This window comes from Roseovarius sp. TE539, assembly GCF_003298505.1.
GTDB lineage: Bacteria > Pseudomonadota > Alphaproteobacteria > Rhodobacterales > Rhodobacteraceae > Roseovarius.
In genome coordinates this window covers 55,779-110,112 of record NZ_QNGB01000005.1, presented here as the reverse complement: position 1 = coordinate 110,112, position 54,334 = coordinate 55,779, and the positions used below count along the sequence as shown (strand labels likewise).

Here is a 54,334-nt window from a genome sequence, read left to right as displayed (position 1 = left end):
ATCTACTCCAAGGATTTCGAGCTCGAGGCTGATTCGCTGGGGACCATCATCGCCAAGCGCGCAGGATACGATCCGGTGCGCGGGGCCGCCTATTTCACCCGTATCCCCGATCCGGGCAACAGGTTTCTGGGAACCCATCCGCCCAATGCGCAGCGTATAGAAACGGTGCGCCGCGTTGCTGCCGGCCTGTGATGCGGCAGCTTATGGGGGTCGTCAGCGACCGTGGTTCCAGATACGCGGTTTCGGGTGGAGAGGTGACTGACAATGCAGGTATCGAGGATTTTCTCAAGACGCTGAAGCGCAAGAAGAAGTTTGCCCGCGCCACGCATAACTCATGGGCGGCCGTGCTGTCCGAGGGAACATCCTTCCGGGCCGATGACGGAGAAACCGGTGCGTCAATTCTGATCCTTCAAATGCTGGAGCGGTCGGCGCTTTCGAACCATATCGTCGTTGTCACACGTTGGTATGGCGGGAAGCATCTTGGCGGGGACCGATTTCGCCACGTGCAGGCCTGTGTTCGCGCCTATCTCGCGGACTTGCCGGTTTGATGCAAGTCAATGCCCCGTTCAGCCCCCCGAATTATCCTACCCTAAAGTCAACGATCGCAAAGCGGCGGCACCAGGGGAGATACGAGATGTCCGACACGAAGACTTTCAAGCGCCATGCCGGTCTGGTGGACCGAATGGCGAATACGCTTGGTCTGGATCTTGAAGAGGCGATGTTCGAGGGACGGATGGACACGGATGATGTCAGCGATGCGGTTTTGTCCTGCACAGGTTGCGCGCATCCCGATGAATGCGAGAATTGGCTGAACAAACGGGCAGGTTCGTCGCGCGCGGGCGCACCGCCAGAGAGGTGCCGAAACGCCGATCTCTTCGAACGGCTCATGCATGGCGGACATGCCTGAGCACCGTTGGCGGAGGTAGAGTTATGAAACCTTTGGGAAATGAGCGGCGGCATTACTGGCTTCTCAAGCGGATGGCCCAGACGACGGGCGCTGATCCGGTCGCGGCGCGGGCCAATGGGTATCTCGACTGCGCTGATTGGTCCCGAATGGTTCAGAGATGTCGCGGCTGCGCATGGAGGGATGCCTGCGATCGATGGCTTGCCGAAACCACGGCTGCACCGGCCGCGCCCAAGCCTTGCCGCAACCGCGCTGCCTTGGCCTTGATGAAGCTGGACGCGCAATTGTCCGCGGCGCCGGTTTCCTAGTTGGATGTCCGCGCTTTGCGGCGCAGGTGACGTTTGTATATCAACGGCGCGAGAGCCCGATCGTAACAGATTTCGGCGAATTGCCTGATGATGGGCAGGCCGACTATACGCGCCAACCACTGATAACGCGGCATCTCGGACCAAAGTATCAGGAAAGCGGGGATTCCGGAATGGAGCTGACCCCCGCGGGCGACATACAGGCGTTGCGCGGCCGTGTCTGCATCAAGCCCCCAATCCGCGAGTTCAGGGGCATTCAGGTCGTCAAAACGGATCGGCAGTTTATTGCGATCACTGTATCGCCTGTAATGCCCGATTTCTGCCGAGCAGACCGGGCAATCGCCGTTATATAGGACGCGTGTTTCAGCCATGAGCGGGAGGTAGCGCGCCCGTCTTTCACGGCAATGGTTACGGGTGTCGAGGCCCTCAGGGTGCGGCGGGCAAGGCGCCGGAGATACCGAGAAAAAAGCACGCCGATGCGGCGAGCGTGAAGCCATGCCAGATGGCGTTCGAAAAGCGCAGCTTTTCGCGGATATAGAACGCGATCCCGGCGGTATAGAGAAACCCGCCGGCGATAATGAAGGCCAGGCTGAACCCCGGCAAGACAGCGGTGAGCGGGATGAAAAGCACCACTCCGATCCAGCCCAGGGCCAGGTAGGGTGCCCAGCCGGTTGTCATTTTTCCACGTTTTTTAAACAACTTCACGGTCGCGCCGAAGATGGCGAGAACCCAGACACAGGCCAGCACGGCGTATCCGAAGGCGGTGCCCAGAATAACGCTCAAGGGTGTGAAAGTACTGGCAATTTTCAAATAGATGGCCGCGTGGTCGAGGCGGCGCAAATAAGGCCGGGCGGGCGTATGCGCCGCAAGGTGATAGGCTGCAGAGGCCGCGAGCATGACCAGAAGTCCCGCCGCATAGACGATCACGGCGGTCAGAAGCGGCCCGTTCAGATCCAGAGAGACAACCGTGAAGAGTAGGCAAATCCCTGTAATCGCGCCAAGAAATCCGATCACTTGGATCGTGCCGTCGGCGATGCGTTCGGCCCGTGTATAGGCTGGATAACTCATTCTGTGCGGATCCTTTCCAGGGTCGTGAGAGTATACCCTGCCTGAGCGTACCAGAGAATTCCCGTCCTGGCGGCCCTTCCGTCGCGGCATGGTATCATGACCTGTGGAGTATTGGTGTTCTTATTCATTTTAATCAGGATACAGCAGCATTTTCCGGGGCAGAAATGATCCAATGGACGGTTTTGTTCAAGTTACAGCCATGGAAGGACTGTCAAGGCCAGTCGATCCGCCCAGCTCCGCCCCACGCTTCTGTCCAAGATCACAAGCCTCGAGAGTGTTGAGAAAATGTAATCATACCGGGCGTTTGCCCGTCGTTGTTTTACCGAAAAAATTGACATTACAAATAATTACACGTATAGGTTGTGACTTGCTGGAAGGCCCGAACCCAGTCTTCCACCACGGAGGGCACAAGGAGCAATTCACCACATGGGGCATTGAGCACGCATGGTTTTGATCACCCCCGATGAGGGGCCCTCGGGCCTGACGACCTCGGTAACCTCCCTTGAGCGCCAACTCAGCGACATGAGGGCCGATCTGGAGGCGCTGCAGGACCGGATAAGGGCCGGCGAATTCGAGGGCCTGAAGAATCCCTCGCGGGCCATATCGGATATCCGGCAATGGCTGCGCATCGCAATCGAAGCGGAGGCACAAATTGAAAGACGTCAAAAAGAGCAAAAGGGCATCGTCCACGAATGGGCCCTTGATTTCGACACCGCCCGAACTTCTATCGGGAGCCGCCTGGATCGTCTCAGAAGGGCCAGAAGTGCAGGCCGAGTTCCTTGACAACCTGGAGGACGGTGAGCTTCTGGCGCTTCCCTACCTTTTCGAGTTCTGGGCGCTGGATCACCAGTTGCCCCCTGTCGGGGACTGGCGCACCTGGGTGGTGATGGGCGGGCGTGGCGCCGGCAAGACCCGCGCCGGGGCGGAATGGGTGCGCATGCGGATGGAGGGTTCTCGGCCACTGGATCGGGGGCCGGCGCGGCGCATGGCGCTGGTGGGCGAGACGATAGACCAGGTGCGCGAGGTGATGGTCTTCGGCGAAAGCGGCATCATGGCCTGCAGCCCGCCCGACAGGCGCCCCGAATGGCAAGCGACGCGCAAGCGGCTGATCTGGCCCAACGGGGCCACCGCACAGGCGTTTTCGGCACATGAGCCCGAGGGGCTGCGCGGTCCGCAATTCGATGCCGCCTGGGTCGACGAGCTGGCCAAGTGGAAGAAGGCGCGCGAGACCTGGGACATGCTGCAATTCGCACTGCGGTTGGGCGAGGAACCGCGTGTCTGCGTCACCACCACGCCCCGCAACGTTGGCGTGCTAAAAGAGCTTCTGGAAACCCCGACCACAGTGGTGACGAGCGCGCCCACGGAAGCCAACCGTGCCTTCCTGGCAGAAAGCTTCCTTGACGAGGTGCGGGCGCGCTATGCCGGCACGCGGCTGGGCCGGCAGGAACTTGACGGCATACTGGTGGACGAGGCTGAGGATGCACTCTGGACGCCTGCTGCGCTGGACGGGGTCCGGCTTGCCGCGGTGCCGGACCTTGACCGGATTGTCGTGGCCGTAGACCCGCCGGTGAGCGGCAACCAGGGCTCCGACGCATGCGGGATCGTGGTGGTCGGGGCCGCGACGCGCGGCCCGGTGCAGGACTGGCGGGCCTGCGTCCTGGCCGATCTCAGCGTCAGCGCCGCATCGCCGGCGCGTTGGGCCGCCGCTGCCGTAGGGGCCATGGAGACATGGGGTGCCGAGCGGCTCGTGGCCGAGGTCAACCAGGGTGGTGACCTTGTGGAAACGGTGATCCGGCAGGTCGATCCTCTGGTGCCCCTGCGCAAGGTCCATGCAAGCCGCGGCAAGGCCGCCCGGGCCGAGCCGGTGGCGGCGCTCTATGAGCAGGGGCGGGTGAGCCATCTGCGCGGGCTCTCGGCGCTGGAGGACCAGATGTGTGCCATGACGGCGCGCGGTTTCGAGGGCCGTGGCAGCCCCGACCGGGTGGATGCGCTTGTCTGGGCGCTGCATGAGTTGATGATCGGACCGGCGGCGAAATGGCGCCATCCCCGGGTGCGGGCGGTGTGAGCCGTCCACATGCGGCCCTCGCCTCTTCCGGTTGTCCTTCTTTTGGCCGGAAATATCCCGGGGTGAATTGCCGCGGCCTGTCCGCGGCAAGAGGGGCAGCGCCCCTCTGCACGGCCCCGAAAGCGGGGTGAACCTCCCCGCAGATGCAGCGCACGGGCTGATACGGATTTTGTAAACCTTTTGTGGTCTTTTGAGTTTCGACGCGGGGCAGGAAACGCCCGGCACCAGCAAGCAGAACCCAAGGAGACACCCAGAGATGATCATGGATTTCTTCCGGCAGGGCGGCACGGGGGCAGGGGCGACCGAACAGAAGGCCAGCGCCACCGGGCCGCTGATGGCCTGGCACGGGGCCGGCCGCGCGGCCTGGAGCCCGCGAGACGCGGTGTCGCTTGCGCGGACGGGTTTCGCCGGGAACCCGGTCGGGTTTCGATGCGTGAAACTGGTGGCCGAGGCCGCGGCCTCGTTGCCGCTCGTGCTGGAGGACGATGCGCAGCGTTTTGCCGGACACCCGGTAATCGGGTTGCTGGACCGTCCCAACCCGGCGCAGGGCCGGGCCGAGATGATGGAGGCGCTTTACGCACAGCTCCTTCTTACCGGCAACGCTTATGTCGAGGCGGTAGGCGCGTCCGGCTCGGTGCCGCGGGAGCTGCATGTCCTGCGTTCGGACCGGATCCGGGTGGTGCCGGGGCAGGATGGCTGGCCGGTGGCCTACGAGTACCGGGTTGGCGGGCGCACCCATCGCTTCGATGTGTCCGAAGCGGCGCCAGGGGTTTGCCACCTGCGGAATTTCCACCCCCAGGACGATCATTACGGGCTCGCCCCGATGCAGGCGGCCGCGCAGGCGGTGGACGTTCACAACGCTGCGAGCCGCTGGTCCAAGGCGCTTCTGGACAACGCGGCCCGACCTTCGGGCGCGATCGTCTATCGCGGTGCCGAAGGGCAGTCGGGGCTGAGCACGGATCAGTATGACCGTCTCGTGAGCGAGATGGAGTCCCATCATCAGGGGCCGCGGAATGCCGGTCGGCCGATGCTTCTGGAAGGCGGGCTTGACTGGAAGCCGATGGGTTTTTCGCCGTCGGACATGGAATTCCAGAAAACCAAGGAGGCGGCGGCGCGCGAGATCGCGCTGGCCTTCGGAGTGCCGCCGATGCTTTTGGGAGTGCCGGGAGACGCGACCTATGCCAATTACCAGGAGGCGAACCGTGCGTTTTTCCGTCTCACGGTGCTGCCACTGTCGGCGCGGGTGGCAGCGGCGCTGATCCATTGGCTGGGGGAATTCACCGGTGAGCGGCTGCGTCTGAAGCCGGATCTCGACCAGGTTCCGGCACTGTCGGCGGAACGCGAGTCTCAGTGGACGCGTGTCGCGGGGGCCGATTTCCTGACTGCGACGGAAAAACGCGAGATGCTGGGCCTGCCACCGATGCCGGCAGAAGGGACGACGGGAGCGGAGTCTGCCGATGGCTGAGCCGGGGGAGCCGCGGGCGCGCTATGGGTTTGAGGCGTTCGACTGTGCGCCGGCCCTGCGGCTGGAGGCGCATGAGAGGGTGGCCAAGCTGCAATTCGAGGCGCTGGCGCAGAGGCTGGCGAAGATCGAGGAGATGATGGAACGGCTTGAGAAACGGCTGTGGCTGGCGGTTTTCGGCATGGTCGGCGCGATCCTGGCGCAGGCGTTCCAGCCGCTTCTGGCGGCAATGCCCTGATCGCCGGGCCGGATGGCGGGAAATGACGTGCCGGGCCGAAGCCCGGCCTGCGGAAGGATGAAACGCATGGATATGCAGACGCGACTTGAAACCAAGTTCTGCCGCTTCGGCGAGGAGGCGCTCAGCGTCACAGACGGCACGCTTATCGAGGGATACGCCAGTCATTTCGGCGCCCCTGATCACGGTGGCGACATCGTGGCCAAGGGAGCTTATGCGGGCTCGCTCAGGCGTCTCAAGCAGGAGGGCCGTCAGGTCAAGATGCTCTGGCAGCATGATCCGGCACAGCCGATCGGTGTCTGGGACGCGGTGCGCGAGGATGCGCGCGGCCTTTACGTCAAGGGCCGGCTTCTGGAAAAGGTGGGCCGGGGGCGCGAGGCCGCGGCGCTGATCGCGGCGGGCGCCATCGACGGGCTGAGTATCGGTTACCGGACCGTCAGGGCGGGCAGGAACGACAAGGGCCGTCGGCTCTTGCAGGAACTGGAGCTATGGGAGGTGTCGCTGGTGACATTCCCGATGCTGCCCAGTGCGCGGGTGGCGGCCAAGGGTGAAGACCCGTCCGGTGACTGCCTGCGTGAATTGGCGGTGGCCTTTGCCGAGGCCCGCCGGGAGATGGCGCGGATGACCTGACAACACACGCGCCGCGAACACCCAAAGCAGGAACAGGAACAAGCGATGAGCAAGACCGAGATCACGTCTCGGGTCGGGGAGGATGTTTCTCCGGCCGCCGAGGTGAAATCCGCCGTGACGGACTTCATGAATGACTTCAGGGGCTTCCAGTCCGATATCACCAACCGACTGAAACAGCAGGAAGAGAAAATGACCATGTTTGAACGCACGTCCATCACGGCTGCGCGCCCCGCACTGGCCGTCGAGGCCGAGACCGGCGCCCCGCATCGCAAGGCTTTCGGCGCTTATCTGCGCTCGGGTGACGATGACGGGTTGCGGGGGCTTGAACTGGAGGGCAAGGCGCTGTCCGGCTCCGTGGCGGCCGATGGCGGCTATCTTGTGGATCCGCAGACCTCCGAGATGATCCGCTCGACCCTGAGCGACACCGCTTCCGTGCGTGCCATAGCGAATGTCGTGGCGGTCGAAGCTACCAGTTTTGACGTGCTGATCGACCATTCCGAGATGGGCCATGGCTGGGCGAGCGAGGCAGGCGCGGTGCCCGAGACGGACACGCCGCTGATCGACCGGATCACCATTCCGCTGCACGAGCTGAGCGCGTTGCCGAAGGCAAGCCAGCGGCTTCTGGACGACAGCGCCTTCGACATCGAGACCTGGCTGGCCGGACGCATCGCCGACAAGTTCGCGCGGGCCGAGGCCGCGGCTTTCGTATCCGGGGACGGCAGCGACAAGCCGATGGGTTTCCTCAGCCATCCGGCGGTGGATGACGGGCTCTGGGCATGGGGCAACCTGGGTTATGTAACCACTGGTGCGGACGGAGATTTCGATGGCCCGGACGCGATAATCGACCTGGTTTACGCCCTGGGCGCGGAATACCGGGCGAACGCGAGTTTCGTGATGAATTCGCGCACCGCGGGCACGATCCGCAAATTCAAGGATGCCGATGGGCGGTTCCTTTGGTCCGATGGCATGGCTGCCGGCGAGCCGGCGCGCCTGATGGGATACCCGGTGCTGATCGCCGAGGACATGCCCGATATCGCCAGCGACGCGATGGCGGTGGCCTTTGGGGATTTTTCCGCTGGGTACACCGTGGCCGAGCGCCCGGACCTGAGGGTTCTGCGCGACCCGTTCAGCGCCAAGCCGCATGTCCTTTTCTATGCCACAAAGCGTGTGGGCGGTGATGTGAGCGATTTCGCGGCGATCAAGTTGTTGAAATTCGCCACCTCTTAAGGGGTGAGCGGGTGGGCCGGCGGCCTGGAATGGCTGCCGGTTCGGGTGCGCGCCGCCACCACGACAATGTGCTGTCCAGCTGCTCCCCTCCGTCCGGGCAGCGCTGGCGGCGCGTGCCTCAACCCAAGGAGGGAGCCGAATGTTTCGGAGTAATTCCATGATGTTAATCGAAGAAACCACGGTGCCCCAGGCGGCGCTGCCGCTGGCGGAATTCAAGGCGCATCTGCGGCTGGGAACCGGGTTTTCCGACGGTGACCTTCAGGACGCGGTGCTGGAAAGTTTCCTGCGTGCTGCGCTTGCGGCGATCGAGGCGCGTACCGGCAAGGTGCTGATCTCGAGGGATTTCTCCTGGACGCTGACGGAGTGGCGCGATCGTGCCGGGCAGGCCCTTCCGGTGGCACCCGTCACAATGATCCTTTCGCTGAGGCTGCTCGACCGGAACGACGAGGAAGAGGTGATCGAGCCGTCGTTCTACAAGCTGGAGCCGGACATGCAGCGTCCGTGGCTGCGTCCCACTGGTGCTTGCCTGCCGGGCATGCCACCGGGGGGGCGGGCCGAGCTTCGCTTTACCGCCGGGTACGGACCCGGCTGGGGCGATCTGCCGGCCGACCTGGGGCAGGCGGTGCTGTTGCTGGCGGCGCATTATTACGAATACCGCCACGAGATGGCGCTCGGCGGCGGCTGCATGCCCTTCGGGGTGACGAGCCTGATCGAGCGCTACCGGACCGTGCGCCTGTTTGGCGGGGGGGCGGTGTGATGGGGGCACCGCGGCTCAACCGAAGGCTGGTTCTTGAGGCGAGATCCGACGCGCCCGACGGCGCCGGCGGTTTTGCACCGGTCTGGGTGCCTCTGGGCACGCTTTGGGCGGATGTGGACGCGCGCACGGGCCGTGACCGGGCGGGCGAGGAGGCGGCGCTTTCCAACATGACCCACCGGATCGTGGTGCGCGCGGCCCCCCATGGCGCGCCGTCGCGGCCCAAACCGGGGCAGCGGTTGCGCGACGGGTCGCGGGCCTTCGTCATCATGGCAGTGGCCGAGCAGGATGCCCGGGCACGCTACCTGATCTGCTTTGCCGAAGAGGAGGTGTCGCTATGAGTTACGCAAGCACTGCGGCACTTCAGGCGGCCGTCTATCAGAGGTTGACGGAGGATGCGACGCTTTCGGCGCTGGCTGGAGGGGCGATCTATGACGCGGTGCCACCCGGCCCGTTGCCCGATCTTTACGTGACCCTGGGTGCGGAGGATGTGCGCGACCGTTCGGACGGCACCGGCGCGGGTGCGTTGCACCGGTTCACGGTTTCAGTGGTCACCGGCGCGGCGGGCTTCCAGGCTGCCAAAGCGGTTGCAGCGGCGATCAGCGACGCGCTGGCGGGCGCTGATCTGAGCCTCGCAAGAGGGCGGCTGGTGGCGATCTGGTTCCAGAGGGCACGTGCCCGGCGCGAGGGCATGGGCAACCTGCGCCGGATCGACCTGACATTCCGCGCCCGCGTGGACGACGCAGGCTAAACTTTCAAATTCGGAGACAAGACGATGGCAGTGCAAAACGGCAAGGACCTTCTGGTCAAGGTAGATCTGACCAATGACGGTCAGTTCCAAACGGTGGCGGGCCTGCGGGCGACGCGGATCAGTTTCAATGCTGAAAGTGTTGATGTGACCAGCCTGGAAAGCGATGGCGGCTGGCGCGAATTGCTGGCCGGGGCGGGCGTGAAATCCGCGACGATCAGCGGATCCGGCGTTTTCCGGGACGCCGCCAGCGACGAGCGCGCGCGCCAGATCTTCTTCGACGGGGAAACGCCGGACTTCCAGGTGGTGATTCCCGATTTCGGCATCGTGGAGGGGCCGTTCCAGGTGACAGCGATCGAATATGCCGGCGCTCATGATGGTGAGGCGACCTACGAGTTGTCGATGGCCTCGGCCGGGCGGCTGAGCTTTTCGGCGGTGTGATCATGGCCAACCCGTGGACCGGAGAGGTGGCGCTGGACATAGACGGTGAGCGCAGGGTGCTGAAGCTGACCCTGGGCGCGCTGGCGGAACTGGAGGCCGAGCTGGAGACCGGCACCCTGGTGGAACTGGTGGAGCGGTTCGAGAGTGGTGCCTTTTCCACGCGGGACGTTCTGGGGTTGATCGTGGCGGGCCTGCGGGGCGGCGGTTGGCAGGGCGGTGCATCCGATCTGGTGTCCGCAGATATCGCGGGCGGGCCCGTCGGTGCCGCGCGCGCGGCGGCGGAGTTGCTCGCCCGGGCCTTCATGCTGCCGGCAGAGGCGGGCCCGGAATGAGCGGCTTCGACTGGCCAGCTCTGATGCAGGCGGGGATTCGGGGCCTTGCCCTGCGCCCGAGGGATTTCTGGGCGCTGACCCCGGCGGAACTGCGGCTGTTGCTGGGCCGCTCGGAGCCGGAGGCGCCACTGGCGCGGGCGCGGCTTGACGAACTGCTGCGGGCTTACCCGGACAAGAAGGGAGATCAGGGCGATGGATGATCTGGACCGGTTGGACGATCTGGATACACAAGTTTCGGCACTGGACGAGAATTTCGGTGCGGCGGCGGGCATGGCGGCGGCTTTCAACGGTGAGATGGCGCGGGTGCGCGCCTCCTTTGCCGGCACCGGCCGCGATGTGGCGACCCTTGAAAGGGGCATGAGCAGGGGGCTGAAACGCGCCATCGACGGGGCGGTTCTGCGCGGCGACAGCCTTTCCCAGACACTGGACACGCTGGCCAACTCGATGATCAGCACCGCGTTCAATACCGCGGTACGCCCTGTCACCGATCATGTCGGCGGGCTTCTGGCACAGGGGGTTGGCGGGTTGGTGAGCGGGCTTTTCCCGTTCGGGAACGGGGCCAGCTTTGCCCAAGGGCGAGTGCAGCCGTTTGCCAGCGGTGGTGTCGTCAGCGGGCCGGTCACCTTTCCGATGCGTGGCGGCACCGGATTGATGGGCGAGGCGGGGCCCGAGGCGATCATGCCGCTTGCGCGCGGGTCTGACGGAAAACTCGGCGTGCGCGGCGGAGGCGGCGGCGCGGTGCACGTGGTCATGAACGTCACCACCCCCGATGCCGAGGGGTTCCGCCGCAGCCAGGGCCAGATCGCCGCGCGGCTTGGCCGCGCAATCGGACATGGCCGGCGCAACCGCTGAGGTATCAAAGGGGAGAGAGACGATGGCTTTTCATGAGGTTAGATTTCCTGCCAGCCTGAGCTTCGGCTCGATGGGCGGACCGGAGCGCCACACCGATGTGGTGACACTGGCCAACGGGTACGAGGAACGCAACACGCCCTGGGCACATTCGCGGCGCCGCTTCGACGCGGGGGTCGCGATGCGTTCACTGGACGATATCGAGACGCTGATCGCATTTTTCGAGGCGCGGCGCGGGCAGATGCATGGATTTCGCTGGAAGGACTGGACAGATTTCAAGTCCGGGCGTGCCGGGGCCTTGCCCGATTACCGCGATCAGTTGATCGCGACGGGTGATGACGTGACCGCCGAATTCCGGTTGACGAAGACCTATCGCTCGGGCGGGCAGAGTTATGCGCGGCCCATTCACAAGCCGGTACGCGGCACCGTGAGGATCGGTCTTTCCGGGGACGAGCAGCAGGACGGAATCCATTACAGCGTGGATGAAGTCACCGGCATCATCCGCTTCCGGCATCCGCCCAATGCCGGGCTGGAGATCACAGCGGGGTTCGAGTTCGACGTGCCCGTGCGCTTCGACACCGACCGTATCCAGACCAGCCTTGCCAGCTTCCAGGCCGGCGAGGTGCCCAGCGTGCCGGTGGTGGAGATCCGGGCATGAGCGGCTTTGACGCGGACCTGCTGGCCCACCTCAAGGGCGGGACCACGACCACTTGCCGTTGCTGGTCGGTCAGGCGGCGCGATGGTGTGGTCATGGGGTTCACCGATCATGACCGGGATCTGAGCTTCGAGGGGATCACATTTCGTGCCGAAACCGGCCTCAGCGCGCTGGCGGTTCAGCAGGGCACCGGCCTTGCCGTGGACAACACGGAGGCACTGGGCGCACTGAGTGATGTCGCGATCCGCGAGGCGGATATCGAGGCGGGGCGCTTCGACGGGGCCGAGGTGCGCGCCTGGATCGTGAACTGGGATGCAGTGCGCCAACGGCAGTTGCAGTTCACCGGGACGATCGGCGAGCTGCGCCGCGCGGGCGGCGCCTTCGAGGCAGAGTTGCGGGGGCTGGCCGAGGCGCTGAACCGGCCGGTGGGTCGGGTCTATCAGAAGCCCTGTACCGCGGTGCTTGGCGATGGCGATTGCCGCTTCGACCTTGAAACGCCGGGCTACGCGACCGAACGGGATGTTCAAACGGTGGAAGAGGGCCGGATCTTCGGTTTCGGCGGGCTGCCGGGGTTCGATCCGGACTGGTTCCGGCACGGGCGCCTGGAGATGATTTCGGGCGCGGCCAAAGGCCTGACAGGGCTGATCAAGCGCGACCGCGAGGCAGACGGCGCGCGGGTTATCGAACTGTGGCACCCGCTGCGGGCGGCAGTGGCGCCGGGCGACAGGCTGCGGCTTGAGGCGGGCTGCGACAAGCGTATGGAGACTTGCCGGATCAAGTTCGACAATCTTCTGAACTTTCAAGGCTTCCCCGACATTCCTGGCGACGACTGGACGATCACCGACCCGGCGAAAGCGGCACGACTGGACGGTGGGAGCCGACGGTCATGAACGTGCAGGGTGAACGTGCGGCAAGGGCGGCAAGGGAGTGGATCGGCACGCCCTACCGGCATCAGGCCTCGCGGCGCGGGGCGGGCGCGGATTGTCTCGGGCTGATCCGCGGGATCTGGCGCGAGGTGGTGGGAACCGAACCCGAGCAACCACCGGCCTATTCGATGGACTGGTCGGAGCCCGCGCGTGAAGAGGTGCTGTGGCAGGCGGCGTTGCGGCATCTGCGTGCCAAACCAACCGGGCAGGACGAGGCGTCGGGCGACGTGCTTCTGTTCCGGATGCGGGCGGGATCGGTGGCCAAGCATCTTGGACTGACTGGAAGAATTGGCGCGCAGGCGAGCTTTATCCATGCGTACTCGGGTCATGGCGTGGTGGAGAGCCCGCTCAGCACACCGTGGCGGCGCCGGATCGTGGCCCGGTTCACATTTCCCGAGGAGGGCGAGTAGATGGCGACGGTAATTTTATCGGCGGCGGGCGCGGCAATCGGCGGATCGCTGGGCGGCAGTGTACTGGGCCTTTCGGCGGCTGCGGCCGGACGCTTTGCCGGTGCCGTGATCGGGCGGTCGATAGATCAGCGGCTTCTGGGCAGTGGCTCGGAAGTGATCGAAACCGGACGGGTGCAGAGGCTGCGCCTGACAGGTGCCGGAGAGGGTGACGCGATTGCGCAGATCCATGGCCGGATGAGGGTCTCGGGGCAGGTGATCTGGGCCACGGAGTTCCGTGAGGAGGTCACGGTGGAAGGGGGTGGCGGCGGCAAGGGCGCCCCGCGCCCCCCGGCCCGGCGCGAGTTCAGCTATTCTGTGAGCGTGGCGCTGGCGCTGTGCGAGGGCGAGATCACCCATGTCGGACGGGCCTGGGCCGACGGGACCGAGATTGCGCGCGACAGCCTCGCGATGCGAATTTATCCTGGCAGTGCCGATCAGCTTCCCGATCCCAAGATCGAAGCGGTTGAAGGGTCGGGCACTGTTCCCGCTTATCGCGGGACCGCCTACGTGGTGATCGAGGATCTGGAGCTTGGGCGCTTCGGCAACCGGGTTCCGCAGTTCACCTTCGAGGTCAGCCGTCCCGCACAGCCGGAAGAGCCGGGCGCGGCGCTTGATCCGGCACACGGGGTACGGGCGGTGGCGCTGTTGCCGGGCAGCGGTGAATACTCGCTCGCCACCACGCCGGTACGCATGAATCCCGGCCCTGGGTCAGTGGAGCTTGCAAATGTGAACACGCCTTCGGAAAAGGCCGATTTCGCGACCGCGCTGGACAATCTGCGTGGCGAGCTTCCGGCCTGCGGGTCGGTCGCGCTGGTGGTGAGCTGGTTCGGAGACGACCTGCGTTGCGGGCACTGCACGGTCCGGCCCAAGGTGGAACACGCGCAATTCGATGCGGTCAACATGCCCTGGCAGGTCGCCGGGTTGTCCCGTGGTGATGCTCCGCTCGTTGTTCGGGATGCGGAGGACCGGCCGGTCTATGGAGGCACGCCCACCGACGCCTCCGTGATCGAGGGTATCCTGGCGTTGCGGCAGGCCGGTCAGGAGGTGATGTATTATCCGTTCATCCTGATGGACCAGTTCGAAGGCAATGTTCTTCCCGACCCCTACAGCGATGCCGGTACGCAGGCTGTATTGCCGTGGCGTGGGCGGATCACGACCTCGATCGCGCCGGGGCGCCCGGGAAGCCCTGACGGCACTGCCACGGCGGTGGCCGAGGTGGCGGCGTTCTTCGGCACCGCCAAGGCAGCGGATTTCGGCATCACGCCGGTTTCGCCGGCCCCGGAGGAGCCTGGTGATGCGCGATCACTGCTGAGCTATGGCGGAGCGGTCAAGCAGAGCCCTGTCAGCTACCACGGCCCGGATGAATGGGGCCTCCGGCGCTTCATCCTGCATCAGGCAGCCCTTTGCGCCGCGGCTGGCGGTGTCGAAAGTTTCTGTATCGGATCGGAAATGCGCGGGCTGACACAGATCCGCGGCCCCGGGAACAGCTTTCCCGCGGTACAGCAATTCGTCGACCTGGCGGCCGAGGTGCGCCAGATCCTCGGGCCCGACGTCAAGATCAGCTATGCCGCCGACTGGTCCGAGTATTCCGGCCACCAGCCTCAGGATGGCAGCGGCGACCGGTTTTTCCATCTCGATCCGCTCTGGGCTGACGACAACATAGATTTTGTTGGCATCGACAATTACATGCCCTTGTCGGACTGGCGCGACGGGATGGATCATGCAGACGCCGACGCCGGGGCGGACAGCATCTATGACCTTGACTATCTGCAGGCCAATATCGAGGGCGGTGAGCTTTACGACTGGTTTTACCATTCGCGCGAGGCCCGAGCGGCACAGATCCGGACGCCGATTACCGATGGCGATTATGGCGAGCCTTGGATCTGGCGCGTCAAGGATGTTCGTAACTGGTGGGAGCACCGCCACCACGAACGCGTCGACGGGGTACGCGCAGCGCAACCGACGGCGTGGGTGCCGCGGTCCAAGCCTGTACGCTTTACCGAGATGGGGTGCGCGGCGGTGGACAAGGGCACCAACCAGCCCAACAAGTTCCTTGATCCCAAATCCTCGGAGTCGGCGCTGCCCTATCATTCGAACGGGCAGCAGGATACGCTTGTACAACGCCAGTATCTGCGCGCGATGACCGGCTACTGGACCGATCCTGCCAACAATCCGGTTTCGGATATCTACGAGGGCCCGATGCTGGACATGGATCATGCCCATGTCTGGGCCTGGGACGCGCGCCCGTTTCCGTTCTTTCCCAACAACGATGGCCTTTGGCGCGACGGTGGAAACTACGCGCGCGGACACTGGATCACCGGGCGTGCCTCTGCGCGGTCGCTGGCTGCTGTCATACGGGAGGTTGCCGCACGCTCGGGCCTGGAGGCGGTGGACACGTCGGGGCTGCATGCGCTCGTGCGCGGTTACACAGTCACCGATGTCGAACCGGCGCGTGCGGTGCTGCAGCCATTGCTGTTGCGCTACGGGGTGGATGCGGTCGAGAGAGGCGGCAGCCTGGGATTCCGGATGCGCGACGGGCTGACGCAGCAAGCAGTGCCTGAAACGGCCATGGTGCGCATGGACGGCGATGCCCCGATCCGGCGAATCCGCGACGGCGGTTCCGAATTGTCGGGGCGGGTGCGGCTGCGTTTCGTGGAAGCGAATGCCGATTACGCGGTGATCGCCGAGGAGGCGATCCTGCACGATGACGCCACCCATGCGGTTTCGAGTTCGGAAATGCCGCTGGTGATGACACGCGCGGAAGGCCGGCAGGTGGTCGAGCGATGGTTGTCGGAGGCGCGCGCCTCGGGCGATCGGGTGGAGTTGCATCTTCCGCCCTCGCGCCTTGATCTTGGGCCGGGGGATATCCTCGGCCTTGAGGGGTCGGGCGGGCAGGGCCGGTTCCGTATCGACAATGTCGAGCAGCTGGGCCATGCGCAGCGCCTCGAGGCGGTTCGGATCGAGCCGGAGAGTTACCGCCATGTGGAAATTGCCGAGACACCGCCGCGGCTGCGCCCCTTCGTGCCGCCTCTGCCGGTTCTGCCCTTCTTTCTGGATTTGCCGCTGATGACCGGCGACGAAGTTCCGCATGCGCCACATGTGGCTGTCAGTGGCGATACGTGGCCGGGGTCGGCCGCTGTCCATTCCTCGGACTCTGACGCCGATTACGTCCTGGATCAGATCATTTCCAAACGCGCCCGGGTCGGGATCACGGAGACACCCCTCGCGCCAATGGCGCCGGGGCGTATCGACAGAGGTGAGGGCCTTTTCCTGAAGATGGTGAACGGGACTGTGGAAAGCGTTTCGGAGACGGCGATGCTGAACGGGAGCAATCTGTGCGCTGTGGGGGACGGCACGCCCGGCGCGTGGGAACTGATACAGTTCCGGGATGCGGAACTGGTGGAGGCGGACACCTACGTTCTGCGCCACCGGCTGCGCGGGCAACTGGGCACCGAGGTGGCGGTGCCCGAAGGCGGCTGGCCGGCCGGGTCATGGGTGGTGATGATGGATGGAACACCCACTCAGATCGCCCTGAAGGCTGCACAGCGCGGGCGGGCGCGGCATTACCGGATCGGGCCGGCCGGCCGTCCGGTGGACGATCCGTCCTACAGTCACGCGGTCATGGCGTTTGACGGCATCGGCCTGCGCCCCCTGCGCCCCGTTCACATGCGCACTGCGCCCGATCCGGCAGGAAATCTGCATCTGACATGGATTCGCCGAACCCGGATCGACGGTGACCCATGGAACACGCCCGAAGTGCCGTTGGGCGAGGAAACCGAAAGCTATCTTGTGCGCGTGGTACAGGGCAACGTCATCCTGCGCGAGGAAACAGTGAACGGGCCGCAATGGACCTACGGCGCCACTGCGCGGGCCCAGGACGATCTGGATGGTGCCTACGAGTTGCGGGTCGCACAGATTTCGGCGCGCTTCGGACCCGGAGCCTTCGCTGTTCTGCCATTGGAAGGTTAGGCCGCCGGTGCGCCGCGGTCAGCCTTTTGCGCACTGGATGCATTTGCCGGCCGCCGGGTCGAGTTCGAGCCGTCCTTCGGCGATATCCTCGCCGCAGTCCTCGCAAAAGCCGTATTCGCCCTCCTCGATGCGGGCGAGCGCGGCGTTCAGGCGCCGCCGCTCACCCTGTCTGCGAGCATGGCTGGCCTTGGCCATCGCCTGATTCTGAAGCGCGTCCATGCGGCTGAGCCGGCCGACAGCCTGCTGATCAAGTTCGACGGTGGCCTGTCCCGCCTCGCCGCGGGCGTCCTCGTTGTCGAGCGCGGCAAGCCGCTCCGCGATGAGTTCACGAAATCGTGCCAGAGCCTCGTCATTCATACCCGTCACGCCCCCGATCACGGCATTGCATTTTGCCTGCCCCATCTATCTGCTATAATGAAGCACAGCGGAAGGAGCATGAAAATGGTTGAAACGCGTGCAAAGCTTGCCGAACTGGATCCGACCTGGGCACGGATCACCCGCGAGGCCGAGGAGATGATCCGGGACGAGCCGCTGCTTGGCGGGCTTGTCCATTCGTCGATTCTTCACCATGGCGACATCGAATCGGCGATGGCCTACCGAATGTCCCTGAAGCTGGCGTCGGACGAAATGGGCAGCCAGATCCTGCGGGAAATCTGTGATGCGGCCTATGCCGCCGACCCGGATATCGCAATCGCCGCGCGGGCCGATATCGTGGCGGTCCATGACCGCGATCCGGCCTGCGAACGCTACGTGCAGCCGCTTCTCTTCTTCAAGGGTTTCCAGGCGATCCAAGCCTATCGCATCGCGCATTGGCTGTGGACACAAGGGCGGCGTGATCTCGCCCGGTTCTTCCAGATGCGGGTATCGGAAGTGTTCGGTGTGGATATTCACCCGGCGGCACGTATCGGCAAGGGGATCATGATTGACCATGCCCATTCCATCGTGATCGGTGAAACCGCCACGGTCGGTGACAACGTGTCGATGCTCCACTCGGTGACGCTTGGTGGTACGGGCAAGGAAGAAGAAGATCGTCATCCCAAGATCGGGGACGGGGTGCTGATCGGTGCGGGCGCCAAGGTTCTGGGCAATATCCGGGTCGGCAAGTGCAGCCGTATCGCGGCGGGGTCCGTGGTTCTTGAAGAGGTTCCATCCTGCAAGACGGTGGCCGGTGTCCCGGCCAGGATCGTCGGAGAAGCGGGGTGTGATCAACCCTCGGTGGCAATGGACCAGTTGTTGGGCGTGCGCTGACCGCGATCAGGTTTCAGCAGTCAAATTCGGCGCCGTATGTGCCGTGGCCCTTCTGCGCCACATCCGGGCGCGCATGGTGACCGCGGCGAGTGACATCATGACGTAAGATCCCTGTATGAGCGCCGAGCTGAGATTGAAATCAACCGCGAGAGAAATCAGCACACAGCATGCCGCGGTCAGATTCATCAAGAAAAACAGGGGTGTTTCACTGGTCAGACGGCTGGTGCAGAGCAGGAAAAAACCCAGCACATAGATTGCAAATCCGAGAAGTCCGATCACCCGGCAGATCATGACGGCATCCGGGGTGTGCATGTCGATCGCAATCATCTTGTTTCCTTGAATATTTCCGTCTCTGACGGTGTGACACTCGAAACTCCATGCATGGGACTATGCGCCGCGCGCCCCGGCGGGCCAAGTGAGGGAAACCTTACCTACGGTCCCGCTGCGCGCATGACGTGTGCCGGCGCCAATGGCCTGGCAGGACTGTGGCCCGAAAAGGAAAAGGCCCCGGGTCATTGCCCCGGGGCCTTGCCACGATGTCCGGCAGATCCGCTGCCGTTCAGGCCAGCATCACCATCGGGTTTTCCAGGTTCTGGACGATCTGTTCGAGGAGTTGCGCGCCGAGCGCCCCGTCGATGACCCGGTGATCCACGCTCAGGGTGACCGACATGACGGTTGCCATCGTCAGTTCTCCATCGGTGCCGACCACGGGTTTCTTCACCCCGGCGCCCACGGCCAGGATCGCGCCATGCGGGGGATTGATGACGGCGTCGAAATTCTCGATCCCGAACATGCCGAGGTTGGATATGGCGAAGGTGCCGCCCTGGTACTCTTCGGGGCTGAGCTTGCGGTCACGCGCGCGCCCGGCCAGATCCTTCATCTCTGTCGAAAGCGCGGAGAGCGATTTCATATCGGCATCCCTGAGTACCGGCGTGAAAAGCCCGCCCTCGATCGCCACGGCGACAGCCACGTCCGATGGTTTGAGCTTGAGAATCCGGTCCCCGGCCCAGACTGCATTTGCGTCCGGCACGGATTGCAGGGCCAGTGCACAAGCCTTGATGATGAAATCATTGACCGAGAGCTTCACGCCCCGCTCTTCGAGTTGCTTGTTGAGCTGGCTGCGGAATTTCATCAGTGCGTCCAGGCGGATATCGCGCCGAAGGTAGAAATGAGGCACGGTCTGCTTGGCTTCCGTCAGGCGCGCGGCGATGGTCTTGCGCATCCCGTCAAGCTTCATTTCCTCGTAGTCGCGCCCCTGGTACATGGCCGCGACCGCATCGGCCGAGGGGCCGGCGGGTGCGGCGGCAGGGGCCTTATCGGCACTTGGTTCCGGCGCTGCGGCAGGGGCCGGTGCGTCGGCTGCCTTGGCATCGACAACATCCGCCTTGACGATTCGCCCGTGCGGGCCGGAGCCCGTGATCTGGGCCAGATCCAGCCCCTTCTCGGCGGCGATCCGACGCGCGAGGGGGGAGGCGAAAATGCGTTCGCCCTTGTCATCCCTTGGTGCGGCCGGGGCGGGGGTGTCAGATTCGGTCACGGGTGACGCCTTGCCGTCCCCGGAGCCGTCCTGTTCCTTCGGTTGCGGGTCCGGGTCGCTGGTGGTTTGCGTCCCTTCTGCGTCGTTGTCCATAACGTCGGCGCTCTCGCCCTCTTCCAGCAGCAGCGCGATGGGCGTGTTCACCTTCACCGCTTCGCTGCCTTCGGCAACCAGGATCTTGCCGATGGTGCCTTCGTCCACGGCCTCGAATTCCATCGTCGCCTTGTCGGTCTCGATCTCGGCCAGCAGGTCGCCCGAGTTGACCTCGTCGCCCTCCTTGACCAACCACTTGGCAAGGGTGCCCTCCTCCATGGTCGGGGACAGGGCGGGCATGAGTATTTCTGTCGGCATCGCTCTTGTCTCCTTACCGGTAGGTCACCTGGCGCACGGCCTCGAGCACTTCGTCGGTCGAGGTCAGCGCCATCTTCTCCAGGTTGGCGGCATAGGGCATGGGCACATCCTTGCCCGTGCAGTTGATCACCGGCGCATCGAGCCAGTCGAAGGCCCGTTCCATCAGCACCGCCGAGATGTGGTTGCCGATGGCGCAGACCGGCCAGCCTTCCTCGACGGTGACGCAGCGGTTGGTCTTTCGCACACTCGCGATCACGGTGTCGTAGTCGATGGGACGCAGGGTGCGCAGATCGATCACCTCGGCCTCGATCCCGTTCTCCGCAAGCTTTTCGGCCGCTTCCATCGCGTAGGTCATGCCGATGCCGAAGCTGACGATGGTTACGTCATCCCCCTCGCGCCAGACACGGGCCTTGCCGAAGGGCACGGTGAAATCATCAAGCACCGGCACCTCGAAGCTCTTGCCATAGAGGATCTCGTTCTCGAGGAAGATCACCGGGTTGGGATCGCGGATCGCGGATTTCAGAAGGCCCTTGGCGTCAGAGGCCGAATAGGGCTGCACCACCTTGAGGCCCGGCACCTGCGAGTACCATGTCGCGTAGTCCTGGCTGTGCTGGGCGCCGACACGCGCGGCGGCGCCGTTGGGTCCGCGGAAGACGATAGGACAACCCATCTGGCCGCCGGACATGTAGAGCGTCTTGGCAGCGGAGTTGATGATCTGGTCGATGGCCTGCATGGCGAAGTTCCAGGTCATGAACTCCACGATCGGCCGAAGACCACCAAGCGCGGCCCCGACGCCGATGCCGGCGAAACCGTGTTCCGTGATCGGCGTGTCGATGATCCGGCGCGCGCCGAACTCGTCCAGCAATCCCTGGGTGATCTTGTAGGCGCCTTCGTATTCGGCAACCTCCTCGCCCATGAGAAACACCGAGTCGTCGCGGCGCAGTTCCTCGGCGATGGCGGAATTGAGCGCCTCGCGCACCGTCTGGTTGGCTGTCTCGGTGCCTTGGGGCCAGTCCGGTTCGGTGTTGGGCGTCAGCGCCTCGCCTTGCGCGGCGCCGGACCTGGCCTTGGCGGTGGCTTTCTCGGGTGCTCTCTCGTCGGGTGCCTCTTGCGTCTGCCCGGAGCCGGACCCAGGGGCCGATGCGGCTGCCTTGTCGATGTCGCCGGCGTCTTCGCCTTCGTCCAGAAGTACCGCGATGGCCGTGTTGACCTTCACGGCCTCGGTGCCCTCGGCCACCAGGATCTTGCCCACCGTGCCTTCATCGACGGCTTCGAATTCCATCGTCGCCTTGTCGGTCTCGATCTCGGCGAGGATGTCACCGGAACTGACAGTGTCGCCTTCCTTGACGAGCCATTTCGCCAGGGTGCCTTCCTCCATGGTCGGGGAGAGCGCCGGCATGAGAATTTCAGTTGGCATTGGTTTCTTCTCCTTCTCCGGCAACCTGGTTTTGCGGCGTCACGTCGGCGTAGATGTCTGTCCAGAGTTCCTCGGGTTCGGGTTCCGGGCTTTCCTTGGCAAACTCCGCCGAGGCGTTCACGATTTCCTTGATCTCCTTGTCGATCGCCTTGAGGTCCTCCTCGCTGGCGTGATCGCCACTCAGCAGCAGGTCGCGGACATGTTCGATCGCGTCCTTTTCCTCGCGCATCTTCTGAACTTCCTCGCGGGTCCTGTATTTCGCCGGGTCGGACATGGAGTGGCCGCGGTAACGGTAGGTCTTGATTTCCAGGATGTATGGCCCCTTGCCCGACCGGCAGTGCTTGACCGCCTTGTCGCCTGCCGCCTTGACCGCCAGAACATCCATGCCGTCCACCGCCTCGCCGGGGATGCCGAAGGCCTCGCCACGGGTGTAGATGTCGGGCGTGGAGGTGGAACGTTTCTGCGATGTGCCCATTGCATACTGGTTGTTCTCGATCACGAAGACCACCGGCAGATCCCAAAGGGCAGCCATGTTGAAGGTTTCATAGACCTGACCCTGATTTGCGGCACCGTCGCCGAAATAGGTGAAGGTCACGCGGTCCTCGCCGCGGTACTTGTCCGCGAAGGCGAGCCCTGCGCCGAGCGGCACGTTGGCGCCGACGATGCCGTGGCCGCCGTAGAAATGCTTTTCCTTGGAAAACATGTGCATCGAGCCGCCCTTGCCGCGCGAATAGCCGCCGTCGCGGCCCGTCAGTTCGGCCATGACACCGTTCGGATCCATCCCGCAGGCCAGCATGTGGCCGTGGTCGCGGTAGGTGGTGATGCGCTTGTCGCCCTCTTCGGCGGCCGCTTCAAGACCGACGACAACGGCCTCCTGCCCGATGTAGAGATGGCAGAACCCGCCGATCAGCCCCATGCCGTAAAGCTGCCCCGCCTTTTCCTCGAATCGGCGGATCAGCAGCATATCGCGGTAATGGCCCTTGAGCTCATCCGCGGAAATATTGGATTTCTTTGTGCTTTTTGGGGCGGCCATGGGCGGACGACTCCTTATGATGCAAGGTAGTTTAGCGTTAAACTACCATTTACACCATCAGGCACGCCATTTCGAGAGCGAATTTGAGCATCCTGTGTCGCAGGCGCTCTTCGGCCCTTCCGGGCCGCCTCGCGAGGTGGGCAGGCAACGGCGTGGCGGCCGGGTATCGACCCGTTCAGCGGATCACCAGCTCATCGGCACGGAGCAGGCCGAGCACGTCGCGGGCCTGCTGATCCAGAAGATCGAGGTCAAGGTATTCGTCCGACAGGCGACGGGTGAGATTCTCCATCCTTGCGACCCGCGCTTCTATCTCCTCGAGGCGCGTCCGCAATTCGCGTGTCTCGGCCTCGATCTCGGCACGGCTGAAGATGCCGTAATCGCCCTGCACCGCGGCAAACGTGAAATAGCCGCCGATGGCGCAGGCGAGGGTGAAGTAGACCAGAACCCCGATCGCGGGGCGGTTGCCTTTGGACATGTCTGCACTGCCTCTGCCTTTGCGCCTCTTGCGGACGCCGCCAACACAATGCCACAGAGCGGCAAGCATGTGAATCCCCTTTCCCTGATCCGGTTTGCGGCGTTACCCTGCATGCATGGCGAGGGAGGCGGCCGATGACACATTCTCCAGCGCGCAGCGACCTGGGCACGCACGAGGTTCTCAACCAGCCCGAGGACCCGGGTGATACGGATCTCTGGGCGCAGGACCCTGCATTGCGTGATCACGCCGGCGCCGCCGGGGCCGATTCCGGGACGCTGGCGGCCTATGGTGCGCTGATGGGCCGTGCCGGGATGCGCGCCGCCGGGCGCGATGCCAACCGGCACCCGCCGGAAGCGGTGCTTTTCGATGCAGGTGGGCGGCGTCTGGACGAGGTAAGGTTCCATCCCGCGTACCACGAGCTGATGCGGGCCGGAATGAAGGCTGGTTACGCGGCCACCGCCTGGGAGCCGGGTGATGGCGGGCACGCGACACACGCCGCAATGGTGTATATCACCAGCCAGGTCGAGCCGGGCGTCTGCTGTCCGATGACGATGACCTACGCGGCGGTGCCCGCCATCGGGACAGATACCGGAACGGCCCGCGACTGGGCGGCGAAACTGCTGGCGCGGGAATACGATCCTCGGCCGGTTCCGATGGCGATCAAACACGGCGTCACCATGGGCATGGCGATGACCGAGAAGCAGGGCGGATCGGACGTGCGTGCCAATACGACCACGGCGCGGCGCAGCGAGGACGGGCATGTCCTGCATGGTCACAAGTGGTTCTGTTCGGCGCCGATGTCCGACGGGTTCCTGACGCTGGCACAGTCCGAGGGCGGGTTGACCTGTTTTCTGGTGCCCCGCTGGCTGGAAGGGGAACGCAACGCCATTCGGATCCAGCGCCTCAAGGACAAGCTTGGCAACCGCGCCAACGCTTCGGCCGAGATCGAGTACGCGGGCGCGCGGGCCATCCGTCTGGGAGAGGAGGGCGAGGGCGTGCGGCGCATCATCGAGATGGTGCACCATACGCGGCTTGATACGGCGATGGCACCGGCGGGCCTCATGCGGGCGGCGATCGGGCATGCCCATCACTGGGTCAGCCACCGAAGCGCCTTCCAGAAGCGGCTGATCGATCAGCCCCTGATGCGCCGCGTGCTGGCGGACCTGGCGCTGGACTGGGAGGGGACGCTCGCGCTCGGGCTGCACGTGGCGGGCCGGTTCGGCGGCGGGGATCCCGCCGAGGGCGCTTATGCGCGGCTGGCGGTCGCTTTGGCCAAGTTCCTTGGCAACAAGCTGTGTCCCGGAGTGATCTACGAGGCGATGGAGGCGATCGGCGGCATGGGTTACGTGGAGGACACGCCGATGCCCCTTCTTTACCGCGAGGCGCCGCTCAACTCCATCTGGGAAGGGTCGGGCAACGTGATCTGTCTCGATATCCTGCGCACCCTGCGACGTGCGCCCGAGGCGGGCGATCTTCTGAGCGACGAACTCGGTGCTGCCGCGGGGACGAACCGGGGGTATGATGCCGCTCTGAGAGCGCATATGGAGCGGTTTCCAAGCCTGCCCGACGAGGGGTTGGCGCGCTGGTATGCCGAAAGCATTGCGACGCTTCTGACCGCGTCGGTCCTGATCAGGCAGGCCCCAGCCGCGGTTTCGGAGGCGTATGTTGCGACACGCCTCGCGGGGCCGCGGGGCCGGGTGGCCGGTGCGATTGGCGATGTGGATACGGACCGGATCCTGGCGCGGCTGGACTCCACGCAGCCGGCCCGGGGCGTGTCGCATTCAATCCCGAACGACCCTCAGACCCACGGGTGAGCCCGATCCGGCACGACCTGGGCCAGCCCGCCTTTTCACCCCGCGACGGACGCCTTGTAGATACTTTCGATCGACTGCTCCAGGACACGGTTGAAGTCCGCTTCGGACTGATCCGCCGAGAGACCTTCTGTCAGGGCGCGCGAGAAACTGGCGACAACGCCGGCGTTCCGCGCCAGCCGGGCATTGGCCTCTTCGCGGGTGTATCCCCCCGACAGCGCCACGACACGCAGCACCCGGCCATGCTCAACGAAAGGACGGTAATGGTTATCGGCCTCTGGCAGGGTCAGCTTTAGCATGACATGGCTGTCTTCGGGCAACTCGTCGAGTTGCGCGGCGATCTCTTCGCGCAGGAGGTCTTCGGCCGCCGCCTTGTCACTGATCGAGATCGTCACCTCGGGCTCGATGATCGGCACCAGCCCGTGCGCCAGGATCTTGCGCGCCACATCGAATTGCTGGGCGACATTGGCCCGGATTCCGGACGGCGATGCGCCGTCGATGACCGAGCGCATCTTGGTGCCGAACATGCCCTTTTGCACGGCCCGGGCCAGAACCGCGTCCAGATCGGGCATCGGCTTCATCTGCCGCACGCCGTCCGCCTCGGCCTCCAGCCCCTTGTCGACCTTAAGGAAGGGGACCACGCCGCGATCCTCCCACAGGTATTCGGCAGAAGGCTTGCCACCGATATCGCGGTCCATGGTCTGCTCGAACAGGATGGCGCCGATGATGCGATCCCCCGAGAAGGCCGGGGCGCGGACGATCCGGCTGCGCATCGCGTGGATCAGGTCGAACATCTCGGCGTCCGACGCATAGGCATCCTCGGCGACGCCGTAGAGCCTGAGCGCCTTGGGTGTCGAGCCCCCCGATTGATCGAGCGCGGCGATAAAGCCGTTGCCGGTCCGGATTTTCTCTGCCTGTATCGCTTTGGTCATTGTCCCTGTCCCGCCCGGTGATTTCATGAACTGCGCCGGGTTCTAGGCGAGCGGCCGCGGTGTTGCAATTGTGGTGGCGCTAACGTCTTTACATGGTGGTCGCCGCCGAAGCGCCGTTAGCCCTTGAGCGCCGCAACGCCGGGCAGGTCCCTGCCTTCCATCCATTCAAGAAAGGCGCCGCCGGCGGTGGAGATATAGCTGAACTGCTGGGCTGCATCAGCCTTGTTGAGCGCCGCGACCGTGTCTCCGCCTCCGGCCACGGAGATCAGCTTGCCCTGCCGGCTGAGCCCCGCGGCATAAGCGGCAGCGTCATTGGTGGCGGTATCGAACGGCGCGATCTCGAACGCTCCCAGCGGGCCGTTCCAGATCAGCGTTCTGGCGCGATCGAGGGCCTGCTGGATATGGGCCACGCTCTCGGGACCGGCATCCAGGATCATCGCATCGGCGGGGCAATCCTCGGCCCTGACCGTCTCGTGTTCGGCACCTTCACGGAATTCGCGCGCCACCACCACGTCACGCGGCAGCAGGATCTCGCATCCGGTGCGCGCCGCTTTCGCCGCGATCTCGCGCGCGGTCGCAAGCATGTCATGTTCGCACAGGGACTTGCCGACATCGAGTCCCTGAGCGGCGAGAAACGTGTTGGCCATGCCACCGCCGATCACCAGCTGATCAACCTTTTCGACAAGGTTTGACAGCAGGTCGATCTTGGTCGAGACCTTGGCGCCGCCCACTACCGCGAGAACCGGCCGTTGCGGTGTCGCGAGCGCGGCTTCGAGCGCCTGCAGTTCGGCTTGCATCAGCCGCCCCGCGCAGGATGGCAGGTGATGCGCCACCCCTTCGGTCGACGCGTGGGCACGGTGCGCGGCCGAAAACGCGTCATTGCAGTAGACATCGCCAAGTGCCGCGAGCCTGCGGGCGAAATCGGGATCGTTGGCTTCCTCGCCGGGGTGAAAGCGGATGTTTTCCAGCAGCAGGACCTCGCCGCGCTGCGCCCCGGCTGCCGGCGCCTCGGCGTCCTCGAGTGAATCGATGAAGATGACCGAGCGGCCAAGGGCGGCCTCGACAGCCGGCAACACGGCCCGGAGAGACATGTCCGGCACCACCTTTCCCTTCGGACGTCCGAAATGCGCGATCAGGATCGGTGTGCCGCCCTTAGCCAGAATGTCGTCAACCGTCGGCTTGACGCGTTCGATGCGTGTGGCATCGGTAACCCGGCCTTCCTCGACCGGCACGTTTATGTCCACACGGGTGAGCACGCGCTTTCCGTCGAGGTCCATGTCGTCGAGCGTCTTCCAGGCCATGTCGCCTCCTTTTCAGGACTGTCGCGGGGCCGTCATGGCGCGAAGGCACATCGGCGTCAACCTCGGCGCTTGGCAATCACCGGCCGAGCGCCTAGGTACGGGGCACGATATCAAGGAGGGCCCGATGGCCGAAATCAAAGACCCCGAGAACACGATTCTGCTGGAGCTGAAGGACGGCACCGTCACGATCGAACTGCTGCCCGATGTGGCCCCCGCCCATTGCGCGCGGATGAAGGAACTGGCGCGTGCCGGCCATTATGACAATGTTGCCTTTCACCGCGTCATAGACGGGTTCATGGCCCAGACGGGCGACGTTGCCAACGCGAACATGGAAAACGGGTACAATCCGCGGATGGCGGGTACCGGGGGCAGCGATCTGCCCAACCTCAAGGCCGAGTTCAGCCGCATCCCGCATGACCGCGGAACCATCGGCGCCGCCCGAAGCCAGAATCCCGACAGCGCGAACTCGCAGTTCTTCATCAGTTTCAAGGACAACCATTTCCTCAACGGTCAGTACACGGTCTACGGGCGTGTGGTTTCCGGGATGGAGCATGTGGACGCGATAACGCGCGGAGAGCCGCCGCAGAATCCGGACCGCATGATCAGTGTGAAGGTGGCCGCGGATGCTTAGGCTGGCGGTTGTCCTCGGGATGCTGGCCGCGCCCGCGGCAGGCGATTCCCTCAGAATGGTTGTCGGCGGCGAGGCGCAGGGCACCGTCGAGATCGACCTGTTCGAGGACGTGGCACCGGGCCACGTCAAGCGCGTCGTGTCGCTGGCCGAGGCCGGGGAATATGACGGGGTCGTCTTTCATCGCGTGATCGACGGGTTCATGGCCCAGACGGGCGACGTGGAGTTCGGCGATATCGACGATATCGACATGCGCCGCGCCGGCACCGGCGGCAGTGACGCGCCCGACCTGAAGGCCGAGTTCTCGGAGATCCCGTTCGAGCGCGGTGTCGTCGGCATGGCCCGCAGTCGTGATCCCGACAGCGCCAACAGCCAGTTCTTCATCATGTTTGCGGATGCGCCGCATCTTGACGGGCAATATACCGTGGTAGGGCGCGTCACCTCCGGCATGGATGTGATCGATGACATCAAGCGCGGCAACGCGCGCAACGGTGCGGTCAGCGGTCGACCGGACGTGATGACCCGGGTCACGGCCGCCCCATGAGGTCCACGGGCTACGAGCCGCTGAACACGCTCAAGTCCCCGGCCAAAGGCATATGGCTGATCGACGGGCCGGCAATCATGTCGTACCGCATGCCGTTCCCCACCCGGGCGACGGTCGTGCAGCTGGAGAACGGCGATCTCTGGGTGCACGCGCCAACCGTGCTGACCGATGCGCTGAAGGGGGAACTTGATGCACTTGGTCCGGTCCGTCATCTGATCGTCCCGAACTGGCGTTGCCATGCCAGCATCCCCGACTGGCGGGCAGCCTATCCCGAAGCAGTAACCTGGGCCGCGCCGGGCGCGGTCGCGCGGGCAGAAAGGAAGGGCGTGACGCTGCACTGCGATCACGAACTCGGACCGCAGGCAGAGGCGCCGTGGAGTGGCCAGATCGAGCAGATGATCGTCGAGGGCAGCCGCGTGCATCACGAGGTGGTCTTTTTCCACCGTGAGTCCGAAACCCTTGTCGTCACGGATCTGATCCGGAATTTCGAGACCGCGAAGCTGCCCGTCTGGACGCGGCCGTTCATCTGGGTGATGGGAGTCGATGACAGCGACGGCAAGATGCCTCCCGGCATGCGAATGACCTTCCGGAAGGAGCCGCTGGCCGACAGCATAGACCGGATCATCGCCTGGGCACCGCACCGGATGATCCTGGCCCATGGACGCTGGTACGAACGCGACGCTGTCGGCGAGCTGGAACGCGCCTTTCGCCGTCTGTTGCGCGACCGGCGCTGGGATGCGGTCATGGAGAGGATGAATCGCGACAGGGAGGGCTGAGGCGTCGGCCCTCCGCCCGGCTCACAATCGCGTGGGAGAGGCTAGGCAGATCGGGCGTTACGGCCCATCATGAGCATCACGACGTCCCTGATCCAGAGTGTATGCACATGTTCGTTTTCGCCCGTTTTCTTGCCGTGATGCTTCTCGTGGCGGGATCGGCCCATGCCGAGCCCAGGCTCTGGAAAAACCAGTGGCCGGATACCAATTTCAAGAAGTCCAGCATCGACAACTGGTCCGAGATCATGTCGGGCGGTCCTCCGAAGGACGGCATCCCGGCGATCAGCGACCCGGAATTCCTCAAGGTGTCGGACGAGACGCGAATCGGCGGGAACGAACCGGTTATGACCCTCGAGATCGACGGGGCGGTGCCGCGCGCCTATCCCATCCGCTACCTCACATTTCACGAGATCGTGAATGACACGGTCGGAGGTGTGCCCGTCGCGGTCACCTTCTGCCCGCTTTGCAATTCGGGCATCACCTTCGATCGCCGTGTCGAACAGGGCACGTTGACATTCGGCGTGTCCGGCAAGCTGCGCAATTCGGACATGGTGATGTATGATCGCGAAACCGAAAGCTGGTGGCAGCAGGCCGTGGGCGAGGCAATCGTCGGTGATCTTACCGGCACGGAGCTGAAGATGCTGCCCGGCTGGATGGAAAGCTGGGACACCTTCAAGGCCCGCAACCCCGAGGGCCTGGTGATGGCCGAACCGAACTACCCGCGGCGCTACGGGCGCAATCCTTACGTCTCTTACGACAGTTCATCGCGCCCGTTTCTCTACCGCGGTGAACAACCGCCGCATGGCGTCCCGCCCTTGGTGCGGGTGGTGCGCGTGGGCGACCGCGCGTGGCCCCTGACGCGGGTGCGCGAGGAAGGCGGCGTGACCGAGGCCGGTGTCACGATCAGCTGGGAGTCCGGTCAGGCGTCCGCGCTTGATGCCGAGGTGATCGCGCAGGGCAAGGACGTTGGCAATGTGCGGGTGCGCGACGCAAATGGCAACGACGTGGTGCATGACGTGATGTTCGCCTTTGCCTTCCACGCCTTCTGGCCTGACGGCACCTGGATGCTGGGCAACTGAGTTGCAGGCGCATGCCGTCGCGCGCCTGCCTCCGGATGACCGACCCGGATCAGGCCGGTAGTCGGATGTCGAACCGCCTGCGGATAGCGGCATCGAGCATCGGATCGAACCGGGCCGCGGCGCGTTCCGCAAGGATCGCCTCCTTGCGGGCGCTGGCGCGGGCCACCAGGTCCGGCTTGTCCAGTTCCGCCCATTCCTTTGGCGAGGTGCGGTCGCCCAGGGCCGGGTAGACATGATCGGACTGCATCCGCCCCAATGTCTGCGCCGCGCCGAGGTAATGACCGGGGCCATCAAGGCAGGTCTCGCGCATGACATCCAGGTTGATCGTGTCCTCCGTCACCTCGATCCCGCGGGTGCAGCGCAACGCCTGTCCGATCAGGTCATCCCCGAGGATCAGCGACTCGTGGCAGAACCCCAGCAGCGAGGCATGCATCCCGGCCGCCTCGTAGACCATGTTGAGCCCTGACAAGCCGGCCATGACATTGGAACACATCGCCTCCCAACCGGCCTGCATGTCCGGCAGCTTGGAATCGGCGATCCCGCCCACGGCGCCGCCGGGCAAGTCGTAGAACCGGTGCATCTGCGCGCAGCCGGCGCTCAGCAGGGCCTGTTCACCCGAGCCGCCGGTCATCGCCCCGGTCCGCAGGTCCAGCCCGAAGGGCCAGGTGCCGAAGATGGCCGGATGGCCGGGTTTCACCGCGTTCACGTAGACAAGCCCCGCAAGGCATTCCGCCACCGCCTGCACGATGGCGCCGGCAATGGTCGAGGGCGCGGTAGCTCCGGCCATGCCGGCCGACAGAAGCAACACCGGCATGCCCCCCGCGATACAGGCCTCCATCACCTGGCAGGATTCGGTTGCGAATTTCATTGGCGGCACGACGAAGCAATTGGAATTGCTGACAAACGGCCGGGTGCGCCAGGCATCCTCGCCGCCCGCGATCATGTGAAGCATCTCCAGTGCGGCGGTCACATGGCCGGGCTCGGAGAACGAGGTGCCGACATGCTTGGAAGTGCCCGCACAACAGGCATAGACGGTATTCAGTTCCATCTCGCGGGCGTCTTCGATGTCGCGGGCGACCATGGGGCGCTGGACGAAATGGATATTGTCCAGCCGGTCAGCGATGCGCGCGGCGTCGTGAAGATCCTGCAGGGTGCTTTCGCGGTAGTGCCGGGTCTGGACATCGACCATGTGCACCGCGGCACCGGCGGTGCCGTAATGCACGCGGGTGCCGCCGAGTTGCAGGTCATGGGCAGGGTCGCGGCCGTGCAGCGTGATCCGGCGGTTGGCATGCGCGACCGCGTCTTCGACAAGGGCGCGCGGAAAACGCAGCCGCCCGTCGGCGCCAAGCGTGGCCCCCGCCCTGGTCAGGTGGGCGATGCCACTGGCCGGCGCGTCCGCGAGACCGATTTCCGCGAGCGCGTCGAGGGCAGCGGTGTGAATGCTCCGGACCCCGGCGTCGGTCAGGGGGGCGTAGCTGCCGCCGTCGAGGCCGGCACGGACCGGGCGGACCGCATCCTCAAGCGGGGCGGCGCGGCTGGCGCGGCGCGCGGCGCGCCCGCCCGAACGGCGTGCGGTGGTTGATTCCGTCATGTTGGTGATCCTTGAAAGCTGTCCGTAAAGGGTTGAAACGGGTCAGCTTTCCAGTGGTCCGCCACGCGGGGCCAAGCCCCTTTCCGCGCCGATTGTTCGGACGATCAGAGTGATCTTGCACATCTGCGTCATGGGCGTTTCCTCCTCGCCGGTGGATCAGTGAGGCCCGATTCGGCACCGCGGGTCTGTTCCGAATGCGAAATAATGTCGCAAACGGAACAGACGTGGCCGCACCGACAGCGGCTTCGGCGGTTTGAACGGTCCGACGAGTTTGGACAGGGGTGCGGAAGGGATCTCCGGCCCGGTTCGCGGCGGCATGTCCCCGGGGAGCCGGACGACCGGCCGGTCGGTTGCTTGACCGGCCCGCGGGTTCGGCCTAAGCTCGGTGTCATGACCACGGCAACGACCATTATCTGCTGCATCACCGGCTGAGACATCTCGGCGGGTCGGTCTTCTGTTCCAAACATGAACGCAAGTTGATAAGCCCGCCGCGGGATGCGCGCGCGAGGACATCAATGACGACCATCAGGCTTTACAATACCAGGACCCGGACGAAGGAGGACTTCCGCCCGATCGACCCCGACGACGTGCGCATGTATGTCTGTGGCCCCACGGTCTATGACCGGGCGCATCTGGGCAATGCGCGCCCCGTCGTGGTCTTTGACGTGCTCTACCGGCTGCTTCGGCTTGAATATGGGCCGGATCACGTGACCTACGTGCGCAACTTCACGGACGTTGATGACAAGATCAACGCGCGGGCGCTGGAAAACGTGGGCGGGGACGGCGACGTGACGGCCGAGATCCGGCGGCTCACCGAGCAGACGACGCAGTGGTTTCTTGACGACATGGGCGAGCTGGGCGCGCTGGAGCCCGACCACATGCCGCGCGCCACGCAATACATCCCCCAGATGATCGCGATGATCGAAACGCTGATCGAACGGGGCCATGCCTACGAGGCCGGGGGGCATGTGCTTTTCGCCATCGATAGCTGGCGCGAGAAATACGGGGCATTGTCGGGCCGGTCGGTCGATGACATGATCGCCGGGGCGCGGGTGGAGGTGGCGCCCTACAAGCGCAACCCGATGGATTTCGTGCTGTGGAAGCCGTCCTCCGACGACCTGCCGGGCTGGGAGAGCCCTTGGGGCCGGGGCCGGCCCGGATGGCATATCGAGTGCTCGGCGATGAGTTACGAATTGCTGGGCGAAAGCTTCGACATCCATGGCGGCGGCGGCGACCTGATGTTTCCCCACCACGAGAACGAGATCGCGCAAAGCTGCTGCGCGCATCCGCACGGGGAGTTCGCGAAGCTCTGGATGCACAACGAGATGCTGCAGGTGGAAGGGCGGAAAATGGCCAAGTCCCTGGGCAATTTCTTCACCGTGCGGGATTTGCTGGAAGGCAACTGGGACGGCGGCTGGAAGGTGCCGGGCGAGGTGATCCGGTTCGTGTTCCTGAGCACGCATTACCGCAAGCCGATGGACTGGACGGCGGAGAAGGCCTTTGCTGCTGAGGACAAGCTTAGGAAATGGCACAAACTCGTGAAAGGTATTGAGCTGAACCAGTTCTCGAATTTTGAACATGCGAAGCAATGGGGCATTGTCGATGCGATCGCAAACGATCTGAATACCCCTCTCGCTCTTTCAAGATTGGAAGAAGTTGCAAAATTTGCGGAAGGTGGCAGCGAGGCCACGAAACGTGTCCTAAAAGAGTGCGCCAATTTCTTGGGTCTTTTGACACCTGAAACGAAGGCTTGGGTTACACTCTCCGATGGAATCCTTGAGCACTTCGCTCACAAGCTAGGTGATCTTCGAGAAAGCGCTATGCTTTCCAAAGACTTCTCAGAAGTTGATGCCTTGAAAGCTGCTTTGGTCGATGCGGGCGTAGAAGTTCAAATGTCAAAGGGAGGAGTGTCGCTCGTCGCCAAATCAGGTTTCGACCCCGACAAGCTGGAGGAATTGAAGTGACACGGACCATGGCCAAACGTCCCGCCCGGGCTTGTTCCGGGCAGCGCCCGACCCGCCCTCCCACGGGGCGGGCGCTTTTGGCGGAGGTGGTGATGCAGCCATGGCGTTCGGGGCGTGGGGCGCTGTCGCACGGTGTTCATAAGCGCCCCGTGCGGGCCGGGCGCTGCCAAGGGGCGGTTGGGCGTTCGCGCGGCGGAGTGAGGGGCCGGCCCCTCATGCTCTCCGGAGTATTTGTGGAAAGATGAAGCAGGGAGCGATCTGATGGGCAAGGAACGGCTCTATCTCTACGACACCACCCTGCGGGACGGGCAGCAGACGCAAGGGGTGAGTTTCTCGACCTCCGAAAAGGTCCAGATCGCCGGGGCGCTGGACCATCTGGGGCTGGATTACATCGAGGGCGGCTGGCCCGGTGCGAACCCCACCGACAGCGCCTTTTTCGAGGCTGCGCCGAAGACGCGGGCCACCATGACGGCCTTCGGCATGACCAAGCGCGCAGGCCGGTCGGCGGAGAATGACGACGTTCTGGCGGCGGTTATGAACGCGGGGACGCGCGCCGTCTGCCTGGTGGGAAAGACCCATGATTTCCATGTCGAGACGGCACTGGGAATCACCCTTGAGGAGAACCGCGAGAACATCGCGCGATCGGTCGCGCATGTGGCGGGGCAGGGCCGCGAGGCATTGTTCGATGCCGAGCATTTCTTTGACGGCTGGAAGGCCAACAGGGCGCATGCGCTGGAGTGTCTGCGCGCCGCGCTGGATGCGGGGGCGCGATGGATCGTGCTGTGTGACACCAATGGCGGTACCCTGCCGACCGAGATCGGGCGCATCGTGGGCGAGGTGATGGCCGCGGGCATTCCCGGCGATCGTCTGGGCATTCACACCCATGACGATACCGGCAACGCTGTGGCCGGGAGCCTGGCGGCGGTGGATGCCGGGGTGCGGCAGGTCCAGGGCACGCTCAATGGTCTGGGTGAGCGCTGTGGCAACGCCAATCTTACCACGCTGATCCCCTCGCTGCTGCTCAAGCCGCCCTATGCGGAGCGTTTCGAGACCGGTGTGACCCGTGCCGCGCTGACCGGGCTGACCCATGCCAGCCGACAGCTGGACGACATTCTCAACCGGGTTCCCTTGAAGCAGGCGGCTTATGTGGGCGCCTCGGCTTTCGCGCACAAGGCGGGGCTGCACGCGAGCGCGATCCTCAAGGATCCCTCGACCTACGAGCACGTGGATCCGGAGGTGGTGGGCAACGCGCGGGTCATCCCGATGTCGAACCAGGCCGGGCAGTCGAACCTGCGCCGGCGGCTGGCCGAGGCGGGGCTGGAGGTGGCGCCGGGCGACCCGGCGCTGGCGCGCATCCTGGAGGTGATCAAGGCGCGCGAGGATCAGGGCTATACCTACGACAGCGCGCAGGCCAGTTTCGAATTGCTGGCGCGGCGCGAGCTGGGGCGGCTGCCGGAGTTCTTCGAGGTCAAGCGTTACAAGGTTACGGTCGAACGGCGCAAGAACAAGTACGACCGGATGGTGAGCCTTTCGGAAGCGGTGGTCGTGGTCAAGGTCGATGGCGACAAGAAGCTGTCGGTCAGCGAGTCGATGGACGAGGCGGGGGGCGACCGCGGACCGGTCAATGCGCTGGCCAAGGCGCTGGCCAAGGACCTGGGGCGATACCAGGCGGTGATCGCGGACATGCGGCTGGTGGATTTCAAGGTCCGCATCACCCAGGGTGGCACCGAGGCGGTGACGCGCGTGATCATCGACAGCGAGGACGGGCAGGGGCGGCGCTGGTCTACCGTGGGGGTGAGCCCCAACATCGTAGATGCCAGTTTCGAGGCGCTTCTGGAGGCGATCAACTGGAAGCTCGTGCACGAGGGCGTCGTCGCGTGACCGGACCGGAGGCGATCGCCCGGCTGCACCGCGGCATGACCCGGCAGGGCCCCGGCACGCCGGAGGACGTCCGGTGGGCGCTCGCACGGCTGGATGTCGGCGCGCGGGCGCGGATCGCCGATGCGGGCTGCGGCCCCGGCGCCGACCTGGCGGCCCTGGCCCGGGCGCGTCCCGGGGCACGGATCGAGGGGGTCGAGATGATGGATCACCTGGTCGCGGAGGCGCGCGCGGCCTGCGCCGGGCTGGAGAACGTGACCGTCCGGCAGGGCGACATGGCCGGCCTGACCGGCCCTTACGACCTGATCTGGTGTGCCGGGGCGCTTTATTTCCTCGGCGTGACCGAGGGGCTGCGGCAATGGCGCGGAGCGCTGGCGCCGGGCGGCGCGGTGGCGTTTTCCGAGCCGGTCCTGGAGGAGGATGCGCCCGGGGCGGCGCGGGCGTTCTGGGCGGAGTATCCGGCGATCAGCGATCTGGCCGGCATCGAGGAACGGGTGCGGGCGGCGGGCTTCGCCGTCCTGGATCACCGGCGGGTCGCAGGAGCGGCATGGGCGGGATATTACCGCGAGCTCGAGGGCCGGCTGGATGCGCTGAGCGCTGATCCGGAAGCGGCGGGCGAAGGTCCGCTTGCCGATCTGGTGGCCGCGACACGGCGCGAGATCGCGCTTTGGCAGGCGGTCCCGGAGGCGGTGTCCTATGCGCTGGTGCTGGTGCGGCCGGAACCGGGGGGGCGCTGAGGCGGATGGCGTTCGACGACGATCTCATCGCCTGCGCGCAAATCGTCGAACGCGCCGACCGTGATCGTTTCGCGGCGACCATGGCGGCGCCGGTGGCGGCGCGTCCGGTGCTGTTTGCCGTCTATGCATTCAATGTCGAGGTCGCGCGCGCGCCCTGGGTGACGGGCGAGGCGATGATCGCCGAGATGCGCCTGCAATGGTGGCATGATGTCCTCGGCGAGATCGAGGCGGGTGGTCCGGTGCGCCGCCACGAGGTGGCGACCCCGCTGGCGCGGGCGGTGGACAACGCGGGCGCGGCGGGTCTAAAGCAGCTTGTCGCGGCCCGGCGTTGGGACATCTACCGCGATCCGTTCGAGGACGCGGCGCATTTCGACGCCTATGTCGACCGCACCTCGGGCAACCTGATGCTGGCTGTGGCGCGGGCGCTGGGGCCGGCCGAGGAAGAGGTTGTGCGCGATGCGGGCCGGGCACTGGGGCTGGCCAACTGGCTGCGGGCGGTGCCGGCGCTTGAAAGGGCGGGGCGCGTGCCGCTGGTGGACGGGCGCCCGGAAGCTGTCCGGGCGCTGGCACAGGACGGGCTGGACCGGCTGGTGCGGGCGCGCAAGCGGCGTTCTGCGGTCTCGCGGGCCGCGCGTCCGGCACTTCTGCCGCTCTGGCAGGCGGCCGGAGTGCTGAAGCGGGCCCGGCGCGATCCGGGCCGCGTGGCCGATGGCGATCTTGATCCGCCCCCGGTGAGCAGCCGGCTTGCCCTGATGGCGCGTGCCGCGACCGGGCGCTGGTAGGGCGCGACCGGGCGCCCGGCAGACGCGGCCAAGACTCTGCTTGCAAGCATTGGCGGGCACACCTAGAAGGGCCTCTGATTTCTCCCCACCGCGCGCCCGCGCGGCATACCGTAATGAATGAGGACGACTATGCAGGTCACCGAGACCCAGAACGAAGGCCTGAAGCGCGCCTACAAGATGATCCTGACCGCTCAGGAGCTTGACGACAAGGTCACCGAGAAGCTGGCCGAGGCGCAGCCGGATATCGAGATGAAGGGGTTTCGCAAGGGCAAGGTTCCACTGGCGCTGCTGAAGAAGCAGTTCGGGCAGCGGGTGCTGGGTGAGGCGATGCAGGAAGCCGTGGACGGCGCCATGAGCCAGCATTTCGAGGAGAGTGGCGATCGCCCGGCGGCCGAACCCAACATCCGGATGGCCAACGAGGACTGGAAGGAAGGCGAGGATGTCCACGTGGAGATGTCCTATGAGAAGCTTCCCGAAATTCCCGAGCTCGATCTGAAGTCGATCGAACTGGAAAAGATGGTCGCCAAGGCGGATGATGCCGCCGTGGACGAGGCGCTGGCCAACCTGGCCGAGAGCGCGCAGGATTTCGAGGACCGCGCAGAGGGTGCGACGGCCGAGGATGGCGATCAGGTGGTCGTCGATTTCGTCGGCAAGGTCGATGGTGAGCCCTTCGAGGGCGGCGCCGCGGAGGATTATCCGCTGACGCTGGGATCCGGCAGCTTCATCCCCGGCTTCGAGGAACAGCTGGTTGGCGTGAAGGTCGGCGACGAGACCGCCGTGACCGTCACCTTCCCCGAAGATTACCAGGCCGAGAACCTGGCCGGCAAGGAGGCGGTCTTCGACTGTACCGTAAAGGCCGTGAAGGCACCCAAGCCCGCCGAGATCAATGATGAGCTGGCGCAGAAATATGGCTCGGACGATCTGGAGGGGCTCAAGACCCAGATCCGCGAGCGGCTTGAAGAGGAATACGCCGGGGCCGCGCGCGCGGTGATGAAGCGCCGGCTCCTGGATGCGCTGGACGGGATGGTGGATTTCGACCTGCCGCCGAGCATGGTCGAGGCGGAGGCCAAGCAGATCGCCCATCAGCTCTGGCACGAGGACAACCCGGATGTGCAGGGCCATGACCACCCCGAGATCGAGCCGACCGACGAGCACCGGAAACTGGCCGAGCGGCGGGTCCGCCTGGGTCTTCTGCTAGCCGACTTGGGTCAGCGGGCAGAGATCGAGGTGACGGATCAGGAAATGACCCAGGCGATCATGTCGCAAGCGCGGCAATATCCGGGCCAGGAGCGTGAATTCTTCGAGTTCGTGCAGCAGAACCAGCAGATGCAGCAGCAGCTCCGGGCTCCCCTCTTCGAGGACAAGGTCATCGACTACGTGGTCGAACTGGCCGACGTGACCGAAAAGGAGGTCAGCAAGGACGAGCTGCAGGCGGCCGTCGAGGCGATGGACGACGAGGCCACCTGAGCAATGCCGGGGGCGGCGGAGACCCGAAAGGCCCGCCGCCGCCATCCCCGCCGCGCCCGATCCTGGCCGTGGCAGTGCCGACAGCGGCACACTCCGCCGGCGATAAACCATCCGTGATGAGAGATGATCCGGCGGGTGATGGACGCGGTTCGCGGGAACTCCTATGGTTGATGACGAGCGTGAGACGAGGTGCCCCTTGACCGTCGATGTCGATCATTTGCTGGCCGAAATGCGCACGGTATATCCTGCCGGGCTTCCCAACCTCTTTCGGACGTTGAAGGGTAACCCGGCGGTTCTGTCCGCTTTTCTGGCGCTGGACTCCGAACTGGAGGCGCATGGCCGGCTGAGCCCGGCCGAGCGGTTGCTGGTGGGGCTGATCACCGCCGAGCACGTTGAATGCGGCTATTGTCAGGCGGCGCTGTCGAAGGAAGCCGTGGAGGCCGGCACGCCCGAGCCGATCGTCGAGGCGCTGTTGGACAGGGGTCTGCCCAACGATGACAGGGCGCGCACGCTTGCCCAGGCGGCGCGGCGGATACTTGAGCTGCATGGCCGTCTGCCATCTTCGGAAATCGCCCATCTTGAGCGGCGTGGCCTTGACGAGGCATCGCTGCTCGAGATCATCGCCGTGGTGGGCGAGTTCACCATCGCGACCTATGCCAATCACCTCAAGCGGACGCGTCTCGATCCCGAATACCGCAGCACCCCGGCAGCCCGGCCACCTCAGCCCTGATCCGGGATGGTGATTTCGAAGACCGTGCCACCGGCGCCGGTGCGCCCGACTTCAAGTCCGCCGCCGTGACCCTGCGCCAGTTCCGAGGCGATCATCAGCCCCAGCCCCGTACTGCCCGTGCCGGCCTTGTCCGTGTGGAGCTGGCGCAGGATCTCTTCGGGAAGGCCGGGGCCGTCATCGGAAACGGTGATGCGGGTCAGGCCGTCGTCCCGGCGTCCGGAAATCGCGATATGCGCCGCCCCGGCGTCCGAGGCGTTGCGCACGAGGTTGAGCAGGATCCGGTAGACCTGGTCGAAATCGGCGTCCAGCAACACCGCGTCGCCGGAGTCGAATTCCAGTTGCGGGCCGATGCCGCCGGGAAGGATCGTGGTGGCCTGGAGTTCCTCCACCACATCGTCGAGCATGAAGCGGGTGGGATCGGGTTTCTGTTCCTCGACCCGACCGGCCAGCATCGTCTGCTGGCAAAGTTGCAGCGCCCGCTCGAGAGAGCGTGACATCACGTCGGCCCCGGCGCGCACATGCGCGTCCTCGTGCCCGGCAAGGCGGTCCGACAGAAGCTGCGCCGTGGTCAGGGCGTTGCGCAGGTCATGGACCAGCTTGCGGACCGAGCGGCCCACTTCGGCCAATTGTTCGCCCCTGAGATCGCGGATCAGCACCAGAAGCTCCTGATCGCTGCCGGATGCGGGATGAAAGGCGGTGCTTCGGATCTCGGCCGGGACAAGCTCTCCCGTGCGGGTGCGGCACGACATCGCATCGCTTTGCCAGGCGCCGTTGCGGGCCACCTCTTTCATGAAATCGCGCAACCTGGGCAGTTCGTGCGCGTGGAAATCCGCGGCGGTCATGCCCTCCAGTTCGGTTTGCGTGTAGCCCAGCAAACGGCCCGCCGCACGGTTGGCGGCCTTTATGGCGCCGGACTCCGCATCAAGTACGAGCGCAGGATCCTGCATGCCGTCGAAAAGTTCATCAAAACTGGTGCTGCGCGACATCGGGTGTCCATCCTTCCGGTCCGCGCCCGGCCCTGCGAACGGTGCCACCGAGCCGTCTCACAGCACTGTGACAAGGTCAATCCTGAGCGTCCCTCCGGCCGATCCGGCGCGGCGGTCAGTCGCGGATGCCGGAGAAACGGGCCTGCCAGTCCTCGCGCGCTGTGTCGTTGATCTTGGCGAAAAGCACATCCGGTACCGTGAAGGCGTGGCCGGGCGGCAGGGTGCGCAGCGCGGACGCGACATCATCGGGCCAGCCGGCATCGCGGCAGTCCAGCGCCACGAGCATGCGCTGCGCGGCATCGGGGATGAAGGGCGCCGAAAGCACCGCGTAGAGGCGGATGAGGTTGAGCGCCAGGCGGATCTGCATCGCAGCGGTGGCCGGGTCTTCCTTGACCGAGGCCCAGGGGGCGGCGGATTGCAGGTATTCGTTGCCCTCCACCCAGATGGCGCGCAGGGCGGCGGCGGCCTTGCGGATCTCCATCGCCTCCATGTGGCCCTCGTAGGCGCGGATGCGGTTTTCCAGGGCTTCGGTCAGCGCCGCCTCGTCGGGCCCTTGCATGCCCGCCTCGGGAACCGTCTCGCCGAACTTGGCGCGGCAGAACTTGGTCACTCGCGATACGAAATTGCCCAGAACATCGGCCAGATCCTTGTTCACGTTCATCTGGAAATTTTCCCAGGTGAATTCGGAATCCCCGCCCTCGGGCGCGTGGGAAAGCAGCCACCAGCGCCAGTAATCGGCCGGCAGGATCTGGAGCGCGTCATCCATGAACACCCCGCGGCCCTGGCTGGTGGAAAACTGGCCGCCGTCGTAGTTGAGGTAATTGAAGGACTTGATGTAATCCACCAGCTTCCACGGTTCGCCCGAGCCCATCAGCGTGGCCGGAAAGGAAAGGGTGTGGAAGGGCACGTTGTCCTTGCCCATGAACTGCGTGTAGGTAATATCCGCGGCGCCCTTGTCCTCGCGCCACCATCGTTCCCAGGCGGCCGCGTCCAGCCCCCGTGCCTCGGCCCATTCTGCGCCGCAGGCGATGTATTCGATCGGCGCGTCGAACCAAACGTAGAACACCTTGCCCTCCATGCCCGACCACGGCGCGCCCTCGAACTGCGCGGGAATGCCCCAGTCGAGATCGCGGGTGATGCCGCGGTCGCGCAGCCCGCCTTCGTCATGCAGCCATTTCTTCGCGATCGAGGTGGTCAGGATGGGCCAGCCGGTCTTGGAATCAATCCAGGCGTCGAGACGGTCGCGCATCTTCGACTGGCGCAGGTAGAGATGCTTGGTTTCACGCACCTCCAGGTCGGTGGAGCCGGAGATGGCGCTGCGGGCCTCGATCAGATCGGTGGGGTCAAGCTGCTTGGTGCAATTCTCGCACTGGTCGCCGCGGGCGCGCTCATACCCGCAATTGGGGCAGGTGCCCTCGATGTAGCGATCCGGAAGGAAGCGCCGGTCGGCAATCGAATAGACCTGTTTCTCGGTCACTTCCTCGATCAGTCCGGCAGCGTGCAGTCTCGTGGCAAGGTGCTGGGTGAGGCGCGTGTTCTGGGCGCTGGAAGAGCGACCGAAGTGATCGAAGCTCAGGGCGAACCCGTCGGAGAGGTCCTTTTGCACCTGCCACATCTCGGCGCAGTACTCGGCCACCGGTTGTCCTGCCTTGGTGGCCGCCAGTTCGGCCGGTGTGCCGTGCTCGTCGGTGGCACACAGGAACAGCACCTCGTGGCCGCGCCCACGCTGATAACGCGCGAAAAGATCGGCGGGCAGCTGGCTGCCGACAAGATTGCCGAGATGCTTTATCCCGTTGATGTAGGGGATTGCCGAGGTGATCAGATGCCGTGCCATGTGTCCTGCGCCCCTTCGCGTCCGTTTGGCCCCGTTTAATCGCTGTGGCGCCGAAGGGCCAGAGCCGGTTGGACAAAGAAAGCCGCCGGGAGCGCGCGATCGTGTCGCAAACCGGTTTGACGCGGCCTTGCACGGGCTGGTAGCCGACACTCGATTCCGCCGGCGCGTGCCGGCCCAAGCCGCAAGGGTCCGCTGCGATGTTCCAGGTTCTCGCTTCCGTCTGGGCCCTTCTGCTGGGCATGACGCTGATCATGATCGGCAACGGCATGCAGGCCACTCTGATGGGCGTGCGCGGGGCGCTGGAGGGGTTCGGCACCTTGCAGCTGTCGGTGATCACGTCGGGATATTTCCTGGGGTTCCTGGTCGGCAGCCGGCTGACGCCGGAGCTGATCCGGCGGGTCGGGCATGTGCGTGTCTTCGCGGCGCTGGCCTCGTTCATCTCGGCAGGGCTCATCGCCTTTCCGATCCTGACCGACCCTTACAGCTGGACGGCGATCCGGGTGGTGCTGGGGTTCTGCCTGTCGGGGGTTTACGTGACCGCCGAAAGCTGGCTGAACAACGCCGCCACCAACCAGACGCGCGGCAAGGTCCTGTCAGTCTACATGGTGGCGCAGATGCTCGGCATGATCGCGGCGCAGGGGATGATGAACCTCGGCGAGGCGAGCGGATTCTTCCTGTTCGTGATTCCGTCCATCCTGGTGTCGCTGAGTTTCGCGCCGATCCTCCTGTCGATCAGTCCCACTCCCGCCTTCGAGACGACAAAGCCGATGAGCCTGCGACAGCTCTATGGCAAATCCCCGCTGGCAAGCATCGGTACGTTGCTTCTGGGCGGGGCCTTCGCGGCGCAGTTCGGCATGGCCTCTGTCTATGGCGCGGCTGCGGGGCTGAGCGTGGCGCAGATCACCGGGTTTGTCGCCGCGATCTTCACCGGCTCGATGGTCTGGCAGTTTCCCGTCGGATGGCTTTCGGACCGGATGGACCGGCGGATACTGATCCTTGCCCTCGCGGCGATCGGGACGGTGGCCACCGGGGCGAGCTTCGTGCTGGGAACGCGATTCGAGGTGATATTGGTTCTGGCCTTCATCGTGGGCGGTGTGGCCAACCCGCTTTATGCGCTCTTCATTGCCTATCTGAATGATTACCTTGAGATTGACGACATGGCCGCGGCGTCCGGCGGACTGGTTTTCGCTTATGGGGTGGGCGCGATCGTGGGGCCGATGGCAACCGGCCAGCTGATGGAGGTCGCGGGGCCGAAAGGGTTCTGGCTGTTCCTGGTGATCATCTTCGCGGCGATCACGCTCTACGCAGGCTGGCGGATGACACGGCGTCCGGCGGTGCCCGTCGACGAGACCGGCAGTTACCTTGGCGTGCAGCCGACAGCGTCCCCTGTGGCGCTGGCGGCGGCACAGGAATGGTATGCCGAGCAGGCAGAGGAACAGGCCGCGGAAGATACCGTTCCGCCGGCCCATGGGTGATGCGACAGGGCTCTTTCCGGTTCGGCAGGTGTCCCGTGGGCGCTGACCGTCGCCGGCGTCATTGGCGGGACAACGACAACCTCCCCCGGAGTATTTGGGGAAAGATGAAGGCACCCGGTCCGTCTTCATCTTTCCTGCAATACTCCCGCCGGAGGCATCCCGAGGCGGCGGCCGAAGGCCGGCAACGAGACAGGACTGCGCGCGCCCCTGGCGCGCTCCGCCAATGGAGACCGGCATCCAGGGGCCCGCATGTCAGGAGCGGTCCCGGCTGCGGCCGGTGAGGCGACCGATGATGAAACTGGTGCGCGGCGTCCAGATATAGGGTGTACGCGTGATGGTCGTGGGACGCGCATACATGCGGGTGATCCCGAATACAGCCAACCCCACGTGGCCCATGGCGATCATCATGAACATGGCGGGCGGACCAAAACCGTCGATCAGCGTCGAGGCCAGCAGCGGCGAGGCGATCGCCCCGATCGCGAAGAAGAACATGAGTGCCGCCGAAAGCTCGACCCGCTGTGAGCTTTTCGCGAAGTCATGGGCATGGGCGGCTGAAACCGAGTAGATCGGAAAGGTCGTGAGTCCGAAGAATACCGCGGTCAGAAAGATCCCGCCAGAGGAGAGCTGGCCGCTGAAGGCGGTGACAAGGCAACTGATCACGGCCGCGAGCGAAAGTCCGATCAACACCTTGCGACGGTCAAAGCGGTCGGCCAGCCAGCCCACCGGATATTGCGCCAGTGCTCCGCCAAGGACGAAAGCGGCGAGGAACCAGGCGATCTGGTCCGTTTCAAGGCCGACCCTCTGGCCGTAGAGAGGCCCGACCATGCGGAAGGCCGAACTGGACAGGGCGGCCACCACGACCCCGGCGACGGCGAGCGGGGAACATGTCAGCGCCAGACGCGGGCGCAGGCGCGGCGCATCGGGTGTTTCGGGCTGGCGCACCGTGGTCAGCGTGAGCGGCAGCAGCGCGGCACAGCACAGCAGAGCCAGCAGGTTGTAGGAAACGTAGGAGGCCGGCGCGAGCACCGATATGAGAAGCTGTGCCATGAGGTTGGCGCCCATGTCGGCCACCCGGTAAACCCCCATCGTGCGGCCGCGCGTGGCGTTGGTGACCTTTGCCTGGAGCCAGGCTTCGATTACCGTGTAGCAGCCGGCGACACAAATGCCGGAGGCGACCCGCATCAGGGCCCAGGCATAGGGATCGACCACCATCATGTGGGCCAGCAGCCCGATCGCCCCGGCCGCGGTGAAGGCCGCGAAGGCGCGCGAATGACCGACGCTGCCCATCAGTCGTGGCGCCCACCAGCAGCCAATGAAGAAACCCACGAAATGCGCCGAGCCAAGCAGGCCCACCTGCGCGGTCGTGAAGCCCAGGAAGACACCGGACAGCGCGTCGAGAGGGCCGACCCCGCCGGTCGAAAGTTGTAGCAGAATGACCGAGAGGAAGAGGGCGGCGAAGGAAATCAGGATGCGCATGACATTCGCAGCATCGCAGGCCCGGCCAGGAAGGCCAGCGCAGATTCGACAGTTCCGTGTCGTTTTCCGCGTCAGGCCGGCGTGCAGGTCCGTCCAGCCCGTCTCGGGGCGGCACTATTTCCCGATCCGGGCGATGATGCGCAGGCTGATCACGTCGCCCACCATACCGGCAAAGCCTTTGGCGCCGAAGGCGCTGCGGCTGATGCGGCCGGTCATCAGCACGGTGAGCTGGTCGAGTTCGTCCGGGGCGGTACCGCGCTGGCGGTAGAGCCCGGCGGCAAGCGTGACCGGTCGGGTGATTCCGCGCACTGTCAGGTCTCCGGTGACGGTGGCGGCGGACAGGCTGCCCCTGATCCGGGTGGAGCGGAAGCGGATCTCGGGATGGTGCGCGGTATCGAGGATTTCGGGCCCCTTCATGGCGCGGGTTGCGAAGATGAATCCCGCCCGTGCCCGTCGCGCGTCCAGCGTGACCGAGACGGTGCTGCGGCCGATCTCGTGGAGGTCGATCCGGATGTCGGCGGATTTGACCGGCATCCGCCCTTCCGTCGTCCGGCCCTGCAGGTCATATGTGAACGCGACCATGGAGCGCGCGGTGTCCAGCCGGTAGGGCAGCGGCGCGGCGGCGGCCAGCGACGCCGCAATGCAGATGATCAGCAGGGGCAGAAGTCGGTGCATGACGGTCCTTTCCGGGCAGGTGCAGCATACAGCCCCTCGCGGTGTGTGCGAGGGTCACGATTTCGTCAGCTGCCAGGCGCCGGGTCCGCCCTCCAGACGCCAGCACCGGGGCGGGGCGGTGCGCGCGCGGCGCCGGTCCAGCCTCCATGCGGTGTGACCGGGATCATGGGCGGGGGCCATGTGCCATCGTGTCTCGACCGCCGGCGCGCCGCCCTCGCCCGGTGTCAGGATCAGGCCCAGCGGCGCGGTGCCGTCCTGCGCGTTGCCTGCCCCGGATGCGCCCGTCTCGGCGGCCAGGTGCAGCCGGCGTACCGCGGTCAGGCCCGGCGGACCGGGCAGATCGGCCACCGCCAACGGTACCACGCCGCTGCGCAGCACCTCCTCCAGGGTCCAGAGCACATCCTCGGCCCTGTCCGGGGTCACGAAGGTGAAACGCGCGGGATCGGTGAAGGCCGTCATGCCGTCCGGGTTGAGCGTATCGCCCCGCCAGCGTGGCGCGATCCAGAAGACCGCCCCCCGTGAGGCGCCGGCGACCAGCATCGCGAAGCTGTGGCGCCCTGGGCCGCAGCATTCGTGCAGGCGCGCCAGCGGCAGCGTGACGCCGCCCTCGAGAATGGTCAGGGCGGGGCGCGGCAGGTGCGGCGTGCGGGAGAGAAGATGCGTGGAGGTCATCGGGGGAAGATATAATGTTCTTCTTATGTTCTCAATCCCCGATACCGGACAACCGGGGGTGACGCGCCGGGAAAAAACGCTAAGGTCGCGCCGGCAATAGATTGACAACGGCAGGGACAGGAGCCGCAACATGCAGATGAATCCTTTGGGCCGGACCGGGCTGATGGTGAGCGAGCTTTGCCTCGGGTCGATGACATGGGGCAGCCAGAATACGGCCGCCGAAGGTCATGCGCAGATCGACAGGGCGCTGGAGAGGGGGGTGAATTTCATCGACACGGCCGAGATGTATCCGGTCAACCCGATCCGCGCCGAAACCACCGGACGCACCGAAGAGGTCATCGGCGAATGGATCGCACGCAGCGGCCGGCGGGACGCGGTGATCCTGGCTACAAAGCATTCCGGAGAGGGCTTCCGCCATGCGCGGGGCGGGGCACCGATCAGCGCCGAAACCATCCCCGGCGCGATCGAGGGGTCACTGCGGCGGCTGCGCACCGATCACATCGATCTCTATCAGTTCCATTGGCCCAACCGCGGCAGCTACATGTTCCGTCAGAACTGGCGGTATGACCCGTCCGGGCAGGACCGGCAGGCGACCATAGCCCATATGGAGGAGACGCTGGAGGCGTTGCAGCGCGAGGTGGCACGCGGCACGATCGGGCATTTCGGCCTGTCCAACGAAAGCGCCTGGGGCACCGCGCAGTGGTTGCGCGTGGCAGACGAGCGGGGCCTGCCGAGGGTGGCCTCGATCCAGAACGAATATTCGCTCATGTGCCGGCTGTACGATACCGACCTCGCGGAGCTGAGCGTCAACGAGGATGTCGGCCTTCTGGCCTTCTCGCCATTGGCGGCGGGGCTCCTGAGCGGCAAGTATCAGGGCGGGGCGGTGCCGGAAGGCTCGCGCATGGCGCTCAACGGGGATCTGGGCGGACGCCGGACCGAGCGCGCCTTCGCGGCGGTCGATGCCTATCTGGGGATCGCGCGGCGGCACGGGCTGCACCCGGTGCAGATGGCGTTGGCCTGGTGCCGGACGCGGCCCTTCATGACATCGGCCATTTTCGGGGCAACGACGATGGATCAACTGGATCTGGCACTGGACAGCACTGCCGTGACCCTGAGCGACGCTGTGCTGGAGGAGATCGACAGTGCCCACCGGACCCATCCGATGCCCTATTGACCTGTCACGCGGGCGGACATGCTCAAGCGCGGGGCGATGGCGGCGCGTCCGGCGGAATGAGGGGCGGGGCGAAGAACACGTCAGCTGTGCGGTGCCCCGGGCCGCGTCAGCGCTTGCGGTCCCGGCGGCTTGACATCGGCTGGAACGCGACCCCGACATGGGCTTCGCAATAGGGCTTGCCGGATTGTACCGGAAGGCCGCAGAACCAGAAATCCTCGGTCGCCGGGTCGCCCACGGGCCATTTGCACGTTCGCGCCGTGAGTTCCATCAGCGAAAGGCGCTTGGCCTTCTTCTCGATCTCGGAAACCTTGGCAAGCGCCTTGGGGTCGATCTCGTTCGTGGAGGGCTGCGGCGGCAGCGGCTGTCCGGCCGGCACGATCCTGTCGGCGCGGCTTGAGACGGGCGCTGCGGCCGGTGCCTCGGGCGCCGGAGGGGCCGCCGGGGCGGCGGGCTTTTTCGGCTCCGCCTCGTCGGGCGGTGGCGTCGCCGCGGCCGGTTTCGGATCGGGTTTGGCCGGCGGTTCGGATGCGGGAGCTGCGCCGCCGTTGCGATTTGAAAGCCCGAGGCGATGCACCTTGCCGATAACGGCGTTGCGGGTGACGCCGCCCAGCTCCTTGGCGATCTGGCTGGCCGACTGGCCCTCGCCCCACAATTTCTTGAGCAGATCCACGCGCTCGTCGCTCCAGGACATGGCCATTTCCCCATCCGAAAGGGCGGCCCGATCAAGCGCGCCGCCCCGTAAATTTCATGCTGGGCCTATTCTAGTCACTCAGGGCTGAGTTACAAGGCGTCGAATCACTTCCGGAGGGACATCACAATGACGAATGGCGTTCAAATGGGCACGCGCCGTTTCGGGCGGGTCAACTGGATGGGACTCTACACGCTCTCGGCGCGCGAGATCCAGCGTTTCATGGCTGTCTGGACCCAGACGCTGATGGCGCCGCTGATCACCGCGGGGCTGTTCATGATGATCTTCTCGATCGCCATAGGGCCGCGCAGGGGCGAGGTCATGGGTGTCGATTTCACAACCTTCATAGCGCCCGGCATCCTGATGATGACGGTGATCCAGAATGCCTTTGCCAACACCTCGTCCTCGATCGTGATCGGCAAGGTGCAGGGCAATATCGTGGATACGCTGATGCCGCCACTGAGCCCTGTCGAACTGGTGATCGGGTATCTGGCCGGGGGCACCGGCAGGGGCCTTATGGTGGCATTGGCGATCGGGCTGGGGCTGCTGGTCTTCCTCGGGATCGAGGTGCGCCACCCGGTCTGGGCGCTGACCTTCGTGATCCTTGGCGCGGCGTTTCTTTCGGGGCTGGGGATCGTCGCGGGGGTGTTCGCCAACAAGTTCGACCAGATGGCGGCGATCACCAATTTCGTCATCACGCCGCTGGCCTTCCTGTCCGGCACCTTCTACTCGGTCACCGCGCTGCCGCCGTTTCTGGAGACGGTGACGCGCTACAATCCGATCTTCTACATGATCGACGGGGTCCGCTACGGGGTGATCGGGGTTTCGGACGGTTCGCCATGGACGGGGCTTGCCGTGGGCATCGGCGCGACGCTGGCGATCTCGGTCATCGCGTGGTGGATGTTCGCGCGCGGGTATCGTCTCAAGGCCTGAGGCGCCGCCGGGGCGCGGTGCCTGAAAGGCGGGCAGGGCGCTCACACGTCCAGGCACCAGCGCATGATCGCCTTCTGCGCGTGCAGGCGGTTCTCGGCCTCATCGAAGACCACAGATTGGGGGCCGTCCATCACCTCGCTGGTGACCTCTTCGCCGCGATGCGCCGGCAGGCAGTGCATGAAAAGCGCCTGCGGACCCGCCGCCTCCATCAGCGCCGCGTTGACCTGGTACGGGCGCAGCATGTTGTGGCGCCTTTCGCGGTTTGACTGGCTGTCATGCATGCTCACCCAGGTGTCGGTGACCACGAGGTCGGCGCCGGCGACGGCGCGGGCCGGGTCGCGGTCGATCTCGACGGTGCGGCCGGCCTTGCGCGCCAGCCCGACGAATTCGGCCTCCGGGTCAAGCTGAACCGGGCCGGTGAAAGTGAGGTCGAAGCCGAACTGTGCCGCAGCGTGCAGGAAGGACGCGCAGACGTTGTTGCCGTCGCCCGACCACACCACCTTGCGCCCCGCGATCGGACCGCGGAGTTCCCGGAAGGTCAGGATGTCGGCCATGATCTGGCACGGGTGGCTGCGGTCGGTGAGGCCGTTGATCACCGGAACCGTCGCGTGGTCCGCCAGTTCGGCCAACACCGATTCGTCAAAGGTGCGGATCATGATCAGGTCCACGTATCGCGACAGGACCCGGGCGGTGTCGGAGATGGTTTCGCCGTGGCCGAGTTGCATGTCTGTGCCGGACAGGATCATGCTCTGCCCGCCCATCTGGCGCACGCCCACGTCGAAGCTGACGCGGGTGCGGGTCGAGGGCTTTTCGAAGATGAGTGCGACCATGCGGCCCGCCAGCGGTTGCTCGTCATCCGGGGCGCCCCTTGGGCGGTCGCCGCGAGCGGCCTTCATGCGGTCGGCCGCGGCGATCATCGCCTCAAGCGCGTCCGGGTCCGTCTTGTGGATGTCGAGGAAATGGTTCATGTCGCAGCCTCCGCTGACGGGCTCAGCGCCGCGGCGGCCTGGTCAAGTCGCGTGATCGCCTCGGAGATCTCCTCATCGGTGATTGTGAGGGGTGGCAGCACGCGCAGCACGTTGTCGGCCGCCGGCACCGTGATCACCCCGGCGTCATGGCCCGCGCGGACCAGATCGGCATTGGGCGCGCGGCATTTCAGTCCCAGCATCAGTCCGGTGCCGCGGACCTCTCCGAAGATGTCGGGATGCGCGGCCACCAGCCCTTCGAGCTTCTGACGAAAGAGGCCCGCCTTGCGTCGCACGTCCGCCAGGAATTCCGCATCGGCGACGTGATCCATGACCGCGCAACCCACCGCGCAGGCCAGGGGGTTGCCGCCATAGGTGGAGCCGTGGGTGCCCGCGGTCATCGCCGCGCCTGCGGCCTCGGTGGCCAGCACCGCGCCCAGCGGGAAGCCCCCGCCGATCCCCTTGGCGACCATCATGATGTCGGGGGTGACGCCGGCCCATTCATGGGCAAAGAGACGACCCGTCCGGCCCATGCCGCATTGCACCTCGTCGAGGACCAGCAGCAGGCCCTTCTCGTCGCAGAGTGCGCGCAACCCCTTCAGGCACTGATCGGGAAGCACGCGGATTCCGCCTTCGCCCTGAACGGGTTCGATCAGGATCGCCGCGGTGCTGTCGTCGATCGCGGCGTGAAGCGCGTCATGGTCGCCCCAGGGCACCTGGGTGAACCCCGGCATCAGCGGACCGAACCCGGTGGTCATCTTCTCGGAGCCCGCGGCGGCGATGGCGGCATTGGACCGGCCGTGGAACGCCCCTTCGATGGCAATGATGCCGTGGCGCGCCTCACCCCGGTCGTGGAAGTGGCGCCGCACCATCTTGACCGCGAGTTCCAGCGACTCGGTACCGGAATTGGTGAAGAACACGGTATCGGCGAAGGTTTCCGCCACCAGCCGTTCGGCCAGCGCCTCCTGTTCGGGGATATGAAAGAGATTGGAGGTATGCCACAGCCTGCGGGCCTGTTGCGTGAGCGCGGCAACCAGCGCCGGGTGTGCATGGCCCATCGCATTGACGGCGATACCGGCCCCGAGATCGAGGAATCGGCGCCCGTCCGCCTCGGTCAGCCATGAGCCTTCACCGCTCACGAAGCTGAGCGGCGCGCGGTTGTAGGTGGGCAGAACGGGCGGGATCATCATAACATTCCTTGTCCAAGAAGCCTTTGAGTGCCGAAACACCGCGGGCAAGTCAACAATCGTGGCAGGCGGGAGGGCGGCGGCGCGGGCCGCGATCAGGCAGCCGTGACGTCAGGCGCGATGGTGCGGACGTCGAAGGGCGGAATATGCTCGGGGCGTGATCATGCAGCGGCCCATAGCGCATTCCTTCCCGCCCGTGAAGTGCAAAACGCGCATCGCACCGGCCCGCGCGGTGCCCGCCCTGCGGCCACTTGCGCCCCGGCGCCATTGCAATAGGCTGGACCCGAACGGGACAGGAGATTGGCGATGACGATGGCGCGGATCGGGGTCTACGGGCTCGGCACGATGGGCAGCGCGCTGGCGCTGAACCTGGCCGAAAACGGCATTTCCGTGGCCGTGTCCAACCGGGAAACCGACTGGATCGCGGATTTCATCGCCGAGGCGGGGCCGCTGGCGGCGCAATTGCACCCGCATGACCGCCTTGAGGATTTCGTCGCCGGGCTGGCGTTGCCACGGGTGATCCTGTTCATGATCCCCTCGGGCGCGCCGATGGACGCGATGATAGAGACGGTTGCGTCGATGTTGGCGCCGGGGGACACGATCATTGACGCGGGCAATGCCGATTTCCACGACACGCGGCGGCGGGCGGCGGCCCTGGCCGGGCGCGACCTGCATTTCGTCGGCATGGGGGTCTCGGGCGGCGAGGCCGGCGCGCGCCACGGGCCTTCGATGATGGTCGGCGGCAGCAAGCACAGCTGGAAGCAGCTGCGCCCGATTCTGGACGCGATCGCGGCCCGCCACGAAGGTGATCCCTGCGTCGATCACCTGGGTCCGGACGGGGCCGGGCATTTCGTCAAGACCGTGCATAACGGGATCGAATATGCCGACATGCAGGCGATCGCGGAAATCTATGGTCTGATGCGCCACGGCGCCGCCTTGCCCCCGGCCGAGATCGGAGGGATCTTCGCCGAATGGGACCGGGGACCGTTGCAGTCCTACCTGACGGGGATAACGGCGGAGATGCTGCAATATGCTGATCCGCATACCGGACACCCGGTGGTGGATGTGATCCTGGATTCCGCCGGGCAGAAGGGCACCGGCCGATGGACGGTCGTCGAGGCCGTGCGCCTGGGCCAGTCGGCCAATACGATCGAGGCGGCGGTGGGGGCGCGCAGCTGGTCCTCGGAAAAGCACGTGCGAATGGCGGCCGAGGCGGTTCTGGGCGGCACGAGGGGCGTTTTCGACCCGGGACCGACCGCGCTCGGCGAGGCGCTGCTGGCGGCGCGCATACTGGCCCATTCACAGGGGTTCCGGATCCTCGCGGCGGCGTCGCAGGAATATGACTGGACCCTGGATTTCGCCCGCATCGCCGAGATCTGGCGTGCCGGGTGCATCATTCGTTCGGCGTTGCTGGACGACATTGCGCGCGCTTTCCGCGGCGGGGCGCCCGAAGGTCAGCTGATCCTGGCGCCGGATGTCGCCGAAACCTTGGCGCGCGCCGTTCTGGCCCTGCGCGAGGTCGTCGCCGGCGCGGTGGTGGCGGGGCACGCAGTGCCTGTCCTGTCGGCCGCGCTGGCATGGTATGACACGATGCGGCAGGGCTTTGGCACCGCCAATGTGATCCAGGCGCAACGCGACACTTTCGGCCGTCACGGGTTCGAGCGGCTCGACACACCGGGGCGCCACCACGGGCCATGGTGGGACTGAGGCGCACTGGTCGGGCTGACCGCCATGGGAGGTGAGGTGCCGCGCGGTGGCCGGTCAGGGCATCCGGTATCCCGGCGTGGAGCGGGAGATCTCGGCCTCTTCTTCGGTCATGTCCTCGGGAAAGGTTTCGAAAAGCGGCGTGGTCAGGTAGCGTTCGCCGGTATCGGGCAGCATGGCCAGGATCACCGACCCCGGCTCGGCCCTCTCGGCGATCTGCATGGCGATCGCAAAGGTGGATCCCCCGGAAACGCCGGTCAGGATCCCTTCCTTTGCCGCCAGTTTCTGCGCCCATGCGATGCCGGCGGCACCGGCAACCGGAATCAGCTCGTCGAAATGACCCGCGTCGATCGCCTCCTGCAGGACAAGGGGGATGAAATCCGGGGTCCATCCCTGGATCGGGTGCGGCTCGAAGGCCGGGTGGCTGGCCGCGGGTTCGCCCGCGGCGTTGCGGTCCTGGGCGTGACCCGATCCGACAAGCTGCGCGTTGTCCGGCTCGGACAGGATGATCTTCGTTTCCGGCCGTTCCCGGCGCAGGACACGGGCCACGCCGCTGACGGTCCCGCCGGTGCCGTAGCCGGTGACGAAATAATCCAGCCGGTCACCCTCGAAATCGCCCAGGATCTCGCGGGCGGTGGTTGATTCGTGGATCGCGGCGTTGGCATCGGTTTCGAACTGGTGCGCGAGGAACCAGCCATTGGCCTCGGCCAGTTCCACCGCCTTGCGGTACATGCCGAATCCCTTCTCCGCGCGCGGCGTCAGGACCACCTTGGCGCCCAGCATGCGCATCAGGCGGCGGCGCTCGATCGAGAAGCTGTCGGCCATGGTCACCACCAGCGGATAGCCCTTCTGCGCGCAGACCATCGCCAGGCCGATCCCGGTATTGCCGCTGGTGGCCTCGACCACCGTTTGCCCGGGCTTCAGGCTGCCGTCGCGTTCGGCCGCCTCGATGATGTTCACCGCCAGCCGGTCCTTGACCGACGCGGCGGGGTTGAAGGCCTCGGCCTTGACATGGATCGTCACGTGATCGGGGCCGAGGTTGTTGATGCGGATGACCGGCGTGTCGCCGATCGTATCGAGCACGCTGTCGAAGCGCCGCCCGCGTCCTGATGTGCTGCGGATGCCGTTCTGTCCCATCTTCCCGTTCCTCCCGGTTGTCGAGGCCCGAAGGGTAACGCCACGCGGCGTGCCTGTCGATCTCGCATGCCGGACTTGGCTGCATGTGGTCCTTCACGCCGTTGCGCGCCGGCCTCGCGAGGCGCGCCCGC

The 54,334-nt window shown here is 65.5% G+C and carries 57 protein-coding genes (1 of these 57 running past the window's edge); 37 read left to right on the top strand and 20 right to left on the bottom strand.

Translation table 11 applies throughout. The features are described 5' to 3' along the window. The 4 genes from DQW77_RS05105 to DQW77_RS18725 all read left to right on the top strand — a co-directional run. Positions 1 to 192: the final stretch of a M48 family metallopeptidase gene (locus DQW77_RS05105; protein WP_113257107.1), read on the top strand. Its footprint begins 522 nt before the window's first position; only the last 192 of its 714 coding nucleotides appear in the window; its start codon lies beyond the left edge, outside the window; the stop codon is at positions 190 to 192. Further along, a complete protein-coding gene (locus DQW77_RS05100; RefSeq protein ID WP_113257106.1) occupies positions 192 to 548 on the top strand; it encodes a YigZ family protein in 357 nt (118 codons plus the stop codon). Before DQW77_RS05105 ends, DQW77_RS05100 begins: the two co-directional genes overlap by 1 nt. A gap of 86 nt (positions 549 to 634) precedes the next feature. Continuing rightward, positions 635 to 907 carry a DUF6455 family protein gene (locus DQW77_RS05095; RefSeq protein ID WP_113257105.1) on the top strand — a complete coding sequence of 91 codons (273 nt, stop codon included), beginning with the start codon at positions 635 to 637 and terminating at the stop codon, positions 905 to 907. Next, on the top strand, positions 796 to 1,212 hold the full coding sequence (locus DQW77_RS18725) for a DUF6455 family protein (protein ID WP_309301306.1): 417 nt from the start codon (positions 796 to 798) through the stop codon (positions 1,210 to 1,212). The genes DQW77_RS05095 and DQW77_RS18725 overlap by 112 nt, the downstream gene beginning before the upstream one ends. Here the strand turns inward: DQW77_RS18725 and DQW77_RS05085 are convergent. Further along, positions 1,209 to 1,580, bottom strand: a complete 372-nt coding sequence (locus tag DQW77_RS05085) for a thiol-disulfide oxidoreductase DCC family protein (protein WP_113257103.1) — start codon at positions 1,578 to 1,580, stop codon at positions 1,209 to 1,211. The two genes, DQW77_RS18725 and DQW77_RS05085, sit on opposite strands and share 4 nt — an antisense overlap. Positions 1,581 to 1,635: 55 nt before the next feature. Next, entirely contained in the window at positions 1,636 to 2,367 is a 732-nt protein-coding gene (locus tag DQW77_RS05080; RefSeq protein WP_258523681.1) for a hemolysin III family protein, read from the bottom strand. 354 nt (positions 2,368 to 2,721) lie between these two features. Here DQW77_RS05080 and DQW77_RS05075 point away from each other — a divergent pair, with 354 nt between their 5' ends. From DQW77_RS05075 to DQW77_RS04995, 17 genes are all read left to right on the top strand, one after another. Beyond that, the gene (locus DQW77_RS05075; RefSeq protein WP_113257101.1) at positions 2,722 to 3,060 is read left to right on the top strand and encodes a hypothetical protein; all 339 of its coding nucleotides are present in this window, start codon (positions 2,722 to 2,724) and stop codon (positions 3,058 to 3,060) included. Next, positions 3,041 to 4,342, top strand: coding sequence for a DNA-packaging protein (locus DQW77_RS05070; RefSeq protein WP_258523680.1), 1,302 nt, complete (start codon positions 3,041 to 3,043; stop codon positions 4,340 to 4,342). Before DQW77_RS05075 ends, DQW77_RS05070 begins: the two co-directional genes overlap by 20 nt. Positions 4,343 to 4,598: 256 nt before the next feature. After that, positions 4,599 to 5,807: a phage portal protein gene (locus tag DQW77_RS05065; RefSeq protein WP_113257212.1), complete on the top strand. Its 1,209-nt coding sequence runs from the start codon at positions 4,599 to 4,601 to the stop codon at positions 5,805 to 5,807. Beyond that, positions 5,800 to 6,042 carry a hypothetical protein gene (locus tag DQW77_RS05060; protein WP_113257099.1) on the top strand — a complete coding sequence of 81 codons (243 nt, stop codon included), beginning with the start codon at positions 5,800 to 5,802 and terminating at the stop codon, positions 6,040 to 6,042. The genes DQW77_RS05065 and DQW77_RS05060 overlap by 8 nt, the downstream gene beginning before the upstream one ends. Positions 6,043 to 6,108: 66 nt before the next feature. Then, on the top strand, positions 6,109 to 6,669 hold the full coding sequence (locus tag DQW77_RS05055; protein ID WP_113257211.1) for an HK97 family phage prohead protease: 561 nt from the start codon (positions 6,109 to 6,111) through the stop codon (positions 6,667 to 6,669). A gap of 45 nt (positions 6,670 to 6,714) precedes the next feature. Continuing rightward, on the top strand, positions 6,715 to 7,896 hold the full coding sequence (locus tag DQW77_RS05050) for a phage major capsid protein (RefSeq protein WP_113257098.1): 1,182 nt from the start codon (positions 6,715 to 6,717) through the stop codon (positions 7,894 to 7,896). Between the two features lie 157 nt (positions 7,897 to 8,053). Then, a complete protein-coding gene (locus DQW77_RS05045; protein ID WP_113257097.1) occupies positions 8,054 to 8,653 on the top strand; it encodes a hypothetical protein in 600 nt (199 codons plus the stop codon). Further along, positions 8,653 to 8,991 carry a head-tail adaptor protein gene (locus tag DQW77_RS05040; RefSeq protein WP_113257096.1) on the top strand — a complete coding sequence of 113 codons (339 nt, stop codon included), beginning with the start codon at positions 8,653 to 8,655 and terminating at the stop codon, positions 8,989 to 8,991. Before DQW77_RS05045 ends, DQW77_RS05040 begins: the two co-directional genes overlap by 1 nt. Continuing rightward, complete coding sequence (locus DQW77_RS05035) at positions 8,988 to 9,401, top strand: DUF3168 domain-containing protein (RefSeq protein ID WP_113257095.1); 414 nt, start codon at positions 8,988 to 8,990, stop codon at positions 9,399 to 9,401. The genes DQW77_RS05040 and DQW77_RS05035 overlap by 4 nt, the downstream gene beginning before the upstream one ends. A 24-nt stretch (positions 9,402 to 9,425) precedes the next feature. After that, a complete protein-coding gene (locus DQW77_RS05030; protein ID WP_113257094.1) occupies positions 9,426 to 9,839 on the top strand; it encodes a phage major tail protein, TP901-1 family in 414 nt (137 codons plus the stop codon). A 2-nt stretch (positions 9,840 to 9,841) separates the two neighbouring features. Next, the gene (locus DQW77_RS05025) at positions 9,842 to 10,171 is read left to right on the top strand and encodes a GTA-gp10 family protein (protein ID WP_113257093.1); all 330 of its coding nucleotides are present in this window, start codon (positions 9,842 to 9,844) and stop codon (positions 10,169 to 10,171) included. Further along, a complete protein-coding gene (locus DQW77_RS05020) occupies positions 10,168 to 10,371 on the top strand; it encodes a rcc01693 family protein (RefSeq protein ID WP_113257092.1) in 204 nt (67 codons plus the stop codon). The genes DQW77_RS05025 and DQW77_RS05020 overlap by 4 nt, the downstream gene beginning before the upstream one ends. Beyond that, entirely contained in the window at positions 10,364 to 11,023 is a 660-nt protein-coding gene (locus tag DQW77_RS05015; RefSeq protein ID WP_113257091.1) for a phage tail tape measure protein, read from the top strand. Before DQW77_RS05020 ends, DQW77_RS05015 begins: the two co-directional genes overlap by 8 nt. A gap of 22 nt (positions 11,024 to 11,045) precedes the next feature. Beyond that, positions 11,046 to 11,678, top strand: a complete 633-nt coding sequence (locus DQW77_RS05010; protein WP_113257090.1) for a DUF2460 domain-containing protein — start codon at positions 11,046 to 11,048, stop codon at positions 11,676 to 11,678. After that, on the top strand, positions 11,675 to 12,565 hold the full coding sequence (locus tag DQW77_RS05005) for a DUF2163 domain-containing protein (protein WP_113257089.1): 891 nt from the start codon (positions 11,675 to 11,677) through the stop codon (positions 12,563 to 12,565). Before DQW77_RS05010 ends, DQW77_RS05005 begins: the two co-directional genes overlap by 4 nt. Beyond that, positions 12,562 to 13,011: an NlpC/P60 family protein gene (locus tag DQW77_RS05000; protein ID WP_113257088.1), complete on the top strand. Its 450-nt coding sequence runs from the start codon at positions 12,562 to 12,564 to the stop codon at positions 13,009 to 13,011. The genes DQW77_RS05005 and DQW77_RS05000 overlap by 4 nt, the downstream gene beginning before the upstream one ends. Next, positions 13,012 to 17,019, top strand: coding sequence for a glycoside hydrolase/phage tail family protein (locus DQW77_RS04995; RefSeq protein WP_113257087.1), 4,008 nt, complete (start codon positions 13,012 to 13,014; stop codon positions 17,017 to 17,019). It abuts the gene before it with no gap. An 18-nt stretch (positions 17,020 to 17,037) separates the two neighbouring features. Here DQW77_RS04995 and DQW77_RS04990 read toward each other — a convergent pair whose 3' ends face one another. Beyond that, a complete protein-coding gene (locus DQW77_RS04990; RefSeq protein WP_258523676.1) occupies positions 17,038 to 17,421 on the bottom strand; it encodes a TraR/DksA family transcriptional regulator in 384 nt (127 codons plus the stop codon). Positions 17,422 to 17,460: 39 nt separating this feature from the next. Here DQW77_RS04990 and cysE point away from each other — a divergent pair, with 39 nt between their 5' ends. Then, positions 17,461 to 18,267, top strand: a complete 807-nt coding sequence (gene cysE / locus DQW77_RS04985) for a serine O-acetyltransferase (protein WP_113257209.1) — start codon at positions 17,461 to 17,463, stop codon at positions 18,265 to 18,267. Positions 18,268 to 18,273: 6 nt separating this feature from the next. Here the strand turns inward: cysE and DQW77_RS04980 are convergent, their stop codons facing one another. The 5 genes from DQW77_RS04980 to DQW77_RS04960 form a co-directional block, all read right to left on the bottom strand. Beyond that, positions 18,274 to 18,594, bottom strand: coding sequence for a hypothetical protein (locus tag DQW77_RS04980; RefSeq protein WP_113257086.1), 321 nt, complete (start codon positions 18,592 to 18,594; stop codon positions 18,274 to 18,276). 232 nt (positions 18,595 to 18,826) lie between these two features. Continuing rightward, on the bottom strand, positions 18,827 to 20,155 hold the full coding sequence (locus tag DQW77_RS04975) for a pyruvate dehydrogenase complex dihydrolipoamide acetyltransferase (RefSeq protein WP_113257085.1): 1,329 nt from the start codon (positions 20,153 to 20,155) through the stop codon (positions 18,827 to 18,829). A 13-nt stretch (positions 20,156 to 20,168) separates the two neighbouring features. Next, entirely contained in the window at positions 20,169 to 21,572 is a 1,404-nt protein-coding gene (locus DQW77_RS04970; protein WP_113257084.1) for a pyruvate dehydrogenase complex E1 component subunit beta, read from the bottom strand. Further along, entirely contained in the window at positions 21,562 to 22,605 is a 1,044-nt protein-coding gene (gene pdhA / locus DQW77_RS04965; protein WP_113257083.1) for a pyruvate dehydrogenase (acetyl-transferring) E1 component subunit alpha, read from the bottom strand. The genes DQW77_RS04970 and pdhA overlap by 11 nt, the downstream gene beginning before the upstream one ends. 175 nt (positions 22,606 to 22,780) lie before the next feature. Next, complete coding sequence (locus tag DQW77_RS04960) at positions 22,781 to 23,080, bottom strand: septum formation initiator family protein (protein ID WP_113257208.1); 300 nt, start codon at positions 23,078 to 23,080, stop codon at positions 22,781 to 22,783. Positions 23,081 to 23,214: 134 nt separating this feature from the next. Between DQW77_RS04960 and DQW77_RS04955 the strand changes: the two genes are divergently transcribed. Beyond that, positions 23,215 to 24,894 carry an acyl-CoA dehydrogenase family protein gene (locus DQW77_RS04955; protein ID WP_113257082.1) on the top strand — a complete coding sequence of 560 codons (1,680 nt, stop codon included), beginning with the start codon at positions 23,215 to 23,217 and terminating at the stop codon, positions 24,892 to 24,894. A gap of 35 nt (positions 24,895 to 24,929) precedes the next feature. Here the strand turns inward: DQW77_RS04955 and DQW77_RS04950 are convergent, their stop codons facing one another. Continuing rightward, on the bottom strand, positions 24,930 to 25,823 hold the full coding sequence (locus tag DQW77_RS04950) for a fructose bisphosphate aldolase (RefSeq protein ID WP_113257081.1): 894 nt from the start codon (positions 25,821 to 25,823) through the stop codon (positions 24,930 to 24,932). Between the two features lie 116 nt (positions 25,824 to 25,939). After that, on the bottom strand, positions 25,940 to 27,124 hold the full coding sequence (locus DQW77_RS04945) for a phosphoglycerate kinase (RefSeq protein ID WP_113257080.1): 1,185 nt from the start codon (positions 27,122 to 27,124) through the stop codon (positions 25,940 to 25,942). A gap of 124 nt (positions 27,125 to 27,248) precedes the next feature. Between DQW77_RS04945 and DQW77_RS04940 the strand changes: the two genes are divergently transcribed. The 4 genes from DQW77_RS04940 (at position 27,249) to DQW77_RS04925 (ending at position 30,148) form a co-directional block, all read left to right on the top strand. Further along, on the top strand, positions 27,249 to 27,755 hold the full coding sequence (locus DQW77_RS04940; RefSeq protein ID WP_113257207.1) for a peptidylprolyl isomerase: 507 nt from the start codon (positions 27,249 to 27,251) through the stop codon (positions 27,753 to 27,755). Continuing rightward, complete coding sequence (locus DQW77_RS04935; RefSeq protein ID WP_113257079.1) at positions 27,748 to 28,296, top strand: peptidylprolyl isomerase; 549 nt, start codon at positions 27,748 to 27,750, stop codon at positions 28,294 to 28,296. The genes DQW77_RS04940 and DQW77_RS04935 overlap by 8 nt, the downstream gene beginning before the upstream one ends. Beyond that, positions 28,293 to 29,072, top strand: coding sequence for a DUF4336 domain-containing protein (locus DQW77_RS04930; protein ID WP_113257078.1), 780 nt, complete (start codon positions 28,293 to 28,295; stop codon positions 29,070 to 29,072). The genes DQW77_RS04935 and DQW77_RS04930 overlap by 4 nt, the downstream gene beginning before the upstream one ends. Before the next feature lie 107 nt (positions 29,073 to 29,179). After that, positions 29,180 to 30,148 carry a DUF3179 domain-containing protein gene (locus DQW77_RS04925; RefSeq protein WP_113257206.1) on the top strand — a complete coding sequence of 323 codons (969 nt, stop codon included), beginning with the start codon at positions 29,180 to 29,182 and terminating at the stop codon, positions 30,146 to 30,148. Between the two features lie 49 nt (positions 30,149 to 30,197). On the opposite strand, the gene DQW77_RS04920 is transcribed toward DQW77_RS04925, so the two are convergent. Further along, positions 30,198 to 31,739 (bottom strand): trimethylamine methyltransferase family protein, encoded by a 1,542-nt coding sequence (locus DQW77_RS04920; protein ID WP_113257077.1) that lies wholly within the window; start codon positions 31,737 to 31,739, stop codon positions 30,198 to 30,200. 515 nt (positions 31,740 to 32,254) lie between these two features. Here DQW77_RS04920 and cysS point away from each other — a divergent pair. The 6 genes from cysS (at position 32,255) to DQW77_RS04890 (ending at position 39,297) form a co-directional block, all read left to right on the top strand. Next, positions 32,255 to 33,703 (top strand): cysteine--tRNA ligase, encoded by a 1,449-nt coding sequence (cysS, locus tag DQW77_RS04915; protein WP_113257076.1) that lies wholly within the window; start codon positions 32,255 to 32,257, stop codon positions 33,701 to 33,703. 261 nt (positions 33,704 to 33,964) lie between these two features. Further along, on the top strand, positions 33,965 to 35,584 hold the full coding sequence (gene cimA, locus DQW77_RS04910; RefSeq protein ID WP_113257075.1) for a citramalate synthase: 1,620 nt from the start codon (positions 33,965 to 33,967) through the stop codon (positions 35,582 to 35,584). Further along, positions 35,581 to 36,318 (top strand): trans-aconitate 2-methyltransferase, encoded by a 738-nt coding sequence (locus tag DQW77_RS04905; RefSeq protein ID WP_258523674.1) that lies wholly within the window; start codon positions 35,581 to 35,583, stop codon positions 36,316 to 36,318. Before cimA ends, DQW77_RS04905 begins: the two co-directional genes overlap by 4 nt. Before the next feature lie 5 nt (positions 36,319 to 36,323). Beyond that, complete coding sequence (locus DQW77_RS04900; protein ID WP_113257074.1) at positions 36,324 to 37,100, top strand: squalene/phytoene synthase family protein; 777 nt, start codon at positions 36,324 to 36,326, stop codon at positions 37,098 to 37,100. A gap of 129 nt (positions 37,101 to 37,229) precedes the next feature. Then, complete coding sequence (gene tig / locus DQW77_RS04895) at positions 37,230 to 38,567, top strand: trigger factor (RefSeq protein ID WP_113257073.1); 1,338 nt, start codon at positions 37,230 to 37,232, stop codon at positions 38,565 to 38,567. Between the two features lie 196 nt (positions 38,568 to 38,763). Next, positions 38,764 to 39,297: a carboxymuconolactone decarboxylase family protein gene (locus DQW77_RS04890; protein ID WP_181711199.1), complete on the top strand. Its 534-nt coding sequence runs from the start codon at positions 38,764 to 38,766 to the stop codon at positions 39,295 to 39,297. Here the strand turns inward: DQW77_RS04890 and DQW77_RS04885 are convergent. Continuing rightward, the gene (locus DQW77_RS04885; RefSeq protein ID WP_147094930.1) at positions 39,288 to 40,283 is read right to left on the bottom strand and encodes an ATP-binding protein; all 996 of its coding nucleotides are present in this window, start codon (positions 40,281 to 40,283) and stop codon (positions 39,288 to 39,290) included. The two genes, DQW77_RS04890 and DQW77_RS04885, sit on opposite strands and share 10 nt — an antisense overlap. A gap of 115 nt (positions 40,284 to 40,398) precedes the next feature. Next, positions 40,399 to 42,117, bottom strand: a complete 1,719-nt coding sequence (metG, locus tag DQW77_RS04880; protein WP_113257070.1) for a methionine--tRNA ligase — start codon at positions 42,115 to 42,117, stop codon at positions 40,399 to 40,401. Between the two features lie 197 nt (positions 42,118 to 42,314). On the opposite strand from metG, the gene DQW77_RS04875 reads away from it, so the two are divergent. Next, the gene (locus tag DQW77_RS04875) at positions 42,315 to 43,592 is read left to right on the top strand and encodes an MFS transporter (RefSeq protein ID WP_113257069.1); all 1,278 of its coding nucleotides are present in this window, start codon (positions 42,315 to 42,317) and stop codon (positions 43,590 to 43,592) included. Between the two features lie 252 nt (positions 43,593 to 43,844). Here the strand turns inward: DQW77_RS04875 and DQW77_RS04870 are convergent, their stop codons facing one another. From DQW77_RS04870 to DQW77_RS04860, 3 genes are all read right to left on the bottom strand, one after another. Beyond that, positions 43,845 to 45,068, bottom strand: coding sequence for an MFS transporter (locus DQW77_RS04870; RefSeq protein WP_113257068.1), 1,224 nt, complete (start codon positions 45,066 to 45,068; stop codon positions 43,845 to 43,847). A gap of 114 nt (positions 45,069 to 45,182) precedes the next feature. Next, entirely contained in the window at positions 45,183 to 45,743 is a 561-nt protein-coding gene (locus DQW77_RS04865; RefSeq protein WP_113257067.1) for a YceI family protein, read from the bottom strand. A 54-nt stretch (positions 45,744 to 45,797) separates the two neighbouring features. After that, positions 45,798 to 46,415 (bottom strand): ImuA family protein, encoded by a 618-nt coding sequence (locus DQW77_RS04860; RefSeq protein ID WP_113257066.1) that lies wholly within the window; start codon positions 46,413 to 46,415, stop codon positions 45,798 to 45,800. Between the two features lie 130 nt (positions 46,416 to 46,545). On the opposite strand from DQW77_RS04860, the gene DQW77_RS04855 reads away from it, so the two are divergent. After that, on the top strand, positions 46,546 to 47,589 hold the full coding sequence (locus DQW77_RS04855; RefSeq protein ID WP_113257065.1) for an aldo/keto reductase: 1,044 nt from the start codon (positions 46,546 to 46,548) through the stop codon (positions 47,587 to 47,589). Between the two features lie 106 nt (positions 47,590 to 47,695). Here DQW77_RS04855 and DQW77_RS04850 read toward each other — a convergent pair whose 3' ends face one another. Further along, the gene (locus DQW77_RS04850; protein WP_113257204.1) at positions 47,696 to 48,280 is read right to left on the bottom strand and encodes a GcrA family cell cycle regulator; all 585 of its coding nucleotides are present in this window, start codon (positions 48,278 to 48,280) and stop codon (positions 47,696 to 47,698) included. A gap of 126 nt (positions 48,281 to 48,406) precedes the next feature. On the opposite strand from DQW77_RS04850, the gene DQW77_RS04845 reads away from it, so the two are divergent. Continuing rightward, entirely contained in the window at positions 48,407 to 49,210 is an 804-nt protein-coding gene (locus DQW77_RS04845) for an ABC transporter permease (RefSeq protein WP_258523672.1), read from the top strand. Between the two features lie 41 nt (positions 49,211 to 49,251). Here DQW77_RS04845 and argF read toward each other — a convergent pair whose 3' ends face one another. Further along, positions 49,252 to 50,178, bottom strand: a complete 927-nt coding sequence (gene argF / locus DQW77_RS04840) for an ornithine carbamoyltransferase (RefSeq protein ID WP_113257063.1) — start codon at positions 50,176 to 50,178, stop codon at positions 49,252 to 49,254. Next, the gene (locus tag DQW77_RS04835) at positions 50,175 to 51,362 is read right to left on the bottom strand and encodes an aspartate aminotransferase family protein (protein ID WP_113257203.1); all 1,188 of its coding nucleotides are present in this window, start codon (positions 51,360 to 51,362) and stop codon (positions 50,175 to 50,177) included. Before DQW77_RS04835 ends, argF begins: the two co-directional genes overlap by 4 nt. Before the next feature lie 306 nt (positions 51,363 to 51,668). On the opposite strand from DQW77_RS04835, the gene gndA reads away from it, so the two are divergent. After that, positions 51,669 to 53,069 (top strand): NADP-dependent phosphogluconate dehydrogenase, encoded by a 1,401-nt coding sequence (gndA, locus tag DQW77_RS04830; protein WP_113257062.1) that lies wholly within the window; start codon positions 51,669 to 51,671, stop codon positions 53,067 to 53,069. Between the two features lie 54 nt (positions 53,070 to 53,123). Here gndA and DQW77_RS04825 read toward each other — a convergent pair whose 3' ends face one another. Then, positions 53,124 to 54,203, bottom strand: coding sequence for a PLP-dependent cysteine synthase family protein (locus DQW77_RS04825; protein ID WP_113257061.1), 1,080 nt, complete (start codon positions 54,201 to 54,203; stop codon positions 53,124 to 53,126). Between the last annotated feature and the right edge of the window lie 131 nt (positions 54,204 to 54,334).

Bases quoted from the DNA above. Each gene is read 5' to 3' on its own strand.
- DQW77_RS05100 (WP_113257106.1), top strand. From the start codon at position 192: ATGCGGCAGCTTATGGGGGTCGTCAGCGACCGTGGTTCCAGATACGCG.
- DQW77_RS05095 (WP_113257105.1), top strand. From the start codon at position 635: ATGTCCGACACGAAGACTTTCAAGCGCCATGCCGGTCTGGTGGACCGA.
- DQW77_RS18725 (WP_309301306.1), top strand. From the start codon at position 796: ATGCGAGAATTGGCTGAACAAACGGGCAGGTTCGTCGCGCGCGGGCGC.
- DQW77_RS05085 (WP_113257103.1), bottom strand. From the start codon at position 1,580: ATGGCTGAAACACGCGTCCTATATAACGGCGATTGCCCGGTCTGCTCG.
- DQW77_RS05080 (WP_258523681.1), bottom strand. From the start codon at position 2,367: ATGCCGCGACGGAAGGGCCGCCAGGACGGGAATTCTCTGGTACGCTCA.
- DQW77_RS05075 (WP_113257101.1), top strand. From the start codon at position 2,722: ATGGTTTTGATCACCCCCGATGAGGGGCCCTCGGGCCTGACGACCTCG.
- DQW77_RS05065 (WP_113257212.1), top strand. From the start codon at position 4,599: ATGATCATGGATTTCTTCCGGCAGGGCGGCACGGGGGCAGGGGCGACC.
- DQW77_RS05060 (WP_113257099.1), top strand. From the start codon at position 5,800: ATGGCTGAGCCGGGGGAGCCGCGGGCGCGCTATGGGTTTGAGGCGTTC.
- DQW77_RS05055 (WP_113257211.1), top strand. From the start codon at position 6,109: ATGGATATGCAGACGCGACTTGAAACCAAGTTCTGCCGCTTCGGCGAG.
- DQW77_RS05050 (WP_113257098.1), top strand. From the start codon at position 6,715: ATGAGCAAGACCGAGATCACGTCTCGGGTCGGGGAGGATGTTTCTCCG.
- DQW77_RS05045 (WP_113257097.1), top strand. From the start codon at position 8,054: ATGATGTTAATCGAAGAAACCACGGTGCCCCAGGCGGCGCTGCCGCTG.
- DQW77_RS05040 (WP_113257096.1), top strand. From the start codon at position 8,653: ATGGGGGCACCGCGGCTCAACCGAAGGCTGGTTCTTGAGGCGAGATCC.
- DQW77_RS05035 (WP_113257095.1), top strand. From the start codon at position 8,988: ATGAGTTACGCAAGCACTGCGGCACTTCAGGCGGCCGTCTATCAGAGG.
- DQW77_RS05030 (WP_113257094.1), top strand. From the start codon at position 9,426: ATGGCAGTGCAAAACGGCAAGGACCTTCTGGTCAAGGTAGATCTGACC.
- DQW77_RS05025 (WP_113257093.1), top strand. From the start codon at position 9,842: ATGGCCAACCCGTGGACCGGAGAGGTGGCGCTGGACATAGACGGTGAG.
- DQW77_RS05020 (WP_113257092.1), top strand. From the start codon at position 10,168: ATGAGCGGCTTCGACTGGCCAGCTCTGATGCAGGCGGGGATTCGGGGC.
- DQW77_RS05015 (WP_113257091.1), top strand. From the start codon at position 10,364: ATGGATGATCTGGACCGGTTGGACGATCTGGATACACAAGTTTCGGCA.
- DQW77_RS05010 (WP_113257090.1), top strand. From the start codon at position 11,046: ATGGCTTTTCATGAGGTTAGATTTCCTGCCAGCCTGAGCTTCGGCTCG.
- DQW77_RS05005 (WP_113257089.1), top strand. From the start codon at position 11,675: ATGAGCGGCTTTGACGCGGACCTGCTGGCCCACCTCAAGGGCGGGACC.
- DQW77_RS05000 (WP_113257088.1), top strand. From the start codon at position 12,562: ATGAACGTGCAGGGTGAACGTGCGGCAAGGGCGGCAAGGGAGTGGATC.
- DQW77_RS04995 (WP_113257087.1), top strand. From the start codon at position 13,012: ATGGCGACGGTAATTTTATCGGCGGCGGGCGCGGCAATCGGCGGATCG.
- DQW77_RS04990 (WP_258523676.1), bottom strand. From the start codon at position 17,421: ATGGGGCAGGCAAAATGCAATGCCGTGATCGGGGGCGTGACGGGTATG.
- cysE (WP_113257209.1), top strand. From the start codon at position 17,461: ATGGTTGAAACGCGTGCAAAGCTTGCCGAACTGGATCCGACCTGGGCA.
- DQW77_RS04980 (WP_113257086.1), bottom strand. From the start codon at position 18,594: ATGATTGCGATCGACATGCACACCCCGGATGCCGTCATGATCTGCCGG.
- DQW77_RS04975 (WP_113257085.1), bottom strand. From the start codon at position 20,155: ATGCCGACAGAAATACTCATGCCCGCCCTGTCCCCGACCATGGAGGAG.
- DQW77_RS04970 (WP_113257084.1), bottom strand. From the start codon at position 21,572: ATGCCAACTGAAATTCTCATGCCGGCGCTCTCCCCGACCATGGAGGAA.
- pdhA (WP_113257083.1), bottom strand. From the start codon at position 22,605: ATGGCCGCCCCAAAAAGCACAAAGAAATCCAATATTTCCGCGGATGAG.
- DQW77_RS04960 (WP_113257208.1), bottom strand. From the start codon at position 23,080: ATGTCCAAAGGCAACCGCCCCGCGATCGGGGTTCTGGTCTACTTCACC.
- DQW77_RS04955 (WP_113257082.1), top strand. From the start codon at position 23,215: ATGACACATTCTCCAGCGCGCAGCGACCTGGGCACGCACGAGGTTCTC.
- DQW77_RS04950 (WP_113257081.1), bottom strand. From the start codon at position 25,823: ATGACCAAAGCGATACAGGCAGAGAAAATCCGGACCGGCAACGGCTTT.
- DQW77_RS04945 (WP_113257080.1), bottom strand. From the start codon at position 27,124: ATGGCCTGGAAGACGCTCGACGACATGGACCTCGACGGAAAGCGCGTG.
- DQW77_RS04940 (WP_113257207.1), top strand. From the start codon at position 27,249: ATGGCCGAAATCAAAGACCCCGAGAACACGATTCTGCTGGAGCTGAAG.
- DQW77_RS04935 (WP_113257079.1), top strand. From the start codon at position 27,748: ATGCTTAGGCTGGCGGTTGTCCTCGGGATGCTGGCCGCGCCCGCGGCA.
- DQW77_RS04930 (WP_113257078.1), top strand. From the start codon at position 28,293: ATGAGGTCCACGGGCTACGAGCCGCTGAACACGCTCAAGTCCCCGGCC.
- DQW77_RS04925 (WP_113257206.1), top strand. From the start codon at position 29,180: ATGTTCGTTTTCGCCCGTTTTCTTGCCGTGATGCTTCTCGTGGCGGGA.
- DQW77_RS04920 (WP_113257077.1), bottom strand. From the start codon at position 31,739: ATGACGGAATCAACCACCGCACGCCGTTCGGGCGGGCGCGCCGCGCGC.
- cysS (WP_113257076.1), top strand. From the start codon at position 32,255: ATGACGACCATCAGGCTTTACAATACCAGGACCCGGACGAAGGAGGAC.
- cimA (WP_113257075.1), top strand. From the start codon at position 33,965: ATGGGCAAGGAACGGCTCTATCTCTACGACACCACCCTGCGGGACGGG.
- DQW77_RS04900 (WP_113257074.1), top strand. From the start codon at position 36,324: ATGGCGTTCGACGACGATCTCATCGCCTGCGCGCAAATCGTCGAACGC.
- tig (WP_113257073.1), top strand. From the start codon at position 37,230: ATGCAGGTCACCGAGACCCAGAACGAAGGCCTGAAGCGCGCCTACAAG.
- DQW77_RS04885 (WP_147094930.1), bottom strand. From the start codon at position 40,283: ATGTCGCGCAGCACCAGTTTTGATGAACTTTTCGACGGCATGCAGGAT.
- metG (WP_113257070.1), bottom strand. From the start codon at position 42,117: ATGGCACGGCATCTGATCACCTCGGCAATCCCCTACATCAACGGGATA.
- DQW77_RS04875 (WP_113257069.1), top strand. From the start codon at position 42,315: ATGTTCCAGGTTCTCGCTTCCGTCTGGGCCCTTCTGCTGGGCATGACG.
- DQW77_RS04870 (WP_113257068.1), bottom strand. From the start codon at position 45,068: ATGCGCATCCTGATTTCCTTCGCCGCCCTCTTCCTCTCGGTCATTCTG.
- DQW77_RS04865 (WP_113257067.1), bottom strand. From the start codon at position 45,743: ATGCACCGACTTCTGCCCCTGCTGATCATCTGCATTGCGGCGTCGCTG.
- DQW77_RS04860 (WP_113257066.1), bottom strand. From the start codon at position 46,415: ATGACCTCCACGCATCTTCTCTCCCGCACGCCGCACCTGCCGCGCCCC.
- DQW77_RS04855 (WP_113257065.1), top strand. From the start codon at position 46,546: ATGCAGATGAATCCTTTGGGCCGGACCGGGCTGATGGTGAGCGAGCTT.
- DQW77_RS04850 (WP_113257204.1), bottom strand. From the start codon at position 48,280: ATGTCCTGGAGCGACGAGCGCGTGGATCTGCTCAAGAAATTGTGGGGC.
- DQW77_RS04845 (WP_258523672.1), top strand. From the start codon at position 48,407: ATGACGAATGGCGTTCAAATGGGCACGCGCCGTTTCGGGCGGGTCAAC.
- argF (WP_113257063.1), bottom strand. From the start codon at position 50,178: ATGAACCATTTCCTCGACATCCACAAGACGGACCCGGACGCGCTTGAG.
- DQW77_RS04835 (WP_113257203.1), bottom strand. From the start codon at position 51,362: ATGATCCCGCCCGTTCTGCCCACCTACAACCGCGCGCCGCTCAGCTTC.
- gndA (WP_113257062.1), top strand. From the start codon at position 51,669: ATGACGATGGCGCGGATCGGGGTCTACGGGCTCGGCACGATGGGCAGC.
- DQW77_RS04825 (WP_113257061.1), bottom strand. From the start codon at position 54,203: ATGGGACAGAACGGCATCCGCAGCACATCAGGACGCGGGCGGCGCTTC.